The organism is Streptomyces sp. B8-7 (genome assembly GCF_058833805.1).
Window position 1 is genome coordinate 1,490,254 of record NZ_JBYRRL010000002.1, and the last position, 57,671, is coordinate 1,547,924.

The 57,671-nt window shown below is 72.5% G+C and carries 37 protein-coding genes (2 of these 37 only partly in view); 15 read left to right on the plus strand and 22 right to left on the minus strand.

Annotated features, from left to right (window positions below; translation table 11 throughout):
• Positions 1-1,204: the beginning of a type 2 lanthipeptide synthetase LanM family protein gene (locus tag AC5K6T_RS15075; RefSeq protein WP_493209371.1), read on the minus strand. It extends 1,787 nt beyond the left edge of the window; only the first 1,204 of its 2,991 coding nucleotides appear in the window; the start codon lies at positions 1,202-1,204; the stop codon falls past the left edge of the window.
• A gap of 577 nt (positions 1,205-1,781) precedes the next feature.
• Between AC5K6T_RS15075 and AC5K6T_RS15080 the strand changes: the two genes are divergently transcribed.
• The 3 genes from AC5K6T_RS15080 (at position 1,782) to AC5K6T_RS15090 (ending at position 12,477) form a co-directional block, all read left to right on the plus strand.
• A complete protein-coding gene (locus AC5K6T_RS15080; RefSeq protein WP_493209372.1) occupies positions 1,782-5,579 on the plus strand; it encodes a LamG-like jellyroll fold domain-containing protein in 3,798 nt (1,265 codons plus the stop codon).
• A gap of 151 nt (positions 5,580-5,730) precedes the next feature.
• Entirely contained in the window at positions 5,731-12,174 is a 6,444-nt protein-coding gene (locus AC5K6T_RS15085) for an RHS repeat-associated core domain-containing protein (RefSeq protein ID WP_493209196.1), read from the plus strand.
• 78 nt (positions 12,175-12,252) lie between these two features.
• On the plus strand, positions 12,253-12,477 hold the full coding sequence (locus AC5K6T_RS15090; RefSeq protein WP_493209198.1) for a hypothetical protein: 225 nt from the start codon (positions 12,253-12,255) through the stop codon (positions 12,475-12,477).
• A 217-nt stretch (positions 12,478-12,694) separates the two neighbouring features.
• On the opposite strand, the gene AC5K6T_RS15095 is transcribed toward AC5K6T_RS15090, so the two are convergent.
• The 8 genes from AC5K6T_RS15095 to AC5K6T_RS15130 all read right to left on the minus strand — a co-directional run bounded on the left by AC5K6T_RS15095 (position 12,695) and on the right by AC5K6T_RS15130 (position 27,124).
• Positions 12,695-14,758 carry a protein kinase domain-containing protein gene (locus tag AC5K6T_RS15095; protein WP_493209200.1) on the minus strand — a complete coding sequence of 688 codons (2,064 nt, stop codon included), beginning with the start codon at positions 14,756-14,758 and terminating at the stop codon, positions 12,695-12,697.
• A 175-nt stretch (positions 14,759-14,933) separates the two neighbouring features.
• Positions 14,934-15,890, minus strand: a complete 957-nt coding sequence (locus AC5K6T_RS15100) for a hypothetical protein (RefSeq protein WP_493209201.1) — start codon at positions 15,888-15,890, stop codon at positions 14,934-14,936.
• Positions 15,891-15,898: 8 nt separating this feature from the next.
• Entirely contained in the window at positions 15,899-17,548 is a 1,650-nt protein-coding gene (locus AC5K6T_RS15105) for a hypothetical protein (protein WP_493209203.1), read from the minus strand.
• Positions 17,549-17,908: 360 nt separating this feature from the next.
• The gene (locus AC5K6T_RS15110) at positions 17,909-19,489 is read right to left on the minus strand and encodes a vWA domain-containing protein (RefSeq protein WP_493209205.1); all 1,581 of its coding nucleotides are present in this window, start codon (positions 19,487-19,489) and stop codon (positions 17,909-17,911) included.
• A 31-nt stretch (positions 19,490-19,520) separates the two neighbouring features.
• Positions 19,521-22,178, minus strand: a complete 2,658-nt coding sequence (locus tag AC5K6T_RS15115; protein WP_493209206.1) for a hypothetical protein — start codon at positions 22,176-22,178, stop codon at positions 19,521-19,523.
• Positions 22,179-22,213: 35 nt separating this feature from the next.
• Positions 22,214-23,602: a hypothetical protein gene (locus AC5K6T_RS15120; RefSeq protein ID WP_493209207.1), complete on the minus strand. Its 1,389-nt coding sequence runs from the start codon at positions 23,600-23,602 to the stop codon at positions 22,214-22,216.
• A gap of 96 nt (positions 23,603-23,698) precedes the next feature.
• Positions 23,699-25,411 carry a hypothetical protein gene (locus AC5K6T_RS15125; RefSeq protein WP_493209209.1) on the minus strand — a complete coding sequence of 571 codons (1,713 nt, stop codon included), beginning with the start codon at positions 25,409-25,411 and terminating at the stop codon, positions 23,699-23,701.
• An 840-nt stretch (positions 25,412-26,251) separates the two neighbouring features.
• Positions 26,252-27,124, minus strand: a complete 873-nt coding sequence (locus tag AC5K6T_RS15130; RefSeq protein WP_493209210.1) for a DUF4394 domain-containing protein — start codon at positions 27,122-27,124, stop codon at positions 26,252-26,254.
• A 327-nt stretch (positions 27,125-27,451) separates the two neighbouring features.
• Between AC5K6T_RS15130 and AC5K6T_RS15135 the strand changes: the two genes are divergently transcribed.
• Positions 27,452-28,699, plus strand: coding sequence for a PucR family transcriptional regulator (locus AC5K6T_RS15135; protein WP_493209212.1), 1,248 nt, complete (start codon positions 27,452-27,454; stop codon positions 28,697-28,699).
• A 68-nt stretch (positions 28,700-28,767) separates the two neighbouring features.
• On the opposite strand, the gene AC5K6T_RS15140 is transcribed toward AC5K6T_RS15135, so the two are convergent.
• On the minus strand, positions 28,768-30,072 hold the full coding sequence (locus AC5K6T_RS15140) for an alpha/beta hydrolase family protein (RefSeq protein ID WP_493209213.1): 1,305 nt from the start codon (positions 30,070-30,072) through the stop codon (positions 28,768-28,770).
• Positions 30,073-30,572: 500 nt separating this feature from the next.
• On the opposite strand from AC5K6T_RS15140, the gene AC5K6T_RS15145 reads away from it, so the two are divergent.
• The 4 genes from AC5K6T_RS15145 (at position 30,573) to AC5K6T_RS15160 (ending at position 35,138) form a co-directional block, all read left to right on the plus strand.
• Positions 30,573-31,778 carry an ROK family transcriptional regulator gene (locus AC5K6T_RS15145; RefSeq protein WP_493209214.1) on the plus strand — a complete coding sequence of 402 codons (1,206 nt, stop codon included), beginning with the start codon at positions 30,573-30,575 and terminating at the stop codon, positions 31,776-31,778.
• Positions 31,779-32,205: 427 nt separating this feature from the next.
• A complete protein-coding gene (locus AC5K6T_RS15150) occupies positions 32,206-32,409 on the plus strand; it encodes a lasso RiPP family leader peptide-containing protein (protein WP_493209215.1) in 204 nt (67 codons plus the stop codon).
• Between the two features lie 18 nt (positions 32,410-32,427).
• On the plus strand, positions 32,428-34,317 hold the full coding sequence (locus tag AC5K6T_RS15155; RefSeq protein ID WP_493209374.1) for an albusnodin/ikarugamycin family macrolactam cyclase: 1,890 nt from the start codon (positions 32,428-32,430) through the stop codon (positions 34,315-34,317).
• The gene (locus AC5K6T_RS15160) at positions 34,314-35,138 is read left to right on the plus strand and encodes a lasso peptide biosynthesis B2 protein (RefSeq protein ID WP_493209216.1); all 825 of its coding nucleotides are present in this window, start codon (positions 34,314-34,316) and stop codon (positions 35,136-35,138) included. Before AC5K6T_RS15155 ends, AC5K6T_RS15160 begins: the two co-directional genes overlap by 4 nt.
• A gap of 228 nt (positions 35,139-35,366) precedes the next feature.
• Here AC5K6T_RS15160 and AC5K6T_RS15165 read toward each other — a convergent pair whose 3' ends face one another.
• From AC5K6T_RS15165 to AC5K6T_RS15175, 3 genes are all read right to left on the minus strand, one after another.
• Positions 35,367-35,513 carry a hypothetical protein gene (locus tag AC5K6T_RS15165; protein ID WP_493209217.1) on the minus strand — a complete coding sequence of 49 codons (147 nt, stop codon included), beginning with the start codon at positions 35,511-35,513 and terminating at the stop codon, positions 35,367-35,369.
• Between the two features lie 715 nt (positions 35,514-36,228).
• The gene (locus AC5K6T_RS15170) at positions 36,229-36,933 is read right to left on the minus strand and encodes a nitroreductase family protein (protein ID WP_493209218.1); all 705 of its coding nucleotides are present in this window, start codon (positions 36,931-36,933) and stop codon (positions 36,229-36,231) included.
• Positions 36,917-38,275 carry an MFS transporter gene (locus tag AC5K6T_RS15175; protein ID WP_493209220.1) on the minus strand — a complete coding sequence of 453 codons (1,359 nt, stop codon included), beginning with the start codon at positions 38,273-38,275 and terminating at the stop codon, positions 36,917-36,919. Before AC5K6T_RS15175 ends, AC5K6T_RS15170 begins: the two co-directional genes overlap by 17 nt.
• Before the next feature lie 99 nt (positions 38,276-38,374).
• Between AC5K6T_RS15175 and AC5K6T_RS15180 the strand changes: the two genes are divergently transcribed.
• The 3 genes from AC5K6T_RS15180 to AC5K6T_RS15190 all read left to right on the plus strand — a co-directional run bounded on the left by AC5K6T_RS15180 (position 38,375) and on the right by AC5K6T_RS15190 (position 41,188).
• Positions 38,375-39,460, plus strand: a complete 1,086-nt coding sequence (locus AC5K6T_RS15180; RefSeq protein ID WP_493209222.1) for a DUF5937 family protein — start codon at positions 38,375-38,377, stop codon at positions 39,458-39,460.
• 142 nt (positions 39,461-39,602) lie between these two features.
• Entirely contained in the window at positions 39,603-40,091 is a 489-nt protein-coding gene (locus AC5K6T_RS15185) for a hypothetical protein (RefSeq protein WP_493209223.1), read from the plus strand.
• 284 nt (positions 40,092-40,375) lie between these two features.
• Positions 40,376-41,188 carry an amidohydrolase family protein gene (locus tag AC5K6T_RS15190; RefSeq protein ID WP_493209225.1) on the plus strand — a complete coding sequence of 271 codons (813 nt, stop codon included), beginning with the start codon at positions 40,376-40,378 and terminating at the stop codon, positions 41,186-41,188.
• A 97-nt stretch (positions 41,189-41,285) separates the two neighbouring features.
• Here the strand turns inward: AC5K6T_RS15190 and AC5K6T_RS15195 are convergent, their stop codons facing one another.
• The 5 genes from AC5K6T_RS15195 to AC5K6T_RS15215 all read right to left on the minus strand — a co-directional run bounded on the left by AC5K6T_RS15195 (position 41,286) and on the right by AC5K6T_RS15215 (position 49,675).
• Positions 41,286-42,977: an acetolactate synthase large subunit gene (locus AC5K6T_RS15195; protein WP_493209226.1), complete on the minus strand. Its 1,692-nt coding sequence runs from the start codon at positions 42,975-42,977 to the stop codon at positions 41,286-41,288.
• Positions 42,978-43,244: 267 nt separating this feature from the next.
• On the minus strand, positions 43,245-43,577 hold the full coding sequence (locus AC5K6T_RS15200; protein ID WP_493209228.1) for a hypothetical protein: 333 nt from the start codon (positions 43,575-43,577) through the stop codon (positions 43,245-43,247).
• Between the two features lie 331 nt (positions 43,578-43,908).
• Positions 43,909-44,826: a haloalkane dehalogenase gene (locus tag AC5K6T_RS15205; protein ID WP_493209230.1), complete on the minus strand. Its 918-nt coding sequence runs from the start codon at positions 44,824-44,826 to the stop codon at positions 43,909-43,911.
• Positions 44,827-45,303: 477 nt separating this feature from the next.
• Complete coding sequence (locus tag AC5K6T_RS15210; RefSeq protein ID WP_493209376.1) at positions 45,304-45,777, minus strand: GNAT family N-acetyltransferase; 474 nt, start codon at positions 45,775-45,777, stop codon at positions 45,304-45,306.
• A gap of 457 nt (positions 45,778-46,234) precedes the next feature.
• Positions 46,235-49,675, minus strand: coding sequence for a HEAT repeat domain-containing protein (locus AC5K6T_RS15215; protein ID WP_493209231.1), 3,441 nt, complete (start codon positions 49,673-49,675; stop codon positions 46,235-46,237).
• 254 nt (positions 49,676-49,929) lie between these two features.
• On the opposite strand from AC5K6T_RS15215, the gene AC5K6T_RS15220 reads away from it, so the two are divergent.
• Positions 49,930-50,067 (plus strand): hypothetical protein, encoded by a 138-nt coding sequence (locus tag AC5K6T_RS15220; protein WP_493209232.1) that lies wholly within the window; start codon positions 49,930-49,932, stop codon positions 50,065-50,067.
• Positions 50,068-50,231: 164 nt separating this feature from the next.
• On the opposite strand, the gene AC5K6T_RS15225 is transcribed toward AC5K6T_RS15220, so the two are convergent.
• The 3 genes from AC5K6T_RS15225 to AC5K6T_RS15235 form a co-directional block, all read right to left on the minus strand.
• Positions 50,232-50,849 (minus strand): DUF998 domain-containing protein, encoded by a 618-nt coding sequence (locus AC5K6T_RS15225; RefSeq protein WP_493209234.1) that lies wholly within the window; start codon positions 50,847-50,849, stop codon positions 50,232-50,234.
• Positions 50,850-51,330: 481 nt separating this feature from the next.
• Positions 51,331-52,449, minus strand: coding sequence for a fatty acid desaturase family protein (locus tag AC5K6T_RS15230; RefSeq protein ID WP_493209236.1), 1,119 nt, complete (start codon positions 52,447-52,449; stop codon positions 51,331-51,333).
• 8 nt (positions 52,450-52,457) lie between these two features.
• A complete protein-coding gene (locus tag AC5K6T_RS15235) occupies positions 52,458-53,513 on the minus strand; it encodes a ferredoxin reductase (protein ID WP_493209237.1) in 1,056 nt (351 codons plus the stop codon).
• Between the two features lie 87 nt (positions 53,514-53,600).
• On the opposite strand from AC5K6T_RS15235, the gene AC5K6T_RS15240 reads away from it, so the two are divergent.
• From AC5K6T_RS15240 to AC5K6T_RS15250, 3 genes are all read left to right on the plus strand, one after another.
• The gene (locus AC5K6T_RS15240) at positions 53,601-54,740 is read left to right on the plus strand and encodes a PucR family transcriptional regulator (protein ID WP_493209239.1); all 1,140 of its coding nucleotides are present in this window, start codon (positions 53,601-53,603) and stop codon (positions 54,738-54,740) included.
• Positions 54,741-54,898: 158 nt separating this feature from the next.
• Entirely contained in the window at positions 54,899-55,141 is a 243-nt protein-coding gene (locus AC5K6T_RS15245) for a hypothetical protein (protein WP_493209241.1), read from the plus strand.
• A 214-nt stretch (positions 55,142-55,355) separates the two neighbouring features.
• Positions 55,356-56,717, plus strand: coding sequence for a flavin monoamine oxidase family protein (locus AC5K6T_RS15250; protein WP_493209242.1), 1,362 nt, complete (start codon positions 55,356-55,358; stop codon positions 56,715-56,717).
• A gap of 302 nt (positions 56,718-57,019) precedes the next feature.
• Here the strand turns inward: AC5K6T_RS15250 and AC5K6T_RS15255 are convergent, their stop codons facing one another.
• Positions 57,020-57,671: the 3' portion of a dienelactone hydrolase family protein gene (locus AC5K6T_RS15255; RefSeq protein ID WP_493209244.1), read on the minus strand. The gene runs 158 nt beyond the window's last position; only the last 652 of its 810 coding nucleotides appear in the window; its start codon lies beyond the right edge, outside the window; the stop codon is at positions 57,020-57,022.

Consider the following 57,671-nt stretch of genomic DNA (forward strand, 5'->3'; position numbering starts at 1 on the left):
GGTCGGTGCCGGCGTCCGCCCAGTCCGCCCGGTCCACCGGCGACACCGCCGCGCGGCCGCCGCCGAGGGCGGAGACGTCCAGGGCGCCGTGGTCGCCGACCAGGAGCTGGGGCAGCAGCCCGACGCGGTACACCGAGTCGTGCAGGGCGCGGGCGGCGGGGTCCCGGGTCTCGGCGCCGGGCAGCGGAGGGTGGAACAGGGTCTCCACGTCGACCAGCACCGGGTGGGCCCCGACGGCGATCAGGTTCTCGTGGTGCAGGTCGGTCCCGTCCAGCAGATGCAGCAGGGCCAGCAGGGCGCCCTGGCGGCGGTAGAAGGTCTCCACCTCGGCTCCCCCGGCGCAGGGCCCGGCCTCGACGAACTCCACCCACCCGTACGTGCCCCGGTCGAGCAGGCGCAGGGCGCGCAGGTCCACGGCTCCGGGCAGCCGGCCGAACCAGGCGAGGAGGTCGTTGAAGTGCCGGTGCACGGCGAGCGGCCGCGGCTTGTACACCAGCCGGGTTCCGTCGGCGAAGCGCAGCAGCATCACGCCCCGGCCGCCCCGGTGCCCGTCGCCCGCGCCCGGCTCGACCCCCACGAGGGGCCCCGGGTCCCGGCCGGGCCGCCCCAGCAGCCCGCCGGTCAGCCGGTCGCGGTCGTGCGCGAGCCGCTCCAGCGCCTCCGCCGTCGCGTCCGCCGCGTCGAGTGCCGCCCGTCCCAGGATCCGCGCCAGCACCGGCCGTCCGGCCAGCAGGTCCGTCAGACCGCGCCGGGCGGCGGCCCGTCCGAGGAAGTGCCGGAACCTGGCCCGGGAGTCGTCCCCGTCGAGCCGCCCGGCGGTGCGCGCCTCGTGCAGTTCCAGCACCAGCGTGCGCGCCGCGGCCCGCGCCAGCCGGGCACCGAGCTGCCGCTCCAGGTCTCCTCGGACGGCGTCCAGGTCCACGTGGACCCGCGCCGGAGCCGGCAGACGCCGCTCCAGCCGTTCCCCGGCACAGCGGGTGAAGGGCTCCAGCACCCACGCGAAACCGCTCAGCCCGGGATGGTCCCGCTCGGGTGCGAGGGCCTCCACCGGCGCCGCGTCGGCGGCCTGCTCGGCGAACGCGGCCCAGTCCGGCCGCTCCTGCCGCCCCCGCCCGGCGTCCCCGGAGACCAGTCCGGCCTCCCACCACCGCCCGCTGTCCGACAGCGTGGCCGCGGCCCGCCCCGATCCGGCCTCCGCCGCCATCGTCCCTCCCCGCCGTCCGGTCCGCTCCACCGGCTGCTTCACCGGCACGCCCGATCCTCGTACGGCGGGTGCCGACCCCGCATGGGGGAGAACCCCCCATGTTCTACGGGTCGCACACCTGTGCCGAGTTCCGGCCGCGCCCCTGCCGCCGGAGCCGTGCACGCGATCCGCCCACACCGGAGGTCTCGGTTGCGTCACATCCTGCCGATCGGGCTTGGCCGATCGCCGGAAGATGTCGCTGAGCGCGGGATGACCTGGACGGGGAAGGCAACTGGTCCGTCGCGTACAGAGGTTATCCACCGTCAGGGCTTCACGCGCACTCCTGCGACGTCGGAGAAGGGTGTGCCGACGCACGGTGCGGCACCCGTGCGGAGTGTCCGGAATCGAACGTTGAATTTCCGAAATATCCCTCCCCGTGATCTGCTTGCGGTGGTACTGACCTGCGGGTTTTAGTGCACGGGTCATTTTTGAGATCTGTGTGAACCCGGGGTGGAAATCAATGGGGTGGGGTGTGCCGCGTCCGCGACGCGGCGGTGGACGACGAGCCGGCGGACGGGTGCTGTCCGCGTTGATCGCCATGGCGGCGGCCGCGGGAGTACAGGGCGCGGTCGTACCGGCGGCGGCCGCCGCGGGCCGGACGGCTCCGCAGACCGAGGAGCAGAAGGCGTCGGCCGCGGCCAAGGAGAGTGGCCGGCCCGTGGAGGTCGTCGGGCAGCGCACGGCGTACGAGACGACGTATGCCAATCCCGACGGCTACTCCTTCCGGCTGGTGGATTCCACCGTGCCGGTGCGGGTGCCGAAGGACGGGGGCGGCTGGCAGCGGCCCGACGCCACACTGGAGCGCCGCGCCGACGGCACGGTGGCCCCGAAGGCGGCCGCTGTCGACATGGCGTTCTCCGGTGGCGGTACCGGTTCCGACCTGGTGCGGATCTCCGAGCAGGGGCGTTCGCTGAGCCTGGCCTGGCCCGGCAGGCTGCCGGAGCCGGAGCTGGAGGGCAGCAGCGCGCTGTACCCCGACGTGCTTCCGGACGTCGACCTGAAGGTGACCGCCACGCTGGAGGGCTTCCGCCATGTGCTGGTCGTCAAGACCCCGCAGGCGGCCGCCGACCCGGAACTGAAGCGGATCGACTACGGGCTGCGAGCCTCGGGCCTGATGGTCCGTGAACAGGACGGTGGCAGCCTCGCGGCCGTCGACGCGCAGGGACGCACCGTCTTCCGTGCCCCACGCGCCCAGATGTGGAACTCCGCGGGCGAGGACGGTCCCGCGGCCGCCGCACCCGCCACGACGGCGGCCCCGTCCCCGCACGCGGCAGCCGCAGCGGAGACCGACGGCCCGGCCACGACCGTCACACCCACCGCGGCGACTGCTCCCCGGGCGCGTTCCCTGGCCCGGTCCGCCACCGGGCCGGCGTCCGCAACCGCTGCCGCGACGGACCAGCCCGGAGCCGGCGGCACCTCCGACGATCGCGGAGCCCCGGGCGCCGCCGACGGATCCGGCACCTCCGGCGCGGGAGCGGTCGACCGCTCCCAGCAGCCCGCCCACGACGACGACGTCGCGGTCATGGACACGCGGGTGACGGCCACGTCCCTGTCCGTGGTCCCCGACCGCTCCCTGGTCGCGGCCACCAAGGCCGACGAGTACCCGATCTACATCGACCCCACCGTCACCTGGGGCGAGTCGGAGCGCACCCTGCTGCGCTCGGACGGCTACGAGTCCTACGGCTGGGGCAACGGCTCCGACGGCCAGGGCATGGGCGTCGGCCACTGCGGCACCTGGAGCGGCTACTACTGCGGTCCCGGCTACACGCAGCGGCTGTACTTCGAGTTCTCGCCCGCGAGCCTGAAGGGCAAGCAGGTGCTGGACGCCACCTTCCGCGCGACCGAGACGTGGTCGTTCACGTGCGACGCACGCTGGGTCGACCTGGTGCGCACCAACAACATCTCCTCCTCCACGACCTGGTCCTCGCGCCCCAGCGAACTCGACTGGATGGTCGACCGGTACGTGTCGGCCGGCCGCGGCTCGGCGTGCAGTCCCTCGCAGCCGGCCGCGCCCATCGAGTTCAACGACAACCCGGCGGAGACCAACGAGAACCTGACCCCGACGGTGAAGGACTTCGCCGCGGGCAAGTTCTCCCGGCTCACCCTGGAACTGCGCGCCCACGACGAGTCGGACACCTCGGCCTGGAAGCGCTTCAAGAACGACGCCGTGCTCGCCGTGGACTACGTGGGCCTGCCCGCCAAGCCCACCGGCATCGGGCTGAACGCCGACGGCAAGCCGGCGTGCGAGACCGACGCGGCGGACCCGCAGATCGTCTCCGACCCGACGCCCAACCTGATGGCCACCGCCCAGACCGAGTCGGGCGGCGAGAGCAGCGCCCAGCTGAAGGTGTACTTCGACATCGACTACCAGGACGGCGCCGGGACCTGGGTGGACAGCCCGGCCGGAAACGGCGACCTGCGGCCCTCCTCCGGTTACGTCGGCGACGGCACGGCTCTCAACATGAACTGGCCGTCGCTGGCCGACGGCAAGCTCTACCGCTACCGGGCCTGGGTCCGCTCCTACTACAACGGCGGCTCCTCCTACCTGTCCGGCCCCTCCAACGCCTCCACCACCGGCTGGTGCTACTTCAAGGTCGACGCGGAGCGACCGCACGCCCCGCAGGTGAGTATCGGCTCGCCGTACACCGAGTGCACCGCCGACGCCTGCGAGGCGCACGGCGGTCCGGACGAGGACGCGTCCTTCACCCTGGCCGCGAACAGCGCGGACGCGGACGTGACCGGCTTCGACTACCGGCTGGAGCCGGACGGCGAGTGGACGAGCGCGGGCAGCACCGTCCCGGCGACCGTGACCGTCACCCCGGAGACCGCCGGCACCAAGCGCCTCGCGGTCCGCGCCAAGGACTCCACCGGGCCCGGCGCGCAGTCGGTCGTGGACTTCCTGGTCGAGGCCGGGGACGGCCCCGTGGGCCGCTGGCACTTCGACGAGCCGAACGGCGCCGCCACCGACTCCGGCACCGCGGAAGGCTCCACCCGGCACGACGCCACGCTCACCGGCGGCGCCACCCGCGACGAGCGGGGCCGCCGCGGCGTCCTGACCCGCGACGCCGCCGGTAGCCCGCTGGTCACGCCGGTCACCGACCGCGGTCTCGCACTGGACGGCGCCACCGGGTACGCGGCGACCGGCACCGCGGTCGTCGACACCCGTGCCTCGTTCACCGTCTCGGCATGGGCCAAGCTCGACGCGGGAGCAACCGGCAACCGCACCGTCCTCGGCCAGGACGGCGGCTTCTACAGCGGGTTCTACCTGTCCTACATGGCGTCGAAGGGCACCTGGACGCTGCGCACCTCACCGAAGGACGCCACCGACGGCAACATCACCGAGCAGATGATCGTCGCCGGCCGTCCCGCCTCCTTCGACGTGTGGACGCATGTCGCCGCCGTCTACGACGCACCGGCCAGGCAGACCCGGCTCTACGTCAACGGCAAGCTCCAGGGAACCCAGACGGTGCAGCCGTCATGGCAGGCCGCGGGCGGTCTCCAGATCGGCCGGGTGCTGTGGCGCGGGAACTACACCGACTACTTCCCGGGCTCCATCGACGAGGTGAGCGCCTGGCAGCGGGCCCTGACGGACGGCGAACTCGCCGACGACGCCCGGCTCGCCACCAGCCAGGGCTTCAACGGCGCCGAGCTGACGGCCGCCTGGGACCCGGCGGCCGGCAACGGCACCGGTGTCCCCGACACCGCGTCCGGATACGGCCGAGGTCTCACCCTGTCCGGGGGCGCCACGCTGCAGGACGGATCGATCGTGCTGGACGGCACCGACGGCGCGGCCACGGCCGCCGGCCCCCTGGTGGACGACACCGGTTCGTTCACCGTGACCACAGCGGTCGCACTGGACGGGGCGCGGCTGGCCGCGCAGGACGTCGGCACCGTCGGCCAGGTCCTCGGCCAGCGCACCGCGGACGGCTCCGCCTGGGGCCTGTGGTTCGAGCTGACCGGCAAGGAGACCGTGCTGGACGAGGAGACGTTCGAGGAGAAGACGGTGCCTTCCGGGCTCTGGCACTTCGGGCGGCTCAACGCGGACGGCACCTTCAGCTCCGTCGCCTCCGACAAGCCCGCCGAACTGGACAGCACGGTCCGGCTCACCGGTGTGTTCGACGCGCAGGACGGCACCGTCAGCCTCTACCTGAGCGCCAACCGCAACGGCGAGCCCACGGCCTTCACCGCGAAGACCGGCAGCGGCGACTTCGCACTCGGCCAGGCCTTCGACAGCGGCGCCTGGACCCACCACCTGCCCGCGAGCATCTCGGACGTGCGGCTGTGGGCGGGCGCGATGGCCTCCGCCACGCAGATCGGCGAGACGGTCGGCGACTGACCGGCTCCGCGCCGGGTGAACCCGCGCGGACCCCCGGGCCGGGCCGGCGGTGTGCCGACGCCGCCGGCCCGGCCTGTCTCCCGGGCCCGCCCCGGCCGGCCCGCAAGACCCCTCACCCACCCCCTGAGCAGGGATCGACCAGGGAAGACACATGAGACTTGGCATAGCCACACCACGCACCAGAGCGTGGCGGGGACGGCTGTCGCGACCGCGGTCGCTGACCACCGTCCTCGCCCTGGCGCTGGCCGTCCCGACGGGCCTCGCACCCCTCGCCGCCGCGGCCGAGGCACTGGGCCGCCCCGACGTGCCGGACCAGCACGTCAGCAGGGTCCATGATGCGGCCCCCGGCGCCGCGAAGACGCGCAAGCGGGTCGCCGCCGAGAAGGCCGCCGACACGGCGCGCGCCCGGCGTGCCACCGCCGAACGAAAGGCCTCCTGGCCCGCGCCCGGCGTGAGCGGCGTCCGCCTCGCCCCCGGCAGGCGGGCGGGCACCGACGCGGGCGGTCTGCCCGTCACCCTCACCCCCGCCAAGGCCACAGGGAAGTCGAAGACCGCCGCCGGCACGGCCGAGATCGCGGTCCTCGACCAGCAGGCGGCCCGCAGGGCCGGCATCACCGGCGTCCTGCTGACCGCCACCGCGGACACCGCCGGAAACGCCGAACTCGGTCTCGACTACAGCTCCTTCGCCAGCGCCGTCGGCGGCGACTGGAGCCGACGGCTGCACATCGTGCGGCTGCCCGCCTGCTCCCTGACCACCCCGAAGAAGAAGGCGTGCCGCACCCGGACCCCGCTGGAGTCGGCCAACGACGTGACGGCACACACCCTGACGGCCACCGTGCCGCTCTCCGCGGGCGGCGTCGGAGCGTCCACCCAGAGCGTGTCCGGTGCCACCGTCCTCGCCGTGACCGCCTCCGGCACGGGCGGCGGCCAGTCCGCCTCCGGTACCGGCGACTACGCGGCGACCCCGCTCGCCGAGTCGTCCTCCTGGCAGGCCGGCGGCAGCTCCGGCGCCTTCACCTGGTCCCACGACTTCGAGCTGCCGCCCGCCGCCGCGGGCCCCGTCCCCGAACTGTCGCTGTCCTACGACTCGTCGAGCGTCGACGGCCGCACCGCCGGCACCAACAACCAGGGAACCACGGTCGGTGAGGGCTTCACCCTCACCGACTCCTACATCGAGCGGTCCTACGGCAGCTGCGCCCAGGACGGCCACAGCGGCGTCGACGACCTGTGCTGGAAGTACGACAACGCGACCCTGGTGCTCAACGGCTCCTCCTCGCGCCTGGTCAAGGACGACGACACCGGCCGGTGGCACCTGGCGGGCGACGACGCCTCCCAGGTCACCCGTTCCACCGGCGCCGACAACGGCGACGACGACGGCGAGTACTGGACCGTCGTCACCGGCGACGGCACCCGCTACGTGTTCGGCCGGGACAAGCTGGCCGGCGCGGGCTCCGAGCGCACCAACTCCACCTGGACCGTACCGGTGTTCGGCGACGACGCCGGTGAACCCGGATACAGCGAGGGCTCCGCCTTCGCCGGCCGCTCGCTCACCCAGGCCTGGCGCTGGAACCTCGACCAGATCCAGGATCCGCACGGCAACGCGGTCACCCTCTGGTACGCCAAGGAGACGAACCACTACGCCAGGAACGGGGCGGGCACCGCGAACGCCGCCTACACCCGCGGCGGCTACCTCAAGGAGATCGACTACGGCCTGCGCGCCGACGCCCTGTTCACCGACGACGCCGACGCCAAGGTCACCTTCTCCTACACCGAGCGCTGCACGGCCTCGGACTGCTCGACCCTGACCGAGGACACCGCCGAGAACTGGCCCGACGTCCCCTTCGACGCGATCTGCGCCAAGGACGCCGGCGACTGCTACGCGAGCGCGCCGTCCTTCTTCACCCGCAAGCGCCTGACCGGGATCGACACCTACTCCTGGAACGCCGCGGGAGGTTCCTTCGACCCGGTCGACTCCTGGACCCTGACCCAGCAGTACCTCGACGGCGGCGACATCGGTGACAGCTCCGACCAGGTCCTCGCCCTCACCTCGCTGCGACGCACCGCGAAGGCCGGCACCGCACTCCCCCTCGACCCGGTCACCTTCACCTACCAGATGCGCCCCAACCGGGTGGACGCCGTCGACGACATCCTGCCGCTCACCCGCCCCCGCATCTCCACCGTCACCTCGGAGACCGGCGCCATCACCACCGTGACGCTGTCCTCGCCCGAGTGCACGGCGAGCGAGATCTCCGGCGCGGCCGAGGACACCAACACCCGCTCCTGCTACCCGCAGTACTGGAACATCAACGGCGCCGCCGAGGCGTCCGTCGACTGGTTCCACAAGTACCGGGTGCTGGCCGTCGTCACCACCGACCCGACCGGCGGCAACGAGCCGGTGGAGAACTCCTACACCTACAGCGGCGCCGCCTGGCGGTACAACGACACCCCGTTCACGCCGGCCGACCAGCGCACCTGGTCCGACTGGCGCGGCTACCGCACCGTCACCGTGTACTCGGGTGCCGCCGGCAGCGCGCGCACCAAGCGCATCTCCCTGTACCTGCAGGGCATGGACGGCGACAGGAAGAAGGACGGCTCCACCCGCTCCGTCAGCGTCGCCCCGCTCACCTCGCCCGACCTGGGCGCTGCGACCATCAAGGACAGCGAGCAGTACCAGGGGCGCCTGCGTGAGGAGGTCACCTACGACGGGAACACCGCGATCACCGCGACCGTGAACGATCCGTGGTCGAAGGAGACCGCCCGGCAGAGCGTTCCCGGCGCGCCGGACGCCGTCGCCCGCCTGGTGAACACGGCGAAGACCACGCACCACACGTACCTGACGGTGCCGAAGACGTGGCGCTCCACCAGCACCACCCGCACCTTCGACGCCTACGGCATGGTCGCCACGGAGCAGGACAGCGGCGACGACACCCGGAGCGGCGACGAGACGTGCACCCGCACCTGGTACGCCCGCAACGCCTCCGCCGGCCTGCTCGACCTGGTCTCCCGCACCCGCATGGTGGCCGCGACCTGCGCGACCGCGGACTCGGGCCTGGAGCTCCCCGCCGGTTCCGACAGCCGCGGCGATGTCCTCTCGGACACCGCGTTCGCCTACGACGACACCGACGCGACCACCTGGAGCGCCGACCAGGCACCCACCAAGGGCGACGTGACCTGGACCGGCCGCGCCGCCGCCTACCCGGCCGCCGCGGACGGGGACGGCGAGCGGCACCCGGACGCCTGGTCCACGCTGGGCACCGACACCTTCGACGCGCTCGGACGCACCGTGTCCAGCACCGACGCGGCGGGCCGGACCTCGACCACGGCCTACACGCCGGCCGGTGCAGGCCCGCTGACCCGCACCATCACCACCGACCCCAAGGGGTTCCGCACGGTCGCCTTCCTGGACCCCCGCCGCGGGGTGACCACCCGTTCCTACGACGCCAACCTGAAGAAGACCGAGAGCACCTACGACGCACTCGGCCGGCTGACGGCCCTCTGGCAGCCCAACCGCTCCAGGGGCGCCGGACAGGCCGCCAGCGTCACGTACGGGTACCACCTCGACAACGCCACGCCCTCCTGGGTGTCGACGTCCACGCTCAAGGCCGACGGCACCACCTACCACACCGGCTACCAGCTGTACGACGCGATGCTGCGCGAGCTGCAGACCCAGTCGCCGTCCCCGCGCGGCGGCCGGATCCTCACCGACACCCGCTACGACTCACGCGGCAAGGCCTATGAGACGTACGCGGACATCTACGACGACGACACCGCACCGAACGGCACGTACGCCCGCGCCGACCACGGCGAGGCACCACGCCAGACCGAGATCACCTACGACGGCGCGGGACGCACCACCGCCACGTCGCTGTACGTGTTCGGAGCGAAGAAGTGGACCACCACGACGAGCTACACCGGTGACTCCTCCGCCACGACGGCGGTCGCCGGCGGCTCCGCCACCCGCAACATCGTCGACGTACGCGGCCGGACGGTCGAGACCCGGGAGTACGGCAGCACCAGCCCCGCCGACCCGGAGTACGGCGGCGGCGTCACGGCCGGCCACGTCTCGGTGAAGTACGCCTTCTCCCTGGACGACAGGAAGACGTCCATCACCGGCCCGGACGGCGCCGAGTGGACCTACGGCTACGACCTGTTCGGCCGGCGGACCACCACGGCCGACCCGGACGCGGGCACGACCACCACCGTCTACGACGCCCTCGACCGGCCGACGAAGGTCACCGACGCCCGCGGCCGGGCGGTCCTCACCGACTACGACGAACTGGGCCGCGTCACCGCCACCTACAGCGGTTCCCGCACCGACGCCCACCAGCTCACCGCGCGCACCTACGACGGCGTGCTCAAGGGGCTGCCCGACACCGCCATCCGCTATCAGGGCGGCAAGGACGGAGACGCCTACACCCAGCAGGTCACCGCCTACGACAGCCTGTCCCGGCCGACCGGCACACGACTGACCCTGCCCACCGGCGACCCGCTGGTCGGCGCGGGTACCCCGCGGCAGCTGGACTTCGAGACGTACTACAACATCGACGGCACCCAGCAGAACTACACCACGCCGGCGCTGGGCGGCCTGCCCGCCGAGACCGTCGGCTACGGGTACGACGGCCTCGGGGAGATCTCCACGGTGACCGGTGCCACCGGCTACCTGCGTGCCACCGACTACTCCGCCACCGGCCGGGTCCAGCAGCTCACCCTCGGCACCGGCGGCTCCGGCGCCAGGAACGTGTACATCACGCAGACCTGGGACGAGGGCACCGGACGACTGCTGCGCAGCCACGTCACCGACCAGACCCACGCGTACATGCTGCAGGACCTGACCTACGACTACGACGACGCCGGCAACGTCACCTCCGTCGCCGACCCCACGACGCTGGGCGGCGTGGAGAGCGCCGAGACGCAGTGCTTCGCCTACGACGGCCACCGCCGGCTGACGCAGGCCTGGACCCCCGCGTCACGCGACTGCTCCGACGACCGCTCCGCCGCCGCGCTCGCGGGCCCCGCACCGTACTGGACCAGCTGGACCTACAACACGGCCGGGCAGCGTGCGACCGGCACCGAGCACTCGGCGTCCGGCACGGCCACCACCGCGTACTGCTACCAGGGCGACCAGCCCCACACGCTGACCGGCACCAGCCCGACCGACTGCGCCGACCCGGCCGGCTCCTACACCTACGACGAGGCCGGGAACACCACCGGGCGGCCCGCCGCCCCGGGCGCCGGTACCCAGACACTGACCTGGTCCGACGAAGGCCGGCTCAGCAAGGTCTCCGCGGACGGCACGGACACCGACTACGTGTACGACGCCGACGGCAACCTGCTGATCCGCGCCACCGGCGACGGCGAGCGGGTGCTCTACGCCGGCACCACCGAACTGCATCTGCGAGCCGACGGCACCACCTGGGCCCAACGCTCCTACGGAGCCGGCAGCACGGCCCTCGCGGTCCGCACCAACCGGTCGGGCGACGAGAAGCTCTTCTACGTCGCCGGCGACCAGCACGGCACTCAGTCCCTGGCCATCACCTCGGACACCCAGGCCGTCGTCAAGCGCCGCAGTACGCCCTTCGGCGCCCACCGCGGCACCGCCACCGGCGGTGACTGGCCCACCGACAAGGGATTCCTCGGCAAGACCGCCGACGGCACGACAGGCCTGACCCACATCGGCGCCCGCGAGTACGACCCCGCGACGGGCCAGTTCCTCAGCGTCGACCCGCTCCTCGCGGTCGGCCAGCCCCAGTCCCTCAACGGCTACAGCTACGCCGGCAACTCGCCGGTCACCATGTCCGACCCCGACGGCCGCAGGCCGCTGGGCCCCACCGACGGCGGTGTCTCGGCCGACAACCAGTGGGCCAAGGACCGCGGCATGGACGCCGGCTACACCTACCAGGGCGGCAAGTGGGTCTGGAAGCAGACCCCCAAGAAGGACAAGGAGTCGCAGAAGAGGTACGCCGCCTACCAGGCGAACCCGACCCACTACCTGATCGACGACTCCGCCGCCCGCAAGCGCGCCGCCCAGCAGGCCGCCGCCCGCGAGAAGGCCCTCGCCGAGAAGCGCAACAAGGAGGCGGCCGAGCAGCGCAAGAAGGACGGCGTCTGGGGCAGTATCAAGAAGGGCAACTGGGAGGCCGCATGGGAGAACACCAAGAGCGGGGCCGGTGACGCTCTCGACTACGTTCTGTCGTACAAGAACACCTCCGGGGTGTGTCTCAGCGTGGGCGGCGCCTTCGGCATGGGCCTGGAGGTCAGCGGTTGCTTCATCAGGACGCTCCGCCCCGACGGGAAGACGGACTACGGCCTGAGCGGCACGATCGAGGAGACGGTCGGTGTGGGCGCCGGCGGCACCCTCGGGTTCATGAACAGCAACGCCGACGACTTCGACCAGGTCCGCGGTGAGGCCGCAGGTGTCGGGGTGAGCGCGGGAGACGGACTCATGGTGTCCGTGAGCCACCGCGGCACGTTCGGCACCCGCAACTCGCGCGGCGACATCGTGCACACCGGTCAGGTCGGATTCGGGCTCGGTGCCGGCGTCGATGCGAACTTCGGCGGCGGCGTGACGGGCGTCACCAAGCTCTGGACCTGGTAACAAGTACGGTGGGCGGGTGCCGCCGCGCCTTCCGCGCGCAGGGCGGCACCCGCCCGGACCCTGGAACTCGGAGATCCAATGTTTCATTTCGTATGGGCCGTGGCGATATTCGTGCTCGGTTCGCTGATCGCCCTCGACTACCGCAATCTCGCGTTGCGGGTGTACGACATCATCGGCATGGTCTCGCCCGGCGGCCCGCCCAGCCCCCGCTTCACACCCGACCACCTGCGCATCGTGTGGGGCCTCCTGGCCGTGGTCGGCGCAGTGCTGGCCGTCGTCAAGGGCTGGGCGCTGTTCGCCTGACCGCCCCTACCGGCCCGGCAGCGGGCATGACGCCCGTCCCGCGGGGGGCGACACCGCCGTCGCCGCGACTGGGGGGGGGAGAGGACCGGCCGCCGGAGTCCGCGCACGGCCCGCCGTGCGCGGACCGTGCCGTCCCCGGTGCGCAGACAGGGCCGGTGACGGCTGACGTGGCCGATGTCTCACCTCGTCGAGGAGAGGGCACACGGGCGGTCGTGGGTCATGGCCCGGCCTGAGGCAGACGGCCCTGCCGGGCCCGAGGGCCGGGCGCCTGCCCCGGAGCCGCCGGCGACGAGGGAGCCCTCCGCGGCGAGCCGCTCCATCCGGACGCGCCGCGACCGGGGTCCGGTGCGGCCGAGGGCAGCGTGTGGAGCATCCCGCCGGACGACGCCGTGTGGACACTCGTGCCACCGGGGCCGCAGACCGTGGCCGTGATCTGCCCGCCGAGGTCGAAGCTCTGCAACGGCGTCCCGTCCGCCGCGTCCAGCAGATGCAGCCGGCCGCCCCACCCGCCCGCGTAGACGACGGTGCCGTCCGTGCACAGGGTGAAGAACTCCTCCTGCCCCGGGTGCGGCGTGCGCCAGACCCGCTCGCCGGTCGCCGCGCTGCGGCAGTGGACCGTGCCGGCCGCGTCCCCGACGACCACCGTGTCCGCCACTCGCACGGGCGGTGCCAGCACCGGCGCGCCCAGCCCCACCTCCCAGGCGGCGGTGCCGTCGGCGGCGGACACACAGCGCAGGGTGCCCTCGCCGTCCGCGATCACCAGATGTTCCTCCAGCGGCAGCGGCGCGGCGAGGACCGGGGCGGGCAGCGTCACCGGCGACTTCCAGGTGAGCGTGCCGTCCTGGTCGTCGACGGACAGGACCTCCCCGCTGCCCGCGACCGAGAGGTACACGTGACGGGCCCCCGCCGCCGCCGGCTGCGCGGGGGCACCCGCGCAGCCGGTGAGGGGACCGGTCGCCCACCACAGCTGACGCGTCACCGCGTCGAAGTGGTGCAGCCGGCCGTTCGCCTCACCGAGGAACACGCTCTGCCGGCGCAGCAGCACGCCCGCGCCGGCGGCGGTACCCGCCGGCCGGGACCACCAGATGCGGCGGTCCCGGCTGTTCCAGGACTCCAGCCGGCCCCCGGCGTCGCACACCACCAGTACATCGCCGTCCGCGCAGAGCTGCACCGGTGCGGCGAGGTCCGTGCGGCGGACCACCTCCGCCCCGGTCGCGGCTTCCAGCCAGCACACCGCACCGCTCGCGTCGGCGGTCACCACACCGCCGTCCTCGGTGGCCGCGACGCTCTGCGGCCACTCCCCGACGCGGACACTCCAACTGCGCCGCCCCGGGCGGAACGGCACGGTGAGACCGGTGGTGTTGCCCGCCGCGGCCAGGAAGTCCTGAAGCTGCGCACGGTGGGCGGCCAGGCTGCGGACCGCCTCCCTGGGCAGCCGCAGGGTGCCCGGCGGGCCGAAGCCTTCGGCGATCTCGTCCAGCCCCGGGCGGGCGGCCGGGTCGGGGTCGAGGCACGCGCGGATCAGCCGGCCGGTCGTGTCGTCCGGCAGCCCGGACAGGTCGGGCTCCATCCCGGTGAGCCGGCGGACCAGCAGGGCATGGCCGGTTTGCTCGCCGCTGAAGGGGGCGTGGCCGGTCAGCGTGTAGAGCAGGATCGCCGCGACGCCGAACACATCGGTCGCGGGGCCGGTCCGGTCCAGGCCCCGGATCTGTTCCGGGGCGCAGAACTCCGGATGGCCCATGACCGTGCCGGCGGCCAGGGTGACCCGCTGGCCCCTGATCCGGGTGAGCCCGAAGTCGATGATCCACGGACCGTCCTGGGTGAGCAGGATGTTCCCGGGGTGCAGGTCCCGGTGCAGCAGCCCCTTGTCGTGCGCGGTGCGGAGGGTGTCCACCAGATCGGCGGCCACCGCGTGCACCGCGTCGCGCGGCAGCGGGCCGTGGGCGTCCCTGATGCGGTAGAGCGAGAGGCCCGGGATGAAGCGCGTCGCCAGGGTGGGCCGCTCGCCGACGCGGAAGTCGAGGGCCAGCAACTCGGGGATGCGGGCACCCTCGCAGCGCTTCAGCGCCTTGCTCTCCTGGTGGAATCGCTGCATGTGCTGGGCGTCCCCGGTGAACTCCGGCTTGAGCACCTTCACGGCCGCCAGGGTGTCGGTGCCCTCGCGGCCGTCGGAGCGCCGGCCCAGGTAGACCTTGCCGAAACCGCCCGTGGCGAGCTTTCCGAGCAGCCGGAATCCCGCGGCCTCGGGCGGATCGGTGTCCGGGTCGAGCGGCGTCACCATCTCTGCGCCCCTTGCGCCGGCCGGACCTCGGACGATCGCCTCGGGCCGCGCACGGCGACTCGGCCGTGGCCTTCTCCGTCTCGTGCGAGATGCCGATGCCGATGCCGCACAGCATGGCGGACTGGTGTCCGGTTCGTGGCCATGAGGTGTGAATCCCCCCTGGGGCGTGCGTCGTTCAGGTACGGGTGCGGGCGCCTGAGGCCCTGAGCCGGTGCAGACGGTTGGTCTCGTCCTCGATCAGCGACTGCCGCTCCTGGAGCCGCCGGATCTCGTCGGCCACGTCCGAGCCCTGCCGGGTCAGCCGGCCGATGGCGTGGTCGCAGTAGTGCTTCAGGACCGGGCGGTCCGTGTCGGCCCGGGCGACGGCGGACTCCAGAGCGCGCCGTTCCTCCGCGGCGCGGTCCGCCCCGGCGTACGCCGACCACTGCACCTGGTAGGCGTTGAACACGGCGAGGAGGCGCTCCCCGGTCCGGTCGTGGTCGCGAACCGCCCATGACACCAGCGCCGTGCAGAGCAGTTCGGTGTCGGCCCCGGCACGCCGGGCCGCGCACGCCCGGGCGGCCAGGGTGTCGCAGTCCTCGGCCGTGCCCGAGGACCGCACCGCGGAACGGTGCACCTCGCGCAGGCCCAGCGCGGGCCGCAGCCCGGGCAGCCGGTCGGCGAGGTGGTCCAGCCACTTCGCGTCGTCGTCCGTGCCGTGCCAGTGCGGTGCCGAGGTGGCCAGCCGCTGCACGGCGTCGAGGACGGGCCGCGTGTGCGGACCGGACCAGTCCAGGATGTGCAGCGTCAGACCGCGGGCGGCCGGGCCGGGTCCCTCGCCGGTGCCCGGGTCGACGACCAGGACACCGGCCAGCAGATGGCGGACGACGTCCTCGGCATGCCGGCGCAGAGGCCTTGTCGCGAGCGCCGACCTCAAAGCTGCGGCGTACTCGGCGACCCGGCTTTCCAGGCCGCTCTCACCCGTCGGTGCCGCCGCCATGGCGGCAAGGCCCGACGGGGGCCGCCCGGTCAGCGCGCACAGTACGTCCCAGCGGGCCGCGGTCTCCGGCTGCAGTCCGCCAGGCCCCCGCGCGAGCGCACGCCCCAACGGCCCTTCGGGTGCTGCGCCGTGCACCGGCGCCCTGGTGCGCACGGAGTGGATTAGGGCCTCGAAGGAGCCGGGGTGTCGCAGCACGTCGTCCCCGTGGCCGCAGACGACGGCGCCTTCGAGCAGCAGGGCCGGCGCGCCGGGCTGGCCGGCCGCCCACCTGCGGCCCCGGCCTCGGCCAGGCCGGTGCCGGGGCCGCAGCTCAGCATGGCGTGCAGCACCGGCAGTTCGGCGCTGCCGGCGATCTCCGCCCTCCGGCGGGCGCGCGGTTCGTCGCACAGCCAGCGCAGCCAGGCCCGTACCAGCTGGGCGGCTTCGGGCCGGTCGTACAGGGTACGGACCAGCCGCCCGGCCAGGCCGGGGCTCCGGCGCAGCACGGACCGGGTGAGGCCCATGCTCCCTGGGGCGAAGGGGATGACGCCGGGCAGCAGCCATCCGGTCACCGGGTCGGGGTCTCCCGGCGCGCGGTCGGTGAGGGTCTCCGCCATGACCCCGGCCAGGATCCGGTCGAGCGGATCCAGGTCCAGCCCGGCCGCGGTGCGGGCGGTGCGCATCTGCTCGAAGGAGGCGAGCGCCGCCTCCTTCCGGTCGTGCAGCAGCTCGTCGCGGAGCCGGGTCCGGAAGGCCTGGGAGGCGGCGTCCTCGGACAGGTGGGGGGCCACCGCCTCCAGATCGGCGTGCGCGTCAGGCAAGACCCGGGCCGTGAGACCGGCGGACGTCTCGTCGCCCGTATGAGGGGCGGCGCGCAGACCGCGGGTGAGGTCGGTGAGCGCCTGCTTCGCGGCCAGCTCACGGTTGCGGGCACCCAGCACCTCCAGCGCCTGGCCGGTTGTGTGCAGGGCGGTGACGTCCAGTGGTGCGCGTGCCTCGGCCAGATGACGGACGACCGCCTCGCCGCCGTCCTCGGTCCAGTTCTCCAGGAGCAGGTCGTGGTACGTGCGTGCCTGCGGGGACAGTCCGTCGAGGTCCGGCAGTTCGCCGCTCAGCGGCAGCTTCGTCACTCCGCGTGCGCCGAGCGGGTCTCCCCAGAACAGACGCATCGGCACCCTCGCGCCCCGGGACGTGGAAGTGGCCGCGGACAGCGTGCTGCGGACTCCGAAAGGCAGCAGCGCGGCCACGGCGTCCAGCGTGCGCAGCACGACGAGCGGCTCGAAGCCGTTGCCAGCGGCCACCGCCACCGGGCCGTCCAGCAGATACGCCGCGGCGGCCGCCAGCCATCGGGTGGTCGCCGACACGCCCGGGGTGATGTGGTCGGCGATGTCGTTGACCAGGAGGTCCTTCTCGCCGAAGGCCAGTTCGGCGGGGCCCGTACTGGTCTCACCCAGGCTCTCGGCCGCGGTGCGGGCCGCCCGCGCCAGGCCCCACCAGCCGATCCCTGTCTCCCGTATCTGCGCGTAGGGCACGGCGAAGTGGCTGATCCGGTGGACGGGACGGTGGACGATGTCGCGGTCGCTCGTTGCATCCAGCAGGAAGACTCCCACCGTACCCGTACCCGTACCCGTACCCGCGCTGTCCGGGGTGCAGCCGATGGTGATCCAGGGCAGCCGGTCGCCGGAGGACGGTGTTCCCGGATACCAGTGCTGGATGGCGGCGTTGAACTCGCCGCTGCGGCTCGGCGGATGGGTGGCGAGAACCTCGTAGCCGCGGGTGGTGTAGGGCACCTTGCCCCACAGCGCCCAGTCGGCGGTCAGCCCCGGTGCCATGGTGTGTTCCTCCTTCTACGGGTGCCGTTTCTGGGGTTCGCGGGGTCGGATCTGCGAAGGAAGGGGTACGCCTCCGGGATGCCCACGAGCGCGGTGCGGCCGGGAAACGGACCGTCTTCCCGGCCTTGTGGTGCACTCAAGGGGCGGGCGGTGTCACTCACGGCCGCCGGGGTGTCCGTGCTCCGGCGGCCGTGGCGGGCGCCGAGGAGGCAGAGCACGGCAACCGCTCATGGCCGGCTCTCCGGGCGGCCGGAACCCCGGCGCCTCGGACGGTGTCGCAGACGTGCCGGCGTCCGGGCCGGGCGGTGTCGGGATGTGCGCGTCCGTTCCGCCAGGCGGCCTCCGGGCGGCCGGGGCGCCTCACCGCGACCCGGCCGGCACGCTCTCCGTCTCGTGCGAGAAGCCGATGCCGCACAGCACGGTGGACTTGCCGAGCTCGCAGGTACCGGTGTCGGTCAGCGGCTCACCACGCCCCGGCACCTCGCGCTCGCAGCGCACCCGGAGCACCGCACGCCCCGCGCTCCGGCGGCCGCGCACGGTGACCCGGGCATGCACCTGTCCCGCGTCCGTCTGCTGGACGACCCTCCGGCCGTGAAGCGGAAGCGTCTCGCGTTCGCCGGACCGCAGATCCGTGACGACCAGCAGCCCGGACAGCCGCTGGTTGTGCCGGTTGTAGACCTGCAGGGCCGCCGCGGAGCCGAGCAGCAGCATCAGCAGCACCAGCGGATAGAGCCACCCGGGTGCGTGGGCGGGCACCGCGCCGCGCAGCTCCACCTCGGTCAGGACCGGTCCCCCCGGGGAGAACTTCCCGTCCCCGTAGGAGCCGCGGATCACCGTCGTCCACTCCGAGGAGACATCGGCGCGCAGGACCAGCTGCGACCGGAAGTCGCCGGAGCCGGGGAACAGGCCGAACTCGGCGTCCTGACGCCAGGTCAGCTGGACGCGCACGGTTTTGCGGGCGCCGGGGCGCAGGGTGACGGGACCGCCCCCGCTGACCCGCGCCGACCCCGTGCCGCCGTCGGCCGAGAGCCGGACCGTCAGCGGTACGTGCCGGGTCCTGGATTCCAGCGTCACCTGCAGGGTGCGGCTGCGGGACCCCGTGCCCCGCCCGGTGTCCACCGTGAACCTCCCCTCGGAGGCCGGGCGTACGCCCTCGCCGCCGACCGACACGGTCACGCCGCGGCCACGGTCGGTGCCCAGCACGCTCAGCGCCTTCTCCTTGCGGACCTGTTCCTTGGCGTCGTCGAGCTGGGAGCCCAGGGCCGTCGGGTCGACCGGCAGGATGCGCGGCATGGTGAAGGCGCTGCCGAGGATGTCGGAGACCCCGGTGCCCTCGGCCAGCGGCAGTCCGTAGCCCATGATCTGGCGGTCCGTGCCCAGTGCGGTGTAGCGCTTCTTCAGGTCCTGCCAGGCGGGGCTCCCCAGGCGCGCGTAGGGGGTGCCCGGGGCGTGGACGGAGCCGTCGGTGAGCATGAGCACGGCCCCCACCGGGGCGGTGGTCCGCTCCAGCTGTTCGGCGGCGGCGTTCAGCGCGTCGCCGTGGTTGCTCGCCGACTCCGTGGCGGAGCGTGGGAGCTCCTTGTCGATCAGGCCGCCCGTACGGTCCGCCGGCGACAGCGGGTGCACGACGCTGGTGGCGCGCCCGAAGGTGATGACGGCCACCTGGTCGGCGGGCGTGAGCGAACCGAGGAAGTCGGCGAGCCGGCGTTTGACCGTGGTGTAGAGCGGTATTCCGTCGGGCCCCTCGTCCTGCATGGAACTGGAGGCGTCGACGAGGACGACATAGGCCGCCGGGACGTCGTCGACCCTGAGCGAGCGGTTGATGTCCTCGCGGGTGACCGGGGTGTCCGCGGCCGGCGCGGTCACCGCGCCGAGGACAGCCGTCAGGACGGCGAGAGAGAGCAGCACGGCGCGGCGGGCCGTTGTCCGGCTGGTGAGCATGAGGTGTGAGTCCCCCTGAGGCGTGCGGCGTTCAGTTGCGGAGGTGGGCGGTGGAGGCCCTGAGCTGGTGCAACCGCTTGATCCGGTGGGCGAGGACCGAGCGCTCTTCCTCGAGTCGCTGGATCTCGTCCGCGGCCCTGGAGTCCGCCCGCGTCAGCCGGCCGATCGCATGGTCGCAGTAGTGCTTCAGGACCGGGTGGTCCGTGTCGAGGCCGATGAGGGCGTTCTCCAGGGCGGCGCGTTCCTGGGCGGCATGGCCCGCCCCGATGAAGTGGGTCTGGTCCTTCTGGTAGGCATCGAACACGGCGAGGGTCCGTTCCCCGATCCGGCCCCGGCCGGACACGGCCCAGAAGACCAGGGCCGTGCAGAGCTGGTCTCTGTCGGCCCCGGCGCGTTGGGCGGCGCCCGCCCTGGCTGCCAGGGCCTCGCAGTCCTCGGGCCGGTCCGTCGCGCGCTGCGCGAGACGGAGCACCTCACGAAGGACCAGCGCGGGCCGCAGCGCGGGCAGCCGGAGGGTCAGCTGGTCCAGCCACTCCGCGTCCTTCTCCGTCTCGGCCCAGTGCGGTGTCCCGGTGGCCAGCCGCTGCACGGCGTCGAGGACGAGCCGCATGTACGGATCGGGCCAGTCCAGGATGCACAGGGTCAGGCTGTGGCCGGCCGGGCCGGGCCCCGCCCCGGTGTCCGGGTCGACGGCCAGCACACCGGCCAGCAGGCTGCGGACGATGTCCGTGGCGTGCCTGCGCAGGAGTTTCGTGTCGAGTTCCGCCCTGAGGGCGGCGGCGTACGTGACGACCCGGTCGGCGGCGTACGTGAGGACTCCGTCTCCCGGGCCGTTCGTGTCACGAGGCGGCGGCGCCGCGACCACGGTGGTGAACCCGGACGGGGGCAGTCCGGTCAGCGCGCACAGTACGTCCCAGCGTGCCGCGGTCCCGGGCCGAAGCCCGCAGGGCGGCCGCTCGAGCGCACGCGTCAGGAGGCTCCGCACCTGTGTGGCGTCTTCCCCCGTGGCCGTACGCGTGAGCGGACCGGTCAGCGTGTCGAGGAAGCCGGGGTGTCGCAGCACGTCGTCCCCGTGGCCGCAGACGACGGCGCCTTCGAGCAGCAGGGCCGGCGCGCCGGGCTGGCCGGCCGCCCACCTGCGGCCGGCCTCGGCCAGGCCGGTGCCGGGGCCGGAGCTCAGCATGGCGTGCAGCACCGGCAGTTCGGCGCTGCCGGCGATCTCCGCCCTCCGGCGGGAGTGCGGTTCGTCGCACAGCCAGTGCAGCCAGGCCCGTACCAGCGGGGCGGGTTCGGGCCGGTCGTACAGGGTGCGGACCAGCCGCCCGGCCAGGCCCGGTCTCTGGCGCAGCATGGACTGGGTGAGGTCCATGCTGCCCTGCGCGAACGGGGCGATGCCGGGCAGCAGCCATCCGGTCACCGGGTCGGGGTCTCCCGGCGCGCGGTCGGCGAGGGTCTCCGCCATGACCCCGGCCAGGATCTGGTCGAGCGGATCCAGGTCCAGCCCGGCCGCGGTGCGGGCGGTGCGCATCTGCTCGAAGGAGGCGAGCGCCGCCTCCTTCCGGTCGTGCAGCAGCTCGTCGCGGAGCTGGGTCCGGAAGGCCTGGGAGACGACGTCCTCGGACAGGTGGGGGGCCACCGCCTCCAGATCGGGGTTCGGGTCCGCGAGCGCGTGGCCGGTCAGGATACCGAGGGGTCCGTTGCTGATCTGCCGGCTGCCGAGCAGCACATGACGGATCCGCTCGCGGGGTACGAGCCGGCCCTCGTTGATGTCCTGGGCGGCGGCCAGCGCCGGGTTGAGCTGGGCCAGCACCTCCAGGGCGTCTGCGGGCGTGTGCGGGGCGGTGATGTCCAGTGGTGCGCGTGCCTCGGCCAGATGGCGGACGACCGCGTCGCCGCCGTGCTCGGTCCAGTTCTCCAGGAGCAGGTCGTGGTACGTGCGTGCCTGCGGGGACAGTCCGCCGAGGTGCGGCAGTTCACCGCTCAGCGGCAGGTTCGTCACTCCGGGTGCGCCGAGCGGGTCTCCCCAGAACAGGCGCATCGGCACCCGGGCGCCCGGGGAGATCGAGGTGGCCGCGGACAGCGTGCTGCGGACTCCGAAAGGCAGCAGCGCGGCCACGGCGTCCAGCGTGCGCAGCACGACGAGCGGCTCGTAGCCGCTGTCAGCGGCCACCGCCACCGGGCCGTCCAGCAGATACGCCGCGGCGGCCGCCAGCCATCGGGTGGTCGCCGACACGCCCGGGGTGATGTGGCCGGCGACACCGTCGACCAGCAACTCGGTCTCGCCGAAGCGCAGTTCGACGGGGCCGCTACGGGTGTCGCCCAGGTGCTCGGCTGCGCTGCGGGCCGCTCCTGCCAGGGCCCACCAGCCGATGCCCGCCTCCCGTATCTGCGGGTAGGGCACGGCGAAGTGGCTGATGCGGTGGATGGGGCGGTTGGTGATGTCGAAGTCGCTCGACACGTCCAGCAGGAAGATTCCGACCCTGCCGTCGCCCTCGCCGTCCGGGGTGCAGCCGATGGTGATCCAGGGCAGCCGGTCGCCGGAGGACGGTGTCCCAGGCGTCCAGTGCTGGATGGCGGCGTTGAACGCGCCATGGAGATCTGGTGGATGGGCGGCGAGAACCTCGTAGCCGCGGGTGGTGCGGGGCACCTTGCCCCACAGCGCCCAGTCGGCGGTCAGCCCCGGTGCCATGGTGTGCTCCTCCTCGTGCGCTGTCGGTCGCCGGCTCAGGGACTCGGGGGGCCGAATCCGCGAAGGAAGAGGTACGGCTCCAGGACGTTCACGGGCCGCGGTGCGGCCAGGAAGCGGACGCTGTCCTCGGCGTGGTTGATCAGAGACGGGTTCTCGATGTCGAACCCCCGGTCGGGGTCCACCCAGAAGCCGACCGCGGAGCAGGCGAAGTAGCCGATGCGTTCCGGCGCGAAGTACTGGCCGATGAGCTTCTGGATCTCGGGCAGACTGCTCTGCGGGATGGCGCGGCAGAGCCCGTCGTAGAGCCGCTCGGCATCCATGACCTGGGGCTGCCCGGTACGCGGGTTGACCCGGATGTTGCCCTGCTCGCAGGCCAGGCGGAAGATGCGGTCGTCGTCGAACTTGGCGATGCACACGGCGATGCTGTGCGGCAGGTGGTTGCCCTGCCGCTGTCGTCGCATGTTGATCTCGGTGGCCACCCGGCGGAGGACCCCGCTGAAGAAGTCGGCGCTCTGCCGGGTGTCGTGGGTCAACGGGCCGTCCTCGCCGTTGACCAGCCACTCGCGGACCGGGTCGACGACGTAGACCATGGCACGGGAGTCACTCAGATCCCTGATCAGTTCGTCCCCGTACTGCTTCCCGGTGTCCGAGTGCAGGTCGAACGCCTCTCCGGGCATGTCGCGGACGCTGATCTGGAACTCGGTCTGGTCCAGGGCGCTGCCGGAGCCCCGCCGGAGGAACCTGCGCCTGGCCTGTGAGAAGCGGGTACCGCCGAGGTCCCCGGCCAGCGTGAAGCGGATCAGGCCCTCCGGCCTGATGGTGGCACTGGGGAACGTGCGGTTCCGGTAGAGGCTGCGCTCCAGCCTGTCGAGCACCGCCTGCGATGTGTGGTCCTCGGGATACAGGGCCCACCTGCCGTACAGGGGGTCCTGGACGGCCTGGGTCAGAGCGGCCAGCAGGCTGGACTTCCCGCTGCTGTTGCCACCCCAGAGTGTGATCGAGGACTCCGGCGCGACGGCCCGGCCCGACCGTTGCCGGGAGGCCGCGGAGACGTCCGCCTGGGAGGCGGGTGACGTCCGGCCGCTCTTTCCCGCCCGCTTGCCGGCAGGCGGAGCCTCCGGCTCGACGGCCTGCTCCAGGAAGACGCCGGGCAGCGGTGAGGACTCGACGGGGGGTGCTGCCGGGGCGCGCGCCCTGTCCGTGCGGGGGCCCGGCGGTTCCGTTCGCGGGCGGGGCGGCGTGAGCTCTGCGCCGGACGCGGGCGCGGCAGGGGGTGCGGGTGCCGCTGGTGCCCACGGCAGCGCGTTGCGTCCCACGAGGGTGGACCGGCCCAGAATGTCGAGCGGTGACTGCTCCCGGTCCCGCTGCCCGCGGTCGGGTTCGCCCTTCTCGGCCCGCTCGGGCGGCGTCTCGTCGTCGACCATGCATGTGCTCCTGCCTGACGGTCGGCGGACCGCGTCCGCCTGCGGTGGTGGTCCGGTCCGCGAGCGCGCGCCGGACGGGTGAGCGATGGGTCCTCGTCAGCCGGCGGCGGTCCGCACCCAGTCGTCGGCCGCGCCGGCGGCGACCACCAGGCGGATCGGCGGACCGTCCTGCGGCAGGCTCAGGGCCGGGGCCGCGACGGCGGCGGCGATCACCCGTGGGTCGTGCCCCGCGGTGAACCGCCCCTCCGTGCCGAACTCGCCCCAGGCGTGGTTCGCCCAGTGCGCCAGGTGGGGTTCGCCCGCCAGGTGGTCCATCCAGTACGGCTCGTCGACGACCGCCACGCATGCCAGGCCGTCGTAGTGCCGCGCCCCGTCGAGTTCGGCTTGCCAGTCCAGCCGGTCGGGGCAGATCCGCACCGCTGCCCCGCGCCGCAGTACCTGGGGCGGCCGGACCGGGGGATGCGGCGGGCGGGAGCCGACGACCAGCAGCACCCGCCGACTGCCGGGGCGCCACAGATGACGCCGGCCGGAGAGTTCGCGGGGTACGTGCTCCAGACCGGTGGCGAAGTCGTGCCGCAGCGGGCTGGGGCGCCAGGAGGCCAGGCCGTGCACCGCTTCCGGCGCGGCCGACAGGTCCAGTCGGTGCACCACGGGGTCGTTGTCGCCGGTGCGGTGCAGCGGGTCGTGGTCGCGGTAGCCGATCAGGCCCACCCGGAGGGCGTCCTCGATGCCGACCGCGTCCTGTACGGCGGTGACGACGGCTGCCGCCTCCTGCAGCCGCTCCTCGACCGCGGCGCCGCCGTCGGCCTGGGGTCCGGCGACCTCCACGGCGACCATGAGGTCGAGGGGGCGGGCCCGGGGGAGCCGCCGCGGGGTCGCGGCGGCCAGGTCGGCCCAGCAAGTGGGCTCGGGCTCGTGGTGCCCGGCGTGCCGCAGTTCCACCCGCTGGTGTCCGCGCAGTGCATAGGACAGGGTGACGTGGGAACCGGGCGGGAGTCCGAGCCGGTCGACCCGCAGCGGCCGCCACCGGGAGGGCGGCTCGCCGGGGCCGGCCGTGACGACGGCGGCGACACTCATGCCGCCGGCCGTCTCGTCCGGGGGAGCGGTGACCGGGATGTGCACCACGGGAGCGGTGCCGCGGCCGTCCGCGCGGCTGCCCGCCGGGAACAGTGGGCGGCGCACGAGGCCGACCGTGCCCGAGCCCCCGTCGACCCGGGCCGCCGCCAGCCACACCGTGGCGCGCAGCGGAACCTCGGCCACCAGGTCCTCCGGTGCCCTGGGCCAGCGCGTGGGCAGACGCAGGGACAGCAGCGCCCCCGCCTCCGTCCGCACCGCCTCGGCCGCCCGTTCCACGGGCCCCCAGCCCGTGGCCCGTACCGCGAGCAGCAGCGGGTCCGCGGTGCCGCGGTGGCCTGCCCGGACGAACGAGGCCAGGGACTCGCGCAGCGCCTTGTCCAGGCCGGCCGGTGCGTGCCGTGAACCGCCCGCGAGGGTGAACAGGCGTACGGCCCGTTCTGGTGGGAGCACCCCGGCGGCGGGGGGCACCGCCGTCCATGACGACTCGGCGAGCCGTGTCAGCTCCGGCGCGGCGGCAAAGGGGGCATGGGTGAGCCGGCTCAGCCGCAGGCCCTCGCAGCCGACCTCCAGGATGTCCAGCGTCGGGAAGAGGCCGGAGGCGAAGCGGGTGAGCGCCCAACCGAGGCCGGCCCGGGTCAGCAGGGAGTCCCTCTCGGCGAGCACGCTCTGCCAGGCCGAGCGCCAGTCCCGGTGGGCCGGGCGGGGGCCTGCTCCGGCCGCCAGGGCGGCCATGCGCTCCCCGAGAGGCGGTATCGCCCGGGCGGAGCCCACGCCGCCGTCCTCGCCATCCAGTCCACCCGGTCCGTCCGGTCCACCCGGTCCACCCGGTCCGTCCGGTCCACCCGGTCCACCCGGTCCGTCCGGTCCATCCGGCCCGTCCGGTCCGCAGGGCCCCGTGGCCAGATGGTCCGCGACGCGAAGCGTGGCTCTGAGATCGGCCGCGAGGAATGTCGCCCCGTTGTTCGCATGCACCTGTTTCGCACCCCCCGATACGGCCGGTCCGTCGAGGCGGACGGCGGACGACCGCTGCTGCGTCCACGCCAGACACGGCCGGCCGGGCCCGAGGAGGAGGCCGCCATGACTGAGAGCAGAACCCGGATCCCCTGTCCGGTCGAGGAATCACATTATCGCCCGTCGGGCGTACGCAACCCCTCCTCGTGGACTTTTCTTTCCGCGCCAGCCATGGGTATCCCGCAGTGAAAGAAAGAGGAGTTGATCGTGTCGACCTGCATTCAGAAATGACAGTTTCCTGGCAATGGCGAATCGCCATATGACAGAAGAGGCTCGATTCTGATCGAGTGTGGATTCGTGGAGGGTTACGCGAGAGGGGCCTGATCCCTGGGGCCGGGTCCCCCGGCAACCGGTCTCGGTGATCCGGGAAGGGATGTCCGGGGGCGACGCCACCGGCCGTACCCGGAGGGGTTCCGGGGAACGCCGTCGCGGTGTCTCGCGCGGGCGGCGAACAGGGCGCGGACGCCCGGGGCCGCGGAGCCGGGGATCACCGCGGGCGGGCCGGCTCGCCGCGGTCCGGCGGTGGCCGGGCCGCGGCGAGTGCGGGACGGCGGCCGGAGCTCAGGACCCCGTGAGAGAGATGGCCAGGTCCGTGATGTTCAGCGGGAACCGGCCGATGGGTGTGGCCGCGCCGGTGAGGATGTCGACGCTGTACAGCGAGGGGGTGCCGGCGCCGTACGGGGTGAGGGCGGAGAAGGCTGCGTTGCCGACCGTCTTCCCGCCGGACAGGGTGCTGTAGATGTCCATGCCGGCGTTGATCCCGGCGTCGATGCCGAGGCTGCCGGTCGCGGCGAGCGTGCCGTTGTTCGCCGGGGACTGGAGGACGACCTGGTCGCTGGTGGTGTTGATGTCGACCAGCGTGGTGGAGGTGGCCGCGTCGAGGTCGTTGTTCGTGTAGGCGGCGGCCGAGACTCCCTTGGTCGTGCCCTCGAGCGGCGGGGTGGTGAGGTTCACGTCCTGGATGGTGCTGTGGTCGTTGAGGTTGTGCCGCAGGTTCTGGCCGTGGTCGCTGATCACCCGCAGGCGGTCGGCCGCCGGGTTGAAGTCGACGCCGAAGTTCGCGCCGCTCAGCGAGTACTGGAGCTGGGACACCTTGGTGACCACGACGTCGGTGGTGACCGGCGGGGTCTTGATCGTGTAGATGCCGCCCTTGTTGCCGACCCCGTACATCAGGCCGTCCTGCACCCGGAAGTCGATCCCGACCAGGCCCGTGTCGCCGCCGAGGCCGTTGACGACCCTGACCCAGTCGAGGACCTGCGGCCGGTCGGTCGTGAAGGTGGCCATCAGGGTGCCGTCGCCGCTGATCCCGAACGCGCGCAGGCCGGGCGCGGCGGGGGTTGCCGAACCGGTGCCCGGCGTCCCGAGCGTGAGCGCCGTCGACGTGACCACGGCCGCGGCCGACGCCGCGATTCTCCTTCTCGTGTCTGCTTTCATCGCTTTTCCCCTCCCGTTTCTGGGTGAGCGCCGCCAAAAGAGCCCGGCCGGTATTTCCCCTGGCCCGGTCACCCCGGTCACCCCGGTCACCCCGATCATGCCGGAGTCGTTCCGGAGGCGCCCTCTCACGGCTGGCAGGAGCTTCCCATTAAGGCCGCTTCACGTCTCCTGCACAAGCGCGGAAGTCGGCGAGAGCGCCCGGTTCCGGGAATTTTGCGCAAGATGACAAACGTCGCGTCGACGCGCTGCCCGCGCTTTGTGCCCGGTGATGAACGCCGTCCGGATCTCGTCTGTCGGCCGTTCGCCCTGAATGCCATGCTCGCGTCCATGGGGAGCCTCTTCGCCGAGCTGGCCCGGCGGACGACGGCCAACGCCCTCCGCGAGGTCGAGACGTACACACGGGAGATCGCGGAGTTCGGGTTCCTGGACAAGGACCCCCGGGCACGGGCCGAGACGCTGGAGTACGCGATGTGGCTGCGGCGTCGTACCGTCGAACTGTCTTTGGACAACAGCGAGTTGAGCGGACAGGACCTCGACAGCATCGCGTCCGTGGGAGAACTGCGAGCAGGCGCCGGGATGTCGCTCGACGGGGGACAGCGGGTGCTGCACCTGCATACCGCACTGATGTTGCGTGAGATCAACGAGGCGACCGAGGACGAACACGGAAGAAGTGTCGACGATCTCCTGCGCATGATGGCCTGGTTCACCCCGCAGGGCGAACGCGGCATCGGCGCCTACCGCCGGGGGTTCATACGGGCACTGTGCCGCCGGGTTCCGTATGCCGAGCAGGTCGCCCTGCTGGCCCGGTCGCTGCTGAAGGCAGACCCGGTCTCGGCGGAACTCGCCGCGGCCGTCGGCATGGAACTGGCGGACCGCTGCGCGGTGACGGTGTTCCGGCTGCCGGACCGGCCCGCCGCCGACCGTCTTCTGGAGGACGAGATCGGGGCCTTGGCGAAGAGCCACCGCGTCCCCGTCGTGTGGGGACCGGAGGGCGGTGACGGCAGTGGTGAACTCATCGCCCTGCTGCCCTTGTCCCCCGGCGCCGCAGGAGGGCGGGAGGCACCGCCGCACGGCGTTCCCGGCCTCCTGCCCGATCTCGCCCCCGGCCACCTGTCCGATCTCGTAGGAGACTTCGCCCGCTCCCTCGGCTGCCCCTGCGCCGTCGGTACGGCCACCGGAATGCTGCCGGAGCTGCCCGACGCTCTGGACCGCGCCCGGCGGATCAGCCGGGCAGCCCCGCTCCACCGGGCTCCGGCCGGGGCGCGGCCGCACACCCTGGCGGACGTGTTCGTCGAACTCGCCGTCACGGACGTGCCGTTCGCCGACGACTGGCTCCGCACGGTGGCACGTCGTCTGGAGCGCGGCCCCGACCTCCTCGCAACCCTCGACGCGTACTACCGCCACGACATGCACCGCGGCCCCGCGGCGAAGGCGCTCCACGTCCACACCCGCACCCTGGACTACCGCCTGCGCCGGGTCCGCGAACTCACGGGCGTCGACCCCGGCTCGACACGGGGCGTGCGCACGCTCAGCGCCGTTGTCACCCGGCACATGTCGGGAGCGTGGTGCCGGTGACCGCTCAGGTGAACGGGACTCACCGATCCCACGGCTCCGCCGCGTTCGCCGCCGTGAGGGGCCGGCAGCTACCGTACGAAGGTGATCGGGTACCGCGACGGACCGCCGTCCAGCAGACGGCCCCCGCAGCCCTTCAGGAACCGGCCGAAGAACGAGGCCGCCAGCGCCCGGTTCGCCGCCACCGCCCGGTGCGGGTCGACCGTGCCGACCGCCGCGGTCAGTGTCGCGGCCGGTACCCGGCCGGCCAGCTGCGGCAGCAGCGCCTCGGCGTCGGTGAACGAGGCGTGCGCGGAGTCGTCCAGCACGACGTGGGCCTTCCAGCCGCGCTGATGGCGCCAGAACGACGCCCAGGACGGTTCGCGGCGCACGTCGCCCCCGCCGGCCGCGGAGCCGCTGCCCATCAGCAGGAACGGCCGGTCCAGTCCGTGCAGCGCGACCTCGCTCAGGTTGGTGCCGTCGGGCTCGGCGGTGTACTCCAGGGTGCCGTCCATGTTGATGCCGCCCTTGATCCGCGGATCGCCGTACATCGCGTTCGCCGTCGTGAACCCGCCGGCGGAGTGCCCGAACATGCCGATCCGGTCCAGGTCCATGCCGGCGGTCAGCCGGTCCGGCAGGCTCGGCAGCCGGTCCAGCACCAGCTCGGTGTCAGCCGTGCGGGCGTGCATCAGCTTGGTGAGGAGGGCCGTCGTCGTGCCGTCCCGGAACGCCTTCGCCCAGGCCTCCATCAGCGGTCCGTTGCCGACCACGTGGGAGTCCGGGAACTGCACCGCCGGCGCCTCCCCGGTGTGGTCGACGGTGACGACCACGAAGCCGCGCGAGGCGAGGTCCTCGACCAGCGACACGTTCCAGTCCCGCGGATCCCCGGCGCCGGGCGAGTACAGGACGACCGGGAAGCGACCCGGCGCCATCGGGGCGTCCTCGACCGAGTGCGTCCTGGTCGCGGCCCAGTCCACGAGCCCGGCGGGCAGCCCGTGGCTCCCCTCGACCGCCGGACCGACCGCGGCGGCCACGGCCGCGGGCAACTGGTGCGTGAACGGCCGGCCGCCGGTGTGCCCCGCCGGGTAGAAGACGCTGATCATCAACTCGCGGTAGGGCCGTCCGGGCACCCACGGGTCCGCCCGTCCGTCGTCGACCAGCCGGAAGAAGGACTCACCGGTGGCGTAGCGGCCGCGCGGCGCGGGAAGTGTGAGCGTCAGGCCCTTCGCAGGGTCATCCGACACGGACCGCCCCGGCGCGGAGTGCGGGGCCGGCGCCGGTGCGCCACCGGCCCACGACGAGGCGGACGCGGCCGAGGCCCGGGCCGCGGCCGGGACGACGAGACCGGAGGCGACGACTCCGACGAGAGAAGCGGCAACGAGACGGGTGCTGCGCATGGAAAGGTCCTTCAGCTGCGGCGTGGTGGCGTTCGGGCCATCGATCGTCGCAATGCCGCTCCCCGGGAGCCACGGTGCCACCCGGTGTTTCACCCCTGGGGAAGGCCACACCCCCGCAGGGAGGACAACCGCCGTACGACATGCTCGGCGTGGTCGACGGACGCGCGCCGTCCGGTGCCGTGGACCGGCCGGGACCGGCATGCGACGCCGCCGGGACCGGCCGCTCGGCCCCCGGTCGCACAAGAGTCGTGGGATCACGTCCGTCGATCCCACTGAACGATCTTTTTCGATCCCGGAATTTGAACCACATGCCCCCGCAGTGGCATTTTCGGTCATTCTTGGTCGGCGGGGCTGATCTTTTCCGCATTATGGGCGCCGGTCCGCCGCGGGTGCCGCCGGGACGATCGAAGCCGTCCTTCCTTCAATTCGAAGACCGTGCTGCTACGATTCGCAAAGAACGCAGTCAATCTGCGACGGCAGGCGACGGCGGGGGGAGCCTCATGCCTGACATTCGCGAGTTCTTCAGCGGCCTGGCCGGATCACCGAAGCGCACGGAGAACCGCAGAAAGGTTCTGCTCGCGGTCGCGATCAAGGCGGACACGCAGGCCGGTATCGCACGTCGCACCATGCTCTCACCGGCAACGGTGAGCACCGCGGTACGGGAACTCGAGAAGCAGGGCCTCGTGAGCAGCGCCCGGCCGGACGGCGGGCGGGCCGGCAAGGCCTGCCTCCTCCCCACGGACTCGGTGGGGGTGGGCGTACATCTCGGATTCAACCACGTCACGGTGGTCGCGCGGCGGCTCGACAAGGACTTCTACGCGGCGGCCGGCCGCGTGAACTCCGAAGGCGTCGGCAAGGGCTGGAGCCGCGCCAGACCCGACGTGCAGGACATGGTCCGCGATGCGGTCAGAGACACCGGCGGCACCCTGCGGGATGTCTTCTCGCTCGGCATCGCCGTGCCCCGCATGATCAATCCGCGGACGAACGAGTTCACCAGACCGGTCCTGCACCCCTGGAAGCCCGGGGACGACCCTGCGCGGGACCTGGGGGACTGGCTCGGTGTCCCTGCATACATCGACAACGACGCCAACCTCGGTGCGCTGGCCGAACAGACCTACGGCACCCGCGAGAACGCCGAGACCGTGATCTACGTGAAGGTGTCCACCGGTATCGGAGCCGGGATCATCGTCCACAACCTCCTTCTCCGGGGCCGGCGCGGGATGGCCGGGGAGATCGGACACCTGACTGCGGAACCCGACGGCGCGATGTGCCAGTGCGGCGGGCGCGGCTGCCTGGAGACGGTGATCGGTGCCGAAGCCCTCCTGCAGCAGGTGCGGGCGGCCCGTCCCAGGTCCGGCGCGCCGGACTTCGAGCACCTGGAGGACATCATCCGGGCCGCCCATGCGGACGACCCCGTGTGCCGGCGGGTGATCAGCGACGCAGGGCGCACACTGGGCCGCTTCCTCGCCCAGTTGTGCAATCTGTTCAATCCCGATGTGGTCGTCGTGGGCGGTCAGCTGACGGAGTGCGACCTGCTGCTGGAGGGCTGCCGGGAGGCCCTGCCCCGCTTCGCGCTCCCCGGCGCCGTGTCCGAACGCTCCGGCTTCGCCCTCGAACTGAGCGAACTGAAGACGAAGGCCGAGGCCCAGGGAGCCCTCGTCCTGGGGCTGCGCGGCCAGGAGAGCCCCCCTCCGGCCGCCGTATAGCCGTCGGGCGCCGGCATCGGGAGGCACCGGCGTGACAACGCCCCACGGGCAGGCCGCCGGACGGCCTTCGCGCCGGTCGATGGCGCCCGCGATCCGAGTCCCGGGCGTTTTCCGTGACTCGTTCCTTCGAAATGGAGAATTCCCCGTCGACATCCCCCGGCGTGGATTCGAATCGGAGCGCGTGGTCCGACGAAACGGAAAAGCCGGTGACCGCCGACGGCGCGCCTGTCCGCGTCGGCGCAGACAGGCGCCACGTGCACGGGCGCAAGGCGCCAAGCCGCCGGAGGGCCGGGGCCTTTCCGGATATCGGCTGCCCCGAAGAGGTGCGTGGCTACACTGCGGGGGTACTTCGGGCACCGGAAAAGCGACGTCCGGTGTCCCGTTCCGCGCTCCGCGGCAACTGTGCCCTTGACTCAAGGCGGCTCCCATGACAGATGACGCAATTCCCGAGTTCGTGCTCGCCCCCCGGGCGGACCGCTGCCAGGAACCGCATCCCGATGGGCCGGCCGCCTCCGGCGACGACAACGCCTATGCGTCCCCCGTGCTCATCGATCTCGGCCACGTCCGCGAGGTGACCCTGGGCAGTTCCCCCAGCGGCAACGCCGACGCCAACGCGCAGTACTACTGGTAGGCAGGCCTCGTGACCGTCATGCCCGCCGCCGCGGGAACACCCGGACCGGCAGCGGAAACCGGCAGGTTCACCGCCCCGCTGCCGCCCGGCCCGGCCGTCGCCGGGTTCTGGCCGGCCGGGCCTGCATTGCCGGCCCCGGCGTCCCCGGTGTGGCCGGCCGGTCCACGACTGTGGTCCTGGGGCCCCTGGCACGACGGCGAACTGCGCACCGCCGCCTGCCCGCAGGCCGCCGTTCTCACCGTCGGCCAGTGCCTGGCCGGCCCCGAACGCATGCGGCAGGACCTGGCGCTCTCGGTGCGGGACGGACGATGGGAGAGGCTGACCGGGTGGCCCGGGGCCTATCTGCTGCTGGTCCTGGACAAGGGCGGCTGCCTGACCGCATACACGGACCTGGCCGGGCAGTTCCCGCTCTACTACGCGCAGCACGGCGGCCGCACGGTCGTCTCCACACGGGCGACGGCGGCGGCGGTGCTGGCGGGACGGGGCGAGGCCACCGACTCCCTGGCGCTCGCCGCGCACATCGTCTGCCCCGCAGTGCCCGAACTGACCGCAGGGCGGACGGCCTTTGCGGGCGTCCTCCGCCTGGGCCCCGGCGAAGCGCTGCGCATCGGCCCCGGCGACCGGACCCCGCAGCGGTGGACCCATGCGACGCTCGGGACCGACGACGAGGCGTGCTTCGAGGAGAGTGCGGCCCGCCTGCGGGCAGCCCTGAAGCAGGGCATCGCGCTGCGCGCCCGCACCGGGACCCGGATCACCAGCGACTTCAGCGGGGGCATGGACTCCACTTCGCTGGCCTTTCTCGCCGCGGACGCGGTCCGCGCACCGCTGGACTCCTTCGTCTACCACCAGCCGGCAGCCCCGGCGGGCGACCTGGAACACGCGCGGAGGTACGCCTCTGCCGCCACCACGATCCGGCTCCACCTCACCCGGGGTCATGACGCGACACTGCCGTACTCCGGACTGGCCGGCCGGGGACGCGCCGACCAGCCCGACCCGGCCACCGCGGTCGTGGCCCGGCTCCGGCTGCGCCTCACGGACATCGCGGGCCAGGGGTCCGGCATCCATCTCACAGGAGAAGGCGGTGACGCCCTGCTGAGCGCGCCCCCGGCACATCTCGGCGAAGTGGCGGCGTCCCTGAGCCCGCGTCGACTCGCCCGCAGCGCAATGGCGTGGGGCCGGCTGCGCCGCGTGTCGCCCGCCAGGGTCGCCCACCGGGCCCTGCGCCTGGCCGGCACCCCCCTGGACCGGGCGCTGCACCAGCTCGCCGCGGACCTGGAGCGGCCGCTGCCGCACCCGCCGCAGTGGCTGGACGCGGTCGGCTGGTGGCCACCTGCGGGGACGGAAGCCCAGTGGCTGACGGCACGAACCCGCCGCGGGCTCGCCGAGCTCGCCGCCGAGCGTGCGGCGCAGGCCCGCCGCGACCGGCCGGGACCCGGCCCCGGCATGCGGGCGGCACTCTGCGAACTGCGTACCTCTGCAGCCGTGCAGAGCCAACTGGTCGACATGGCACGCCCGTTCGGGGTGTGGACGCAGGCGCCGTTCCTCGACGGTGACGTCGTGCAGGCCTGTATGCGTCTGCCCGTGTCCCGCAAGACGGAGCCCGGCGCCGTCAAACCGCTCCTGCGTGCCGCGCTGGCCGGTGCGGTTCCCGCCGACGTGCTGAACCGGCGTTCCAAGGGGAACTACGCGGCCGAGGACTACCACGGCGTCCGCCGGGCCGCAGCGTCCCTGCGGACACGGCTCGCCCGGTCCCCGCTCAGCGACCTCGGCATCGTGGAGCCCGCACGGATCGCCGCCTCGCTCGACGCGGCCGTGAACGGCCTGACCGCTCCCTTCCCGGCCCTCAACCGGCTTCTGGGGGCCGATGTGTGGCTGGAGAGACGGCTCACCGGAGGGGAGAGGGGATGACCCGGCTGGAGGTGCCCGCCCATGTCCGTGAGACCCGCGCTGCCCACGGCGGAGCCGTGCTGCTCGACGCCCGCTCCGGGCACTGCTTCGCGATGAACCCCGTTGCGCGAGTCCTGTGGCAGGAGTGGCGCCGCAGCCGCGACTTCGAGGCGGGCGTACGCAGGACGGCGCATCTCTTTCCCGAGCCCAGCCGCGACCGGATCCGGGAGGACGCCCGCCGGCTCGCCGACGCCCTCGTCCGCCGCGGACTGCTCGCAGCCCCCGGGTACGAGCCGGCCACCGGATCCCGCGACGCTCGCGACGGCGCTCCCGCGAAGGCGCCACAGCGCACCGACGTCGACGTGCCCGTCCCCGCCGACGAGGCATGCGGCCCTGCCGGGGCGGACATCGCCATGGCGGCTGCTCCCGCGTCACCGCCGCCCGGGGCAGCAGGGATGCCGGCCCGGCGCACTCTCGCCCTCGCACTGATCGGGCTCGTCGCAGCGCTGCTCCTCATCCGTCTGCCGTTCCGGGTGCTCGTGCGGACGGTGCGATGGACCGAGCACCACTGGTGCCGGCGGGAGGCCACCGTCGTGGAGGGCGCGGCATCCCTGGCCGCGGTGCGACGTGCCGCCGCCCTCTACCCCGGACGCGCCGCATGCCTGGAGACCTCGCTCGCCTCGCTCATGACCCTGGCTCTGAGCAGGCGCCGGGTGGGGTGGTGCATCGGCACGGCCCTCGACCCCTGCCGCTTCCATTCCTGGATCGAGGTGGGGGGAAATCCCGTCGAGGCAGCCGGAGAACATGGAAGCGACGCATTCCGCAGGCTCCTGCAGGTGTGAAGCGGCCTTCGTGGTACCACGGTTCCGACGCTGCCGGAACACTCCGCCGGAATCTTCGAATCGTGGGATCGGCGGCCGCTTCGACCCTTGTTACCCCGTGGTTTTCAAGAATGATGCCGAGCCGCTGGTGGAAGCGTCTTCAGACTTCGTCGATCCTGCGCTAGCCTGACAAGCAGACGGGGCAGTCACCGGCCCCGGTGGCTGCCCCGTCTGGGGTTCACCCCTTCCTCAGATGCGCGCGACGAGTGCGTCTATCGGTGTCGTGCCTCCGTGGACCTGCGCGAACGGAATCCACAGCACGAGGACGACGACGATGATGGCCATCCGCACGTGCTCCCGGCCCAGGGAGACCGTACAGCGGGTGGTCATCGTCATGTTGGCGCCCAATTCTTTCAACTCCCTTCTGAAAGACCCGGCGTCTCGCACCGGAACGACGTAACGGCGGTGGCGCCCTCACGTAACTCAGTGTTCTCCGCAAGCGATGGCAGCGCAACGCACCAGGCGGCTTCAACCGCGCCCTGCGCGGGCTCGACAGCAGCGGCGCGTTACGGCCCGGAGTTCAGTTCAGCAGGAATGTGTCCGGGAACAGGGTGCGAGCGGCTCCGAATTGATGAAGCAGCCCCTTCCCGGTCGCACTTCGTCGTGCGGGGCGGGCGGCACGGCAGCCGAGGTCCGTCGCGACGCTTCTCGGACCGGTCCGTGGGGCGACGGCCGGGGCCGGGCGCCGACGTCGTGTCAAATCGAAGGCGCACCGGGCCGCTTCGCGTCCGCCCGGGTCGCGAATGAAGGCGGTGCCGCCCTGGCCCGCTCCGTCGCTTCGGCCGTGAGGACGCCACGACCAGGGCATGTGACTTCTGTCACATGCTCAGAAGTCATCCGCCTTCCGAAGGCGATCGTCACGCGGGAGCCGGACGCGAGGGACGTCCGCGCGCAGGACCGCGTCAGGCAGGACCTCCGCAAGACCGGGCCGGCTCGCAGCGCCGGGCTGCCAGGAGGTCCTGCCGTCGCGCGCCGATGCCGCCACGCTCACCCGGGCGGGGCCCCTGTCCGATCACACCGGCTCACGCCCGGAACGCGGGCGGACGGCCTCTCAGACCTCCACCATCACCTGGTCGAGCGCCTTCCGCCTCAGGTCCGGCACCTGGCAGTCCTCCGCCGGATAGCCGACCGGGATCACCGCGAAGGCCTTCTCGTTCTCGGGCCGTCCCAGCACCTCGGAGAGGAAGCGCATCGGGCTCGGCGTGTGGACCAGCGCGGCCAGGCCCGACAGGTGCAGCGCGGACAGCAGCATGCCGACCGAGATGCCCACGGACTCGTCCACGTAGTAGTGCTTCCGTCTGGCACCGTCCTCGCCCAGCCAGTAGCGCTGCTGGAAGACCACGATCAGCGCCGGGGCGTCCGTGAGGTGCGTCTTCACCGCGTCCGTGCCCAGCGGGCGCAGGGCGGCGAGCCACTCCTCGCCGAGCCTGCCGTCGTAGGAGATCTGCTCCTCGCGCTCGGCCTCCTCGCGGATGCGCCTGCGGACCTCCGGATCCCGGACCATCACGAAGGTCCAGGGCTGCTGGTGGGCACCGGACGGTGCCGTGGCGGCGCAGGCGATGGCGTCCCGCACCACCTGCTCGGGCACGGGGTCGCAGGAGAACCGGCGCACCGTGCGCCGCTGTCGCATCCGGTCGCGCAGCTCTGCCGAGCGGGTCACGGACTCCGCGGCCTCCATGCGCTCCGGGCGGTAGGGGACCGGGTGGTAGGGGGCGCCGTGGGTGGGCTCCCAGCGTTCTTCAGTGGTGGCTGTCATGAGGGAGAGTCTGGTGCCCGAGGCCCCGGGTTCCAAGGGCGGGAAGGGAAGGCTGAGCATTCCGGCACCGTGGCGCAGCGCGCAGCCGGGGGTCTCGCGCTCGCAGGCCCGCCCACGCCGGACGGGAGCGACCGCCGGGCCCGGTTCTCCGGTCCGTGCCGGCGGCGACGGCGGAGGCGGAGAGGAGTGTCGCAGCGGCGAGGCTGCCCCAGAGCGCAGCCCCGCCGCGGGAGGCGAGGGCGGTGATGGCCGCCGGGGAGACGGCGAGGCCGTACCCCGTGGAGAGCTGGAAGCGGGCGAGAGCGCGTCCCAGGACCGGGGCCGGGGCGAGGGCGGTGACGAGCGCGGTGGCACTGCCGGCGTAGACGATCTCGCCGACGGTGCACACCACGGACACCGCGGCGACGGCCGCGGCACTCCAGCGGTGTCCCAGCGACGTGGCCGCCAGGAAGCCGAGGTAGGAAGCGGCGAGCACCACGCCGGCCAGAGCGAGCACGGCACGCCGGGAGAAGCGGGACGTCAGGACGGTGACCGGCACCTGCAGGGTGACCACCAGCACCGTGTTCGCCACGAAGACGGCAGCCGACCACACCGGGGACGCGTGCAACTGGGTCACCAGGACCAGGGGCAGAGCGATCTCGGGGACGTTGAGGCAGAAGACGTAGACCACGTTGGCGGCCAGCAGCACGCGCATCCGAGGCGCGGGCCCGCCCGCCCCGTCCTCGGCCGGAGCAGCGGCAGGACGCGCATGCAGGTGGACCGACCATGCCAGGACCGCCGCGGCGAGATAGGCGACCCCCGTGACGGCTGCCAGCGCCTGCAACGCCGCGGTGCCACCCGCCAGGCACGCGGTGGCGAGGAGGGCGCCCACGCCCAGGCCGGCGTTGCGCAGGGCGCGGCCTCCCGCGAGAGCGGCGTCGCGTTCTCGGCCGTGGGCGGCCGTGGCCACGAGGGCTGCATGGGCGGCCGGCCACGCCTGGTTGCCGATGCCGAGGAAGAGAGCCGCCGCCGCGAACAGCCATACGTGCCCCGCCGGGGCGGCCAGCAGCAGCACCACGCCCACGACCCGTACCAGCATCGACGCTGCCACGACCGTGCTGCGTGCGCCCCGGTCCAGCCACCGGCCGACGGCGGGCAGGAACGCCAGGCCCACGACGACGCCGCCCGTCATGGCGATGCCGGTGGCCGGCGCCGACAGCCTCAGCACCGCCACCCCGTAGAGCAGCAGGAACGGCCGCAGCAGGCCGGTGCCGAGCGCGTCCACGGCCAGGGCGACGGCATAGCGGGGGCCTCCGGAGGCACGGACCAGGGCGCGTGGCCGGATCTTGGTGGTGGTTGCCATGGCGTCAAGAGTGCGTGCGGCCGCCCGGCCGGCCGCGCCGGTTGACGAACACCGTCAATCGACGCGGCCGCCGCCCGCACGACCAGCGATGATGAGGGGATGACCCTGAGGATCGACATCGGCGGCCTGCCGTCCGGGCGACTGCGGTTCGCCGCCTCCCCGCTGGCCGAGCTGACCGCGATGCTGCACGTGCTGGCCGAACCCGGGCACCACCCGCAGCTCGCCGGCTGGGCCGGGGACGTCTGGGCCGGCCTTCGGCCCGAGCTGGCCGAACGGCTCCGCGAGGCGGAGTTCCTCTGGCGTTCCTCCCGAGCCGACTTCCTGGTCCCCGCCCGCCCCCGGCCGACCCTCGCCGAGGAGCTGGACGATGTGGACCGGATCGACGATGAGACCTATGTGACCGCCGCACTCATCACCACCTGCGGCAGCAACCGGGTCCACTTCGCCGCGCCGTCGCCGCTCGCCGACGCGACGGCGCGGGACCGGGCCCTGGACCTCGCCCAGGCCCGCGGCGCGCTCCAGGAGGCCTTCGCGGAACGGCTGCTCGCGGACCCGGCCGCCGTGCGGGCGCGGGTGCGGGACACCCTGGAGCAGTGCGCCGAGGCGTTCTTCGACGCCGCCTGGAAAGGCGCGGCCGTGCAGCTCGCCACCGACGTGCGCCTGAAGAACGACCTGCTGGAGCGCCAGGGCCTCGGGGCGGCACTCGCATCGGTCTCCGGCGCCGTCACCCTGGCACCCGACGGCGACTGCATCGTCGTGGACAAGCTCCAGGACAACGCGGCCACCGCCCACGGCAGCGGGATCACCTTCCTCCCCAGCGTCTTCGGCCGCCCGCACCTGGTGGTGGTCCATGCCCCCGGGTGGCAGCCGGTGGTGCAGTACCCCGTGGCCGAGGCGAGCCCGTCGGAGCCGGTGTCGCTGGAAACCGTCACGCTGCGGCTGGAGGCACTCGCGCACCCGGTACGGCTGCGCCTGCTGCGGACCCTGGCCCGCGGCCCGCACACCACCGGTGAGCTGGCCCACGCCTGGGAACTCTCACCCCCGGAGGTCTCCCGCCACCTCGCCGTGCTGCGCCGCGCGGGCCTGCTCACAGCCCGACGGCAGGGGCGCTACGTCCGCTACACCGTCAATCTGCCCGACCTGACAGCGCTGGGGGCCGACCTGCTGGCGGCCGTACTGCGCTGAGCGGCCCCGGCCCGCCGGAACACGGGCGACCGCCCCCTCCGCGATCCCGCCCGCCCCGACGGGGCCGCCGAGCAGGACCGGAGCGGGCGCCTGACCCAGAGCCCGGCGATGCACGTCGAAACACCCGCGACATCATGGAGTGATGAGCAACCCCTACGACACCGGTCTGCACGTGCTGTACATCGTCCCGGCCGACCCCTGGTGGCAGCCCGGTCTCGACGCGGGTGAGCGTGCGGCCGAGGTGGCTGCCGCACTGCTGCCCACCACCCCCGAGGGGTTCGCCACCGAAGTCGAAGTCAGCTGGTACGACTTGGTGCGCGTCATCGACGCCGGAGCGAACCTGACACGGATCGGCTGCCGGCGTTGCGGGGCGTCGATCGATCACGGGTGGTGGGCGGACCTCACCGTGACGCACAGCGCTCCGGAGGGCCTGACCACCCTGTCCGCCGTCGTTCCGTGCTGCCGAGCCGAGACGTCGTTGGACGAGCTGGAGTTCGACGGGCCGTGCGGGTTCTCACGCTTCGCCATCGCGGTCTGGCGACCCGACCGGAGTCTGCTGACCGAAGACGAGTCGGCCAGGATCGCGGAGACGCTGGGGCACCCGGTACGCCAGATCGCCGCCGTCATCTGACGTGGGCTCGGCACGGTACCGGGCGTGCGCCGGCCGGCAGGAACCTCCCGCACGGGCCGAGCCCGCAGCTCCTCCCGGGCTGCCGTGCGCGAGCGGCCGCCCGCGAAGGGGTCCGGCGGCCTCCGCCAGATCCGGTACCGCATCAGCCTGGCCGACGGATGTCCCGTCGAACCGGCCCCCTGCCGTCGACATCGCGGCAGCGAGTTCACTAGAGTCCAGGTAAGCGATCGCTCAGACGCTGAGGGGGCAGTTCGCCCCAGCCGCCGGGAGAAGGGGCCAGAGCCATGCCGGTGATCGACGTATGGATGCAGCATCCGACGTTGCGCCACTCCCGGCACGAGGTGTTCGCGTCCCTGCGGAGATGGACCGGGCGTGGGCTCCCGGACGAGGCGCTGCCGGTGGAAGCGACGCTGGCCGCGCTGAGGGCAGCGGACGTGGAGATCGGCCTGTCGGCCGCCTGGTACGGGCCGCAGGGTGCGCTGATCAGCAACGACGAGGTGGCCGGGTTCGTCGCTGAGGCGGGCGGCCGGCTGCGCGGGGTGGCCGGCGCCGACCTGGCCAGGCCCATGGCGGCGGTGCGGGAACTGCGGCGGGCGGTACGGGAACTGGGGTTCGTGGCCCTGCGGGTGGTGCCGTGGCTGTGGGAACTGCCGCCCACCGACCGGCTGTACTACCCCCTGTACGCGGAATGCGTCGAACTCGGCATCCCCTTCTGCACCCAGGTCGGCCACACCGGCCCGCTCAAGCCGTCGGAGACCGGGCGGCCGATCCCCTACATCGACCAGGTGGCACTGGACTTCCCGGAGCTGACCGTCGTCTGCGGGCACATCGGCTATCCGTGGACCACGGAGATGATCGCGGTCGCGGACAAGCACGAGAACGTCTACATCGACACCAGCGCGTACACCGCTCGCCGCTACCCTGCCGAACTCGTGAACTACCTGGCCGGCCGGGGCCGCCGCAAGGTTCTCTTCGGCACGAACTACCCGATGATCACCCCTGCCCAGGCCCTGGAACACCTGGACGGGCTGCAGCTCGACGAGGAGGCGCGCGAGCTGTTCCTGTCCGGCAACGCCCGCCGCGTCTTCGCCCTGTAGGACCGGGACCGCGCCTGCCGCCCTCAGGCATGGGGCAGAGTGGAGGCTCCAGGCGGCCGAAGGCCTCCCCGCACTGTGCCGGGTTCCACGCGACAGGTCAGAACGGGCCGTGGAGACTGCCGAGCCGGTCGGTCAGACGCAGGTTCTCCGCGTAGTCGACGGGACAGGCGATCACGGAGACGGCGTCCTCGTCGAAGGCGTGACGCAGCACCGGCAGGAGCTGGTCGGCCGCCTCGACCGCGTAGCCCCGGGCGCCGAAGCTCTCGGCGTAGGCGACCAGGTCGGGGTTGGTGAAGCGGGTGTGGCTGTGGCGGCCGATCTCGAGTTCCATCTTCCAGGTGATCAGGCCGTATTCCTCGTCGACCAGGACCAGGACGACCAGCGGGATGTGTTCGCGAACCGCGGTCTCCAGCTCCTGGGAGTTCATCAGGAACGCGCCGTCGCCGGTCATCGCCAGTACCCGCCGGTCCGGCCGGGCCAGCTTCGCGGCGATCGCGCCCGGAAGGGCGAACCCCATGGTCGACAAGCCGTTGGAGACCAGGCAGGTGTCCGGCTCGTAGGCGGGGTAGAGGCGGGACATCCACATCTTCCCGGCGCCGGTGTCCGCGAGGACGATGTCGTGGCGGTCCAGCGCGGTGCGCACATCGGCGACGACACGCTGCGGCACCAAGGGGAACGCCTCGTTGCCGCGCCCGTACCGGAGTTCCTCGTCGAGCAGCGTCCGGATCTTCTCGTCGCCTGCGAGGTCGTGGGTGAGCCCGGCGGGCAGTGCCGCTGCGAGGGCGTCCAGCGCCTGTGCGGGGTCGCCCTCGACGCCCACCGCGACCGGGTAGTGGGCGTCCACCTCGGCGGGGAACCGGTGCACGTGCACGATCCGCTTGTCGCCGTTCGGGTTGATCTTGACCGGGTCGAACTCCTGAATCTCGTAGCCCACGCAGATCAGCACGTCGGCCGTGTCGAAGCCGAAGTTGCTGTAGTCGTGCCGCATGAATCCGACCGCGCCGAGAGAGCCCGGGTGGTCGTCGGGGAAGACCCCCTTGCCGTGGAACGTGGTCGCGACCGGGATGTTCAGCCGCTCGGCGAACCGCACGAGCGAGGCTGACGCCTTGGCTCTGGCAGCACCGTGACCTGCCAGCACCACCGGGCGCCGGGCAGCGGCGATCACCTCCGCGGCACGTGAGATCTGGGAGGGCGACGGGGCGTCGGTGTGCACCGTGTCGATCTGCAGGGGCGCCGACGGCTCGGCGACACGCTCCGCCTCGATGTCCTCCGGCACGGCCAGGAACACCGCTCCGGGCCGCTCGCTCTGCGCGGTCTTGAACGCCTTGCGGGTCATCTCCGGCACCGCGTCGGGACACTCGATGCGGGCCGACCACCGGGTGACCGGAGCGAACATCGACACCAGGTCGATGACCTGGTGCGACTCCTTGTGAATGCGGCGCAGCGACCCCTGTGCGGCCAGGGCCACCATCGGGGAGCTGTTGGTCATGGCGTCCGCGGTGCCGAGCAGCAGATTGATCGCACCGGGTCCCAGCGTCGCCGAGCACACCCCGGCGCGGCCGGTCAGCCGCCCGTAGATCTCCGCCATGAACGAGGCGGCCTGCTCGTGACGGACGAGGATGTACCGGATCCCGGAGTCGTTCAGCGCGTCGACGAACCGGAAGTTCTCCTCGCCCGGAATCCCGAACACGTACTCCACACCCTCGGCCTGCAGACAGCGCACCAGCAGGTGCGCGACGTCCTCGACCGCTGCCGTGTCCCGCGACTCGCTCGCGCCTTCGCTGCCCATGGGACGAACGTAGGCAGACCCACCGCCCCCGGCCACTCATCGACCGCCGACCGGGCGGGACCGGGCTCGTCGCTCGCGCCGCCGGGGGCTGCGAAGCGACCGTGACCCCGGGAAGGACGAGCGGGAGCCGGACGGGCCGCCGCCGGGGCATGCGCGCTGACCGGGCGGAGGACGCGGGCGCTTCGTGCACCTGCACCGGCGGCACCGTCGCGGCGCCGCGGACAACGGAGCCGTACGTCCGGACACGACGAGCAGGCGCCGTCGTGGTCAGCCGAGGCCGCCGAAGATTCCGGCCAGGAGCACCCCGGCCGCGAGGAAGACCACGGTGGTGGAGCCGAAGGCCTGCTTCCACAGGGGCGCCGTGAACGACTCGTGGTCACCGGGCCGGGGTTCCTTGCACGAGAGCACGTAGAGCGCCGCGCCGACCGGGCCGATGTAGAGGGTCACCAGGACCCAGCCCCACTTCATCACGGTGAGTTCGGGGTTCTTGGTGTAGGCGTCGAACGCGACGTACACGGCGGACAGGACGACCAGGGCGAACCAGACGTACATCAGTACGTCGGCTGTGGTCCCGCCGATGCCGCCGGCTGCCGCAAGCATGTCCACCGTGTCCCTCCCTGACCGCGCCGTCCGGTGCACGAGGATTCGTGGTGCGCGGGGGACATGATGCACGACCGGTGCGTTGCAGGCGGGTCGACGCACTCCGCCACGGCGTGCGGGTGGCCGCGGTCACTCCGCTGACCCAGCCGGGCCGCGGCCCGCACCGCGATGCCCCCGCGGATCGAGAGCCCCTGCAACGTGCAGCGGCGTCGACACCGGCGAGGACTCGGACGCGGGCGGCCACATCGGCCTCCGCCGAGGGGCGGACCGGCACGGAAAGCCTCCCGTGCGCACGCGGGTGCCGGCCGCCCGCCGAGACGCGCTCGAACGGTCAGGTGCCGGCGATGAAGCGGTTCACGATGTCCGCGAGCTCGGCTCCCCGGTCTTCCTGGAGGAAGTGCCCGCCCCCCTCGACCGTCGCGTGCTGCTGGCCCTGACAGCCCGGGACGAGCTTGAGGAAGACCTGATCAGCACCGCGGGTGATCGGGTCGTGGTCACTGAAAGCGCACAGGACGGGGCGGTCGAACTTCTGAAGGGACTGCCACGCGCGGCGGTTGGACGCCGACGCCGGATCATCGGGGGACACCGGCACCAGCACGGGGAACTGGCGCACTCCTTCCTTGAACGTCTCGTCGGGAAACGGGGCGTTGTAGGCGGCGACGACCTCAGGAGGCAGATCGGTCCGGCACCCGCCGTCCACGACCCTCCCCACATCGAATCGCGGGGTGTTCTGGCTGAAGTCACGCCACGCGAGGAACGCCTCTCCCGGATCGCGGTCCCCGGTCGGCAGGAAGGTGTTGGCCACGACCAGACGGCGGAAGCGGTCGGGGTGCTCCGCCGCCAGGCGCAGCCCGATGAGCCCGCCCCAGTCCTGACACACCAGCGTGACTCCACGCAGGTCGAGACGGTCGAACACGGTCTCGCGCACCCAGTCCACATGACGCTGGTAGGTGTACTCCGAGCGTGGCGTCGGCTTGTCCGACCTGCCGAAGCCGACCAGGTCGGGCGCGATGCACCGGTGGCCCGCCCCGGCGAGGACCGGGATCATGTGCCGGTACAGGTACGACCACGACGGCTCGCCGTGGAGCAGCAGTACGGTCTCGCCGGAGGCGCCGGCCCCTTCGTCCACGTAGTGGACCCGCAGCGTGTCATCGCTGCCGTCGCCGGCCGCCACTTCGGTGTAGAAGGGGGTGAAGGGGTAGTCCGGCAGGTCGCTGAATCGCTCGTCAGGTGTCCGCAGGATGCGCATGACGCAACTCTATCCGCGCCCCTTCGAGAAGCGGACCGACCGGTCGGACAGATCTCAGAGCTGTCGGCGACGTGTGAAGGGCGGCTCTGTCGCAGGACGTGTGGGTCGTCGCGCTCGGTCGCTGCCGGTCTTGCCGGTGCGGGCCTGCAAGTTGCCCGAAAGCAGCCCGGATGCTGTGTGACCCCGTGGCCCCGTGGCCGTCACGGGCCGTGGCAGACTCCATGACCGCCTTGAAGGTACTGCTGTTCCCCCGGCATCACCGACCTGGGCATCACGGCGGTGGAGGTGAGGCGGTCGGCACTCCGCAGGAGGGCCCTGAGCGAGGTGCTGTCGATCCCGGTGGCCGGCGCGGTCCGGACCGGCGTGCGGACTGCGGCGTTCGGCGTTCGGCGTTCGGCGTTCGGCACCAGCGTCACCGCGCCCGGACGTCGGAGCGGTCCGCGCAGCGCCCGGCCACGACGACCGGCGCCGGGAGAATCAGCCGTCCAGCCGCAGCACCAGTTCGTCGATCTCCGCTCCCCGCGCGTTCGCGAAGCCGCGGTCCTCGCCGACGACCTTGAATCCGCACTTCTCCAGGACCCGCACCGATCCGGTGTTGTCCGCCGCCACCCGGGCCAGCAGCGGGCGTTCAGGGACCTCGGCGAGCAGCCCGCGCAGCGCCGCGGTCGCGATGCCCCGCCCCCAGTGGTGGCGATCGATGAAGTACGTGACCTCCCGCTCGCCCGGGTCACCGTACACGGCCACGTGCCCGACGACATCGCCGTCCGCGAGCACGGTGCGCGCGACGACGTCGGGCGAGGCGAGGATGCGCTTCCAGTGCGCGTCGAAGTGAGCCCGGTCCGCCGGGTCCTCAGCGGTGAACGCGGCCATCCGGTTCGACTCGGGATCGTTCGTGTGCCGGTAGAACACGGGCAGATCGCTGGGGTGCACGGGACGCAGGGAGACATCCATGGAAGCCATGGGCCCGACCCTAACGGCCCTTGCGGAAGGAACGGGAGCGAGCGGGCCGCGGCAGGCGAACGACCCCGCGCGGGCTGCCCGAGTCGTGAAGCCGATCTGGGCCCGTACGCCTCCGCCCATCGTATGCGCCGCGACGGCCCGGAGCATGCGTGAGGGCGTCCGCCGTGCTCAGGCCCCGGGGCTGACAGCCTGGGCCGTCTCGAAAGCGGCCTTCTCCTGGTCGCCGAAGTTCGTTCCGGCCATGCGACCAGCCGTGCCGGCGCAGCAGCCTCCACACGCCCTGCACCGTGCGGCCGACGTGGAACATCCGCCCGACCGGCAGCTTGACGCCGTCGTACCGCAACGGCCAAGAACCGTCACGGCCACCGGACACCACGAGTTCCACCGCAAGAGCGGCCCGCCCTGCGTGCCGGGTGCACTCCGCACGCCCGAAAGCCTCGTCGTGGCTTCACGCGTAGTAGATCATGTACTGATTGCGCCCGATTTCCTCCACCACCTCGGGCGAGGGGTGACCTCTGCCCGCGGCCAGTACTTCTCCGTAATGGCCCGGTACGAACGCGGCGCCGGACTTGAGGGCTTCCCGTACATTGCGCACTCGGTACAAGGGGAGTCGTATGTAGGAGTAGACCTCCTGGCCGTTCAGATTCCGACCACGTATCAGCAGGGTGACGGGCTCCGCCGTGTCGAACTTCGGATTCCTTGCGCCGCCCTGCGGGTCCGGGGGATCGGCGGGCGCCTGATCGAACGCTCCTCTTGGGAGTACGGATGCGGGCAGGTCCCGCAAGGACCGGGTGAATGCGCCCAGTGCTCTCTTGATTTCCCGCCTGCTCGCTTCGGGGAGGCGTGGCCATGCCTTTCTGGCAGACATCTCGGCTGCCCAGTAGAGTTGCTCCCCGGCATCAGGGTGTCCGGCCTCAAGGTGCTGCGCGATCCGAGTGACGACGCTCTCGTGCGAGATCTTCGCGAGTTTCTTCCCGGCGACGATCGCAACCTGGCTCCGCTCGTCGCACGCACATCTGATCAGTGTGTCGATGATGCGTGGATGCGCGGTTTCCGGCAGGGCCCTCACTCCCCCGGAGGCGACGAACGGGTCGGGGTCTTCTAGGCAGGAGGCCAATCCGTCGGCCAGTCGGACGGCTTGGTGCCCGCGGACCCTTCCGCTGAGGTCCGCCAGCCCGTCGAGCGCGGCCTGGCGAACCTCCAGCCGCTCATGCGTGATCTGTCCCATGAGCGCCACGAGTGCGTCATCGGTGTCGTTGCCCCCGAGAGCGATGACGGCTGCGAGCACGGTGGCCGGGTCGGGGCTCGACAACGCCTGGGCAAGCGCGCGGGCCGTGTCCGCGCCTCCTGTGCCGCGCAGTTGGAGCGCGGCGGCGAAGCGTCTGTTCTCGTCGTCCAGCAGCGCGACCAGTTCTGCCGGCGTTTCGGGCAGAACGACGGCAGGCGGGACCGCGTCGGCGGCGTCCGCGCCGGGCCCGGAGTGGCCCGGTGATTCCGCCGCGATCGCCTTCGCGGCATGGTCTGCCACGACGGTCAGCGGGTCCAGACTCAGCGATCGGAGTGCCGCTGTGGCACGGGGGTCGCTACTCCGGGTGAGGATCTCCAGCGCACTCAGACGGACGGCCAGTTCGTCGTCCTCCGCAGCCAGCCGCACGGCATGCGTGACGACCTCGGGATCGTCGTGCCGGGACTCAAGGGCTGCCGCCGCGTTGACCCGGACAGCCGGCGAAGCAGCGCTGAGGCGCGCGAGAGCACGGCCGGTGACGCGCTCGTCCGACGTGGAGGCGAGTACCTCCCCGAGTCCGAGGAGTCCCCCGGTGATGGGATCGTCCAGCAGGTCCAGCAGCCCGTCGACGGCTTCGGACCGCCCGTTGCGCAGCAGGGAATCCGCGACACGCGTCCACGACGAGCCGATCAGCCCGGGCTGCCGCAGGAGCCCGGCCAGCGCCGCTGTCACCTCCGGTGACCGAACGGCCAGCAGGCACACGGCGGCGCTCGCCCTGACCGACTCCTCCCCGCTCTGCAGCAGATCCAGCACCGCCTTGATGAACTCCTCGGGCAGGCTGGCAAGATAGGTCTCAAGAAACTCGAGGGTGGGTTCCTGGTCGACGCGCTGAGTGAGGAGCACCAGAAGCCGGTCACAGATGGCCGCGCGCTCCGCGGCGGGCACGATCGACGGGTCGGGCAGCTCGGTCAGAATGCGGGCCGCGGTGAACAGGCCCAAGTGGAAGGGGTCGTCCCGCTGTTCCAGCAGCGCGGTGACAAAGCGGCGTGTCACGTCCGCTCTTCCCTGGCGGGCGAGCAGAGCACCCGTCGTGATCACGGTTGGCCGCCACTCGTCCGCCAGCCACAGGTCGTGGAAGATCTGGGATTCCAGATCCGCCTCGGGCCACTGGGACAGGTGGATGGCCACCAGATGCTCGGCGATCGTACGGTGCGCGAAGAGGTAGGGCGGGTCCCGTCCCTCGCGTTGACTCCCCGCGGGCACCAGGATTCCGGCGGTGATGGACAGTTCCCGCAGCGCGCTCACCGCGTCCAGCCCCAGCTCCTCCAGAGCGGGCCCCAGGGAGCGCAGCTCGCCGATGATACGGCGTGCGGACATACTGTCCACCCAGCCCTCGGGGGATGAGGCGAACCGGTACGCGAGCGGCGCCAGTACCCCGATGTACCTGTCGACCTCGACCGGCTCGGCGGTGGGGACGCTCGGCCAGCGGTTCTCGGAACTGAGGAAGCGCCGCAGCACACGGTCGTGGATCGCACTGCGCTGGTGAGGCAGTTCCTGACCGTCGTCGGCGAGCGCGCACAGCAGACACAGCATCAGCGGGACGCGGGCCAGCGAGGCGAGCACCGGGTCACGCTCAAGGCGTTCACGCAGCGCGGTCTCCGCTGCGGCGGGCAGCCCCCACGCTCCTACCAGCGCGTCCACGTCCTGGGCCGTGAAGGGCTGCAACTCGGCCTCGGCGACTCCCCGCGTGTGCATCGGCGGCCCGGTGTAGCCTGCGGTCCGGCTCGTCACCACGAGGATGTTCGCCGTGCTGTCGGCCCATGGGGCCAGCAGCTGCTCCAGGCGGGCCCGGGAGGCGCGGTCCGGCAACTCGTCGAGAGCGTCGATCATCACCACGGCACTGCCCGCCGCCAGTTGGGCGGACAGCGCCTCGCGGGCCGCGTCCGACAGGTGGTATCGCGATGCCAGGCAGACCAGCAGCGCCTCTTCGAAGTCGGCGGCCCCGGCGCTGACCGCCTCGTCGGCGCGCACCACCACAGGGACCAGCACCTCGTCGGTAGGACTTCCGGCTGCCACAGCCCGACCGGCGGCCCGGGCGAGGCGCACGGTCTCCGTGCGCACCAGCCAGGACTTGCCCAGCCCCGCATCCCCCAGCAGCATCACCCTTCGGTGGCTCGCCAGCAGCTCCGTCCAGCTCACCGCCGGCGCGGCGACGCCATCGTGCGCCTGGCCGGACACCTGTCCTGGCCACGTGTGCTCCCGAAGCCCGATGCTGACGCGGATGGCCTGGTGGAGCCGGAGCGGATCGGAGCCCGGGGGAAGGTACCGCGGAAGCCCGGTCCGCATCGCCTCCCGCTCGATCACCCCGGTCAGTTCCCGGAGGTCCGCCCTTCGGCCGGATGCGAGGCCCGGAGCCCCCACAGCGGGACGCGGACGCGTGTTCCACTCGGTCGCCGCCCTCTTCCGCAGCCGCTCGGCTCGGGCGGAGTCCCCGCCCAGGAACTCGGCGAGCAGCTCCAGATTGCCCCGTGAGACCAGACGCGTCCCGGTGAAGAACGGCGACAGCGTGCTGGGAGCCAGCCCGACCGCCCGGCCGATCTCCGCGTACGAGGGCTGCCCGGACTCACGGTGCAGCTCGTCCAGATACTCCAGCAGCGCGCGCACCGCCCCCGTGGCAGGCCATCTGTCCTTGCGAAAGCCCGGCACCCCCCACCTCCCCACGTTCGCACACCGTTCGCGCCCTACCCGGCGCCGCAGTCGGCATGACCCCCTGTCAGAGCCTTCTTCGACATCACTGCGCGCGGAGCGGCCTTCACAAACCCTACGCACCATGCTCGCCGGGGCCGCGGCGGCGACAGCATTGCTACGAAGGCTTCCGGGCCGGGAGCCGGCACCTCATCACCAACTGGAGGGGACACATGACAGACACCTGGCTGGCCTTCATTCAGCTCGTCAGCGCCGCGCTCACGCTGGGGTCCGCGGCGATGGGCGCGGCCGCGGCCGTCCGACGCGCGCGGCGCGACGACGGTGAGTCACAGGTGAACGTCTCGGACTGAGCCCGGAGCCACCGGCTGCGTCCTGAGACGTGCTGTACGGGCTCCCACCTGATCCGGGCGTTCGGCCTGGCGCCGGAGTGAGGGCCCGGAGATGAGTGGACGTCAACTCCCTTCCCGGTAGCGGCCTCGTCCGGGTAGGGGGACGGTGTGACGGCCGCAGCCTGTCAGCGCTCTGCGTCCGGGGTGTCTTCGCTGCACATCGAGTCAGGGCGGCAGAGGCAGGAGACCACGACCACGAAGGGCCACAGCGACTGAAGGGATGTCACCAGGCGTTCAGCGATGCCGGCGACACCTTGGCGATGCATCTCGATCACGAACCAGGCCGCTCCGGCGCCCATCACGGCGGTCGCCGCGAGGGAGGGCACGGGCCGCAGCCCCCAAGGGGCCGCTGTGCTGCGATCAGCGGCCAGAACAGGCCAGAGCGCCAGGAGAGCGAAGCCGACGACGGCGACCGAACCATGACGCAGGGAGCCCCCGCTGCTCGGTGCCGGCAGCAGAGCCACCACCAAGGCCGACACTCCGCCGCCGCCCAGCGCCACACGTCCGGCGAGCGCGGCCGCACTGAGCCCCCAGGCGGTCAGCAAGTGGCAGATGCCCAGGGCCAGCAGCGCTGCGGTCATCACCCAGAATCCGGGTGCCCCATAGGCTGCCAGGACGCTGATCGTCTGGGCGGCAGGGTCGTAGGCGGGCCCTTCGAGGAGCGCCGCGATCGTCCAGCCCGCGATCAGCAGGACGGGCGCGCACACCGAGGAAAGCAAGGCCCACCTGGGCACAGGTCGCACCGGTTCACCATAGGACGCTCCGGCACTCCGCGCGGCGGCGCCGCGCCTGCAGGGGCGTGGCCGTCACGCGAGCGGGGTCGGACGGCGGTGATCAGCCACTGCCGGATGGTCCGGCCGGATGAGCGGGGCGTCCCGGCCGATGCCGGAGTCCCTGCGCATGCTGCGGATCGCCCGCTCCACCTGCCGTCAACGCCCCGCCGCGCCGCCCTGCGGATGCCGCGCTGCCGGATCGTCTCCGCACCCGTGGACTCCGCGCCCCGACAGGTGACCTGACGCGGATGCGGCTCATCCGCACCTGCGCGGCCCGGTGGCGGGCGCGGCTACCGCCCGCTCCGCCACCGGACGAGAGCGCCTTCCGCCAGATCGGCGTCGCGCCCTCGCCTCCGTGCGTGTCCGCCGGTCCGCCCACCGTCCGATACGGATCTCACCGAACCCGGCGGTGCCGCGGGACGGCCGAGGGTTCCGAACCAACACCGGCAGGTCAGGCCGCGACGAGTTCCTGCTCGTGGTCCGGAGTCTTGGCCTTGGGCCTCTTGTTCGGCAGCGAGAGCCGGAAGACCTTGCGCCATGCGGAGAACACCTGCTTGGGCAGTGGCCCGGTGACGTACTCCAGCTCGTACTTCTCGAACAGCGCGCGCACCTTCACCGCGACCTCGGCGTACCGGTTGCTCGGCAGGTCCGGGAACAGGTGGTGCTCGATCTGGTGCGACAGGTTGCCGGTCATGAAGTGCATGGCCCTGCTTCCGCTGATGTTCGCCGAGCCCATCATCTGGCGCAGGTACCACTGGCCGCGCGTCTCGCCCTTGATCGACCGGCGCTCGAAGACCTGTACGCCCTCGGGGAAGTGCCCGCACATGATCACCGAGTGGGACCAGATGTTGCGGATCAGGTTCGCGGTGAACGTGGCGGCGAGCGTGGTGAGGAACGACGGACCCGACAGCAGCGGATGGACCACGTAGTCCTTGAGGACCTGCTTGCGGATCTTGCGGCCCACGGCCCTGGCCCGCGCGCGGAACTCCGGGTCCTTGCGGCGGCGCTTGTGCAGGTTCTTGCCGAGCTCCAGGTCGTACGCTGCGATGCCGTACTCGAAGAAGCAGGCGTTGATGAAGTTCCACAGCGGCTGGCCGAGGTGGAACGGGTGCCACTTCTGGTCCTCGTCGACGCGCATGATGCCGTAGCCGAGGTCGTTGTCCTTGCCGATCACGTTGGTGTACCGGTGGTGCAGCTCGTTGTGCGAGTGCTTCCACTGATCGGACGGCGAGACGTGGTCCCACTCCCAGGTCGTGGAGTGGATCTTCGGGTCCCGCATCCAGTCCCACTGGCCGTGCAGGACGTTGTGGCCGATCTCCATGTTGTCCATGATCTTCGCCACGGACAGCCCGGCGGTGCCGAGCAGCCACGCGGGCGGGAAGATCGAGAACAGCAGCACACCCCTGCTGCACAGCTCGAGCGTGCGCTGCGCCGAGATCACCCTACGGATGTAGGCGGCGTCCTTCTCGCCACGGCTGGCGAGCACCTCGTCGCGGATCGCGTCCAGCTCGCGGCCGAGCTCCTCGATCTGCTCCGCTGTGAGGTGAGCGGTGGGGTCGATGGCGGTCAATGTGCTTCCTACCGTTCGATGTCGCAGGGGCCCGCGGCGGCGGACACACAGGTCTGGATGAGGACGCCCGGCTCCGCCTCGGTGATCTCGCCGGTGCGCAGGTCGCGGACGGCGCCCGCCTTGAGCGGTGTGGTGCAGCCGAAGCAGATGCCCATGCGGCACCCGGACGGCATGAGCACGCCGGCCTCCTCGCCGATGTCCAGCAACGGCGTGGCACCGTCCGCGTCGACGGTCCTGCCGGTGGCGCTGAACGTGACCTCGCCGCCGTCGCCGGCGACGACGACGCTGGGGCGGAAGCGTTCGGTGTGCAAGCGCGCCGGGACGCCGTGCTCGGCCCAGTGCTCCTCGGCGGCGTCGAGCAGGCCCACGGGCCCGCAGGCCCACGTCTCGCGCTCGGCCCAGTCGGGCACGAGTTCGTCGAGACGGGCGATGTCGAGCATGCCGTCCGTGTCGGTGTGCACCTCGGTGAGCCGCAGCTTCTCGTCCGCGACCAGGTCGTGCAGTTCTTCGCGGAAGATCACGTCGTGCGGCTGCGGCGCGCAGTGCACCATGACGACGTCGTCGAACTCGACGTCGCGCAGCATGCCCATCACGGGCGTGATGCCGCTGCCTGCCGTCAGGTAGAGCACCTTGGCGGGCCTGGCCTGCGGCAGCACGAAGTCACCGGCCGCCTGGTCGAGCTGGATCAGCGTGCCCGGTGCCGCCCTGCGGACCAGGTGGTTGCTGACCCTGCCGTCCGGGATCGCCTTGACGGTGATCGTGACGCGGCCGTCCCGGCGGTTCGTCGGCGAGGTGATGGAGTAGGCACGCCACAGGCGCACGCCGTCGACGTCGACCCCGATCCGCACGTACTGACCGGCGGTGTGGCCGCGCCAGCCCCGCCCCGGCCTGATCACGACCGTCGCGGCGTCACCCGTCTCGGGGTGCACGGCCTCGATACGTCCGCGCAGGTCAGCGCCCGCACGCAGCGGGCTGACCAGGTCGAGGTAGTCCGACGGCAGCAGCGGCGTCGTGACCATCTCCAGCAGTTTCCACGCCCTGCTGCGAAGGGCTGCACTCGTCATGACTCCAGCTTGCTGCACCTCAGGGTGTAAAGTCCTGACCACAGGACGCAAATCTGGTCGGCTGAATTGTTCGCAGGGAACAAAACCGTGAGCCATGCAATCCGGAGGGCCAGCGAACTGACCCTGGACGAGACGACGGTCACCGCGCTTCGGGCCGCGCTGAAGACCACCGCCGACGAGGTCGTCCAGGCGATCATCGACGAGGTTCCCCCCTACGCCAACGCCCTTTCGGGCCGCATGGGCGGTACCATCCGCCGAGCCGTCCGCACCGCCCTGGGGCACTACCTGGACCTCGCGAGCGGGAACGCCACAGGCGGCGACGCCGGTGACGCGGCCTACGAGCTGGGCCGCGGCGAGGTGCGCGACGGCCGTTCGATGGACGCCCTGCTCAGCGCCTACCGCGTCGGCGCCCGCGTGGCCTGGAGATGCCTGGCAGCGGGTGCCGTACCTGCAGGGCTGCCCGCCGCCGAGGTCGCCAAGTTCGCCGAGCTGACCTTCGCCTACATCGACGAGCTCTCCGCCGCGAGCGCCGCGGGCCACGCCGACGAACTGGCCGCACGGGGCAGAGCCCACGAGCGCCACCTGGAACACCTGGCCCGCGACCTCCTCGCCGGCGCGAACCCGGACGTGCTGCTGGCCTCTGCTCAGCGGGCCGGGTGGCAGCCTCCGGTTTCGCTGACCGCGGTCCTGCTGCCGACGGCCCAGGCCAGGCCCGCCTACCGCGGGCTCGACCCGAGCACCCTCGTCCTCGACGATCTGCCGGACGCCACCGGAGTGCTGCTCGTCCCCGATGCCGACCGATCACATCTCCTGCGGCAGCTGACCGACCGCACCGCCGTGGTCGGCCCGGCCCGGCCATGGACTCGTGCGTCCGCCTCGTACGCACGAGCCGTACGCGCGCGCTCCCTCTCCTCCGAGATCCGCGACACCGAGGAGCATCTGCCCGAGCTGGTGCTGAGCGCCGACGTGGACGCCTTCGCAGACCTGCGTGCCCGTGCCCTCGCACCGTTGCAGACCTTGCCTGCCGCGACCGCACAACGGCTGGAGGAGACGTTGCGGGCGTGGCTGCTGCACCAGGGCAGGCGGGACGAGGTGGCGGCGGCGTTGTTCGTCCATCCCCAGACAGTCCGGTACCGGATGTCGCAGCTGCGGGAGCTGTTTCCGGATCTCGCATCGCCACACCGGGTCCTTGAACTGACCCTGGCAGTGGGCCTTCGGGCCGACTGACGCGCAGGTCGACCGTCCACGACCGCGTCCGCGAGCGGTCCGGGAACCGTCGGGAGGGGTACCTCGCGGAACGCGGAGGGCGTACCTTCCCGAGTGATCGACTTCCGGCCATCGAGCAGGCCCGCGCGCGTTGCAGCGCGGGTCGGGAAGGCGTGCCCGTGCCGAGCATGGTCAACGAGGACGGCACCACCCGGAGCGGCTCCCCGATGGACGACATCGTCCAGGAGGACGCGTCTCGGATGCCCGCCGCAGCCCCGAATGCCGAAGTCGACCACTGCGGAGCCGATTCGGCGGGCGAACGGGACGAGGCCGGTCGTCGTCCGGTGGCCCGCAACGGCCACCACCGCGAGCGGTCGGTGACCACCGCCGCCGGGCCGGTTGCGGAAAGGCGCCGCCGGTGAACGACCGGGTGCCGGTCGGCGCGGTCTGCAACAGAGTCACGATCTTGTGGAGGCTGAGGCCGTGTCCCCGTCCTTCGGGTGGGGGCGGCGCTCCAGACAGAGCAGGCGGGCCGCGGACCGGCGTCAAGGGCGGTTAAACCCCCGGTGGGTCCGGCCTTGACAGGCTCCGTCGCCCCGACTGGTGCACCACAGGAGGCCGGTCCATGCTGGGGTTGTGTCACGTGAGGAGTTCTCCTGCGACGTGGCGGTGGTGGGCGGCGGGCTCTCCGGTCTGCGGACGGCCCGCGCGCTGGCGGCGGCCGGGGTGTCGGTGCTCGTCGTCGAGGCCCAGCGCCGGGTGGGCGGACGTACCTATACCGTCACCACGCGTGACGGTGTCGCCATCGATCACGGTGGCCAGTGGGTGAGCCCCGGTCAGGACCATGTCGTGGAGCTGTCCCGCACTCTGGGCGTGAAGCTGTTCCCGAGCTGGGACGCAGGCCTGACCGTGCACTGGCACGACGGCTGTCGCGGCACCGCGCCGGGTCTGTTCCGGGAACGGGCGCAGGAATCCACCGCTGCGCTGCGGACGGCCGCCGCCGATCTGACGCGGCTCGCCGGGCAGTTGCCGGCGGGGCGCCCCTGGGCGGCACCGGACGCCGAGGAGTGGGACGGGATCACCTTCCAGGACTGGCTGGACGCCCGGGTGGAGGATCCGGCGGCGCGGGCAGGGCTGGCGCGCTGCCTGGAAGGCGTCTTCGGCGGCGGCCCCGGCCGGACCTCGTTGCTGGCCGCGCTGGCGATCGTCCGTTCCGGCTCCCATGAGATCACCCGGCTCGTGTCCGACCGGGATCCGGGCCCCGAACGCCGCTTCGTCGGCGGTGCGCAGCAGCTCAGCGCCCGTATGGCCGCCCAACTGCCGCAGCCGGTGCTGCTCGACGCGCCTGTGTCCGCCGTCCTGGAGGACGGCGCCGGAGTGCTGCTGACCACCCGGACGGTGACCATCCGGGCGTCCCGCGCGGTGCTGTCCCCCGCTCCCGCTCTCACGGCCCGGATCCGCTACGAGCCGCCCCTTCCCGCGGCCAGGGACCACCTCACCCAGCGCATGCCCATGGGCTGGGTGATCAAGACGCACTGCGTGTACCCGGACCGTTTCTGGGCGGCTGACGGCTTGTCGGGGAAGGTGGTCAGCGACCAGGGCGCGGTTCGGGCAACGGCGGACAACTCCCCGCCGAGCGGCACGCCGGGCGTGCTGGCCGCCTTCATCGAGGGCGCCGAGGCCCGTCGGCTGGCCCCGGCGTCGCAGGCCGAACGCCGGGCCGCCGTCCTGGCCGACCTGACCCGCTACTTCGGCCCGGCGGCCCGCGCGCCGAGCTCGTACCACGAATGGTCGTGGGGCGACGACCCGTACACCCGGGGAGCATACGGCGGATACCTCACTCCCGGCGTCTGGACGGCCTACGGCCCGGCGCTGGCGGCGCCGACGGGGCGGCTCCACTGGACCGGGACGGAGACCTCCGCGTCATGGAACGGCAAACTCGAGGGTGCCGTCCGTTCCGGCGAGCGCGCCGCGCAGGAGGTCCTGGACGCCCTCTGAACCGCAGCGGAGGGATCACCGCCCGCCGAACCCGGTACGCGCCTTCTGCACAGGGGCGCTTGAGCCCGGCCCGCCGCCCACACCGCGCCGACGGCCCGGCATCCCCGTCGGAGTCGTCGCGCCCGGTGAGCTCACGCCGGCAACGGTTGAACACGCGATCTCACCTGTACCGAGCCCGTACCTCCGGGGGACAGGCGTCCGGGCTCATCACGGAAGGCCGCTGCCGCGATGGCCAGCACCGACGACATGCGACGGTCGAGCACGCGAGCCCACCGCTCCCCCCGTGGCTGAGGCCGGGCGTGTCACTCCCCGGGCGGATGCAGGCGGCCGGTGAGGAAGGTGAGGATCTCGTCGCGGGCCCGGACCGTGGGGTGGCCGGCCTCGTCGACGAGGTGGGCGGTGACGACACTGTGCGGTGTGCCGACCAGATCGGCGAAGAACGGCGGCGGGGACGGGTTGGCGGCCCCGTCAGGGAGGACACGCCCGTCAAAGGCGTCGCCGAGCAACGCGCGGTAGGCGGCGAAGCGCCGCCCCGTGCACCAGCGGTCGCCCTCGAAGCGGTAGGCGAGCACGGTGAGCCCGTCGCGGGCGAGCCGGTCACGCACCGCCCGCGCGTCCTCCGGGGCGAGTTCGAGCCCGCCGGGGTCGTCGAGCGGCAGCGACGGATGGTTGACCACCGGGGCGATCACCGCCGGCTCCAGGGCCATGGTGAGGGCGAAGTTGCCGGTGAAGCACAGGCCGATCGCACCCACGCCGGGCCCGCCGCACGCGGCGTGGGCCTGGCGTGCCAGGCCGCGCAGCCACACCGTCACCGGGCTGGTGCCGCCCCCGGCGAAGGCGCGGAACTCCGCGCTGACACAGGCGCGGCGGACGACCTCCCGGCCGCCCTCGACCGTGGGAAAGGCACCGTCCCTTCCGAAAAGGGAGGGCACATGGACGGTGAAGCCCGCGTCC

Bases quoted from the DNA above. Each gene is read 5' to 3' on its own strand.
- AC5K6T_RS15120 (WP_493209207.1), bottom strand. From the start codon at position 23,602: ATGGTCGACGACGAGACGCCGCCCGAGCGGGCCGAGAAGGGCGAACCC.
- AC5K6T_RS15140 (WP_493209213.1), bottom strand. From the start codon at position 30,072: ATGCGCAGCACCCGTCTCGTTGCCGCTTCTCTCGTCGGAGTCGTCGCC.
- AC5K6T_RS15125 (WP_493209209.1), bottom strand. From the start codon at position 25,411: ATGGCCGCCCTGGCGGCCGGAGCAGGCCCCCGCCCGGCCCACCGGGAC.
- AC5K6T_RS15170 (WP_493209218.1), bottom strand. From the start codon at position 36,933: ATGACAGCCACCACTGAAGAACGCTGGGAGCCCACCCACGGCGCCCCC.
- AC5K6T_RS15155 (WP_493209374.1), top strand. From the start codon at position 32,428: ATGCCCGCCGCCGCGGGAACACCCGGACCGGCAGCGGAAACCGGCAGG.
- AC5K6T_RS15165 (WP_493209217.1), bottom strand. From the start codon at position 35,513: ATGACGATGACCACCCGCTGTACGGTCTCCCTGGGCCGGGAGCACGTG.
- AC5K6T_RS15085 (WP_493209196.1), top strand. From the start codon at position 5,731: ATGAGACTTGGCATAGCCACACCACGCACCAGAGCGTGGCGGGGACGG.
- AC5K6T_RS15205 (WP_493209230.1), bottom strand. From the start codon at position 44,826: ATGCGCATCCTGCGGACACCTGACGAGCGATTCAGCGACCTGCCGGAC.
- AC5K6T_RS15115 (WP_493209206.1), bottom strand. From the start codon at position 22,178: ATGGCACCGGGGCTGACCGCCGACTGGGCGCTGTGGGGCAAGGTGCCC.
- AC5K6T_RS15200 (WP_493209228.1), bottom strand. From the start codon at position 43,577: ATGCTTGCGGCAGCCGGCGGCATCGGCGGGACCACAGCCGACGTACTG.
- AC5K6T_RS15145 (WP_493209214.1), top strand. From the start codon at position 30,573: ATGCCTGACATTCGCGAGTTCTTCAGCGGCCTGGCCGGATCACCGAAG.
- AC5K6T_RS15160 (WP_493209216.1), top strand. From the start codon at position 34,314: ATGACCCGGCTGGAGGTGCCCGCCCATGTCCGTGAGACCCGCGCTGCC.
- AC5K6T_RS15080 (WP_493209372.1), top strand. From the start codon at position 1,782: ATGGCGGCGGCCGCGGGAGTACAGGGCGCGGTCGTACCGGCGGCGGCC.
- AC5K6T_RS15175 (WP_493209220.1), bottom strand. From the start codon at position 38,275: ATGGCAACCACCACCAAGATCCGGCCACGCGCCCTGGTCCGTGCCTCC.
- AC5K6T_RS15095 (WP_493209200.1), bottom strand. From the start codon at position 14,758: ATGGTGACGCCGCTCGACCCGGACACCGATCCGCCCGAGGCCGCGGGA.
- AC5K6T_RS15195 (WP_493209226.1), bottom strand. From the start codon at position 42,977: ATGGGCAGCGAAGGCGCGAGCGAGTCGCGGGACACGGCAGCGGTCGAG.
- AC5K6T_RS15110 (WP_493209205.1), bottom strand. From the start codon at position 19,489: ATGCTCACCAGCCGGACAACGGCCCGCCGCGCCGTGCTGCTCTCTCTC.
- AC5K6T_RS15235 (WP_493209237.1), bottom strand. From the start codon at position 53,513: ATGACGAGTGCAGCCCTTCGCAGCAGGGCGTGGAAACTGCTGGAGATG.
- AC5K6T_RS15090 (WP_493209198.1), top strand. From the start codon at position 12,253: ATGTTTCATTTCGTATGGGCCGTGGCGATATTCGTGCTCGGTTCGCTG.
- AC5K6T_RS15180 (WP_493209222.1), top strand. From the start codon at position 38,375: ATGACCCTGAGGATCGACATCGGCGGCCTGCCGTCCGGGCGACTGCGG.
- AC5K6T_RS15220 (WP_493209232.1), top strand. From the start codon at position 49,930: ATGACAGACACCTGGCTGGCCTTCATTCAGCTCGTCAGCGCCGCGCTC.
- AC5K6T_RS15105 (WP_493209203.1), bottom strand. From the start codon at position 17,548: ATGGCACCGGGGCTGACCGCCGACTGGGCGCTGTGGGGCAAGGTGCCC.
- AC5K6T_RS15190 (WP_493209225.1), top strand. From the start codon at position 40,376: ATGCCGGTGATCGACGTATGGATGCAGCATCCGACGTTGCGCCACTCC.
- AC5K6T_RS15150 (WP_493209215.1), top strand. From the start codon at position 32,206: ATGACAGATGACGCAATTCCCGAGTTCGTGCTCGCCCCCCGGGCGGAC.
- AC5K6T_RS15135 (WP_493209212.1), top strand. From the start codon at position 27,452: ATGGGGAGCCTCTTCGCCGAGCTGGCCCGGCGGACGACGGCCAACGCC.
- AC5K6T_RS15130 (WP_493209210.1), bottom strand. From the start codon at position 27,124: ATGAAAGCAGACACGAGAAGGAGAATCGCGGCGTCGGCCGCGGCCGTG.
- AC5K6T_RS15210 (WP_493209376.1), bottom strand. From the start codon at position 45,777: ATGGATGTCTCCCTGCGTCCCGTGCACCCCAGCGATCTGCCCGTGTTC.
- AC5K6T_RS15185 (WP_493209223.1), top strand. From the start codon at position 39,603: ATGAGCAACCCCTACGACACCGGTCTGCACGTGCTGTACATCGTCCCG.